General features: G+C 37.5%; 45 protein-coding genes and 2 tRNA genes (2 of these 47 cut by a window edge). 29 read left to right on the top strand and 18 right to left on the bottom strand.

What is annotated here, in order from left to right; all coding sequences use genetic code 11:
• The 7 genes from QMN76_RS09720 to QMN76_RS09690 form a co-directional block, all read left to right on the top strand.
• Positions 1-3,808: the 3' portion of a beta strand repeat-containing protein gene (locus QMN76_RS09720; RefSeq protein WP_282024576.1), read on the top strand. Its footprint begins 749 nt before the window's first position; 3,808 of the gene's 4,557 nt are visible here — the last part of the coding sequence; its start codon lies beyond the left edge, outside the window; it ends in the stop codon at positions 3,806-3,808.
• A gap of 49 nt (positions 3,809-3,857) precedes the next feature.
• Positions 3,858-4,580, top strand: coding sequence for a hypothetical protein (locus QMN76_RS09715; protein WP_282066002.1), 723 nt, complete (start codon positions 3,858-3,860; stop codon positions 4,578-4,580).
• Positions 4,581-4,708: 128 nt separating this feature from the next.
• On the top strand, positions 4,709-5,077 hold the full coding sequence (locus tag QMN76_RS09710) for a hypothetical protein (protein WP_282024574.1): 369 nt from the start codon (positions 4,709-4,711) through the stop codon (positions 5,075-5,077).
• 15 nt (positions 5,078-5,092) lie between these two features.
• On the top strand, positions 5,093-5,824 hold the full coding sequence (locus QMN76_RS09705; protein ID WP_034340662.1) for a hypothetical protein: 732 nt from the start codon (positions 5,093-5,095) through the stop codon (positions 5,822-5,824).
• Positions 5,825-6,011: 187 nt separating this feature from the next.
• A complete protein-coding gene (locus QMN76_RS09700) occupies positions 6,012-7,541 on the top strand; it encodes a calcium-binding protein (protein ID WP_282024571.1) in 1,530 nt (509 codons plus the stop codon).
• A gap of 372 nt (positions 7,542-7,913) precedes the next feature.
• Entirely contained in the window at positions 7,914-8,168 is a 255-nt protein-coding gene (locus tag QMN76_RS09695) for a type II toxin-antitoxin system RelB/DinJ family antitoxin (protein WP_282024569.1), read from the top strand.
• Entirely contained in the window at positions 8,158-8,439 is a 282-nt protein-coding gene (locus QMN76_RS09690; RefSeq protein WP_282024567.1) for a type II toxin-antitoxin system RelE family toxin, read from the top strand. The genes QMN76_RS09695 and QMN76_RS09690 overlap by 11 nt, the downstream gene beginning before the upstream one ends.
• 427 nt (positions 8,440-8,866) lie before the next feature.
• Here QMN76_RS09690 and nusG read toward each other — a convergent pair whose 3' ends face one another.
• The 3 genes from nusG to QMN76_RS09675 all read right to left on the bottom strand — a co-directional run bounded on the left by nusG (position 8,867) and on the right by QMN76_RS09675 (position 9,795).
• Positions 8,867-9,397, bottom strand: coding sequence for a transcription termination/antitermination protein NusG (gene nusG / locus QMN76_RS09685; RefSeq protein ID WP_034340649.1), 531 nt, complete (start codon positions 9,395-9,397; stop codon positions 8,867-8,869).
• 16 nt (positions 9,398-9,413) lie between these two features.
• Positions 9,414-9,602 carry a preprotein translocase subunit SecE gene (secE, locus tag QMN76_RS09680; RefSeq protein ID WP_034340646.1) on the bottom strand — a complete coding sequence of 63 codons (189 nt, stop codon included), beginning with the start codon at positions 9,600-9,602 and terminating at the stop codon, positions 9,414-9,416.
• Positions 9,603-9,718: 116 nt separating this feature from the next.
• Positions 9,719-9,795: transfer RNA gene (locus QMN76_RS09675), tRNA-Trp, on the bottom strand.
• Between the two features lie 241 nt (positions 9,796-10,036).
• On the opposite strand from QMN76_RS09675, the gene QMN76_RS09670 reads away from it, so the two are divergent.
• The 6 genes from QMN76_RS09670 (at position 10,037) to atpC (ending at position 16,107) form a co-directional block, all read left to right on the top strand.
• A tRNA-Gly gene (locus QMN76_RS09670) sits at positions 10,037-10,110 on the top strand.
• Between the two features lie 969 nt (positions 10,111-11,079).
• Entirely contained in the window at positions 11,080-11,649 is a 570-nt protein-coding gene (gene atpH, locus QMN76_RS09665) for an ATP synthase F1 subunit delta (RefSeq protein WP_034340732.1), read from the top strand.
• Complete coding sequence (atpA, locus tag QMN76_RS09660; RefSeq protein WP_034340643.1) at positions 11,649-13,187, top strand: F0F1 ATP synthase subunit alpha; 1,539 nt, start codon at positions 11,649-11,651, stop codon at positions 13,185-13,187. The genes atpH and atpA overlap by 1 nt, the downstream gene beginning before the upstream one ends.
• An 11-nt stretch (positions 13,188-13,198) precedes the next feature.
• Positions 13,199-14,119: a F0F1 ATP synthase subunit gamma gene (locus QMN76_RS09655; protein ID WP_034340640.1), complete on the top strand. Its 921-nt coding sequence runs from the start codon at positions 13,199-13,201 to the stop codon at positions 14,117-14,119.
• Positions 14,120-14,154: 35 nt separating this feature from the next.
• Positions 14,155-15,657 (top strand): F0F1 ATP synthase subunit beta, encoded by a 1,503-nt coding sequence (gene atpD / locus QMN76_RS09650; RefSeq protein WP_282024564.1) that lies wholly within the window; start codon positions 14,155-14,157, stop codon positions 15,655-15,657.
• Positions 15,658-15,690: 33 nt separating this feature from the next.
• Positions 15,691-16,107: an ATP synthase F1 subunit epsilon gene (gene atpC, locus QMN76_RS09645; protein WP_034340630.1), complete on the top strand. Its 417-nt coding sequence runs from the start codon at positions 15,691-15,693 to the stop codon at positions 16,105-16,107.
• Between the two features lie 24 nt (positions 16,108-16,131).
• On the opposite strand, the gene queF is transcribed toward atpC, so the two are convergent.
• The 5 genes from queF to QMN76_RS09620 all read right to left on the bottom strand — a co-directional run bounded on the left by queF (position 16,132) and on the right by QMN76_RS09620 (position 22,303).
• Positions 16,132-16,599 (bottom strand): preQ(1) synthase, encoded by a 468-nt coding sequence (gene queF, locus QMN76_RS09640; protein WP_034340731.1) that lies wholly within the window; start codon positions 16,597-16,599, stop codon positions 16,132-16,134.
• Positions 16,600-16,910: 311 nt separating this feature from the next.
• On the bottom strand, positions 16,911-17,609 hold the full coding sequence (locus QMN76_RS09635) for an L-ribulose-5-phosphate 4-epimerase (protein WP_282024563.1): 699 nt from the start codon (positions 17,607-17,609) through the stop codon (positions 16,911-16,913).
• 21 nt (positions 17,610-17,630) lie between these two features.
• Positions 17,631-19,049 (bottom strand): sugar porter family MFS transporter, encoded by a 1,419-nt coding sequence (locus tag QMN76_RS09630; RefSeq protein ID WP_282024562.1) that lies wholly within the window; start codon positions 19,047-19,049, stop codon positions 17,631-17,633.
• A 41-nt stretch (positions 19,050-19,090) separates the two neighbouring features.
• A complete protein-coding gene (gene araA / locus QMN76_RS09625; RefSeq protein ID WP_282024561.1) occupies positions 19,091-20,593 on the bottom strand; it encodes an L-arabinose isomerase in 1,503 nt (500 codons plus the stop codon).
• 39 nt (positions 20,594-20,632) lie between these two features.
• A complete protein-coding gene (locus QMN76_RS09620; protein ID WP_282024560.1) occupies positions 20,633-22,303 on the bottom strand; it encodes a ribulokinase in 1,671 nt (556 codons plus the stop codon).
• A 223-nt stretch (positions 22,304-22,526) separates the two neighbouring features.
• Between QMN76_RS09620 and araC the strand changes: the two genes are divergently transcribed.
• From araC to QMN76_RS09600, 4 genes are all read left to right on the top strand, one after another.
• Positions 22,527-23,390, top strand: coding sequence for an arabinose operon transcriptional regulator AraC (gene araC / locus QMN76_RS09615; protein ID WP_282065999.1), 864 nt, complete (start codon positions 22,527-22,529; stop codon positions 23,388-23,390).
• Positions 23,391-23,595: 205 nt separating this feature from the next.
• Positions 23,596-24,423, top strand: a complete 828-nt coding sequence (locus QMN76_RS09610) for a glycosyltransferase family 32 protein (RefSeq protein WP_282024558.1) — start codon at positions 23,596-23,598, stop codon at positions 24,421-24,423.
• A 99-nt stretch (positions 24,424-24,522) separates the two neighbouring features.
• Positions 24,523-25,698, top strand: a complete 1,176-nt coding sequence (gene rnd, locus QMN76_RS09605; RefSeq protein WP_282024557.1) for a ribonuclease D — start codon at positions 24,523-24,525, stop codon at positions 25,696-25,698.
• A 66-nt stretch (positions 25,699-25,764) separates the two neighbouring features.
• Positions 25,765-26,352 carry a GcrA family cell cycle regulator gene (locus QMN76_RS09600; protein WP_282024556.1) on the top strand — a complete coding sequence of 196 codons (588 nt, stop codon included), beginning with the start codon at positions 25,765-25,767 and terminating at the stop codon, positions 26,350-26,352.
• A gap of 47 nt (positions 26,353-26,399) precedes the next feature.
• On the opposite strand, the gene QMN76_RS09595 is transcribed toward QMN76_RS09600, so the two are convergent.
• Positions 26,400-26,933 carry a bactofilin family protein gene (locus QMN76_RS09595; protein WP_282024555.1) on the bottom strand — a complete coding sequence of 178 codons (534 nt, stop codon included), beginning with the start codon at positions 26,931-26,933 and terminating at the stop codon, positions 26,400-26,402.
• Positions 26,934-27,181: 248 nt separating this feature from the next.
• Here QMN76_RS09595 and QMN76_RS09590 point away from each other — a divergent pair, with 248 nt between their 5' ends.
• From QMN76_RS09590 to QMN76_RS09580, 3 genes are all read left to right on the top strand, one after another.
• Complete coding sequence (locus QMN76_RS09590; RefSeq protein WP_051462097.1) at positions 27,182-28,210, top strand: adenosine kinase; 1,029 nt, start codon at positions 27,182-27,184, stop codon at positions 28,208-28,210.
• Positions 28,211-28,323: 113 nt separating this feature from the next.
• Positions 28,324-30,144 carry a translational GTPase TypA gene (typA, locus tag QMN76_RS09585; RefSeq protein ID WP_034340594.1) on the top strand — a complete coding sequence of 607 codons (1,821 nt, stop codon included), beginning with the start codon at positions 28,324-28,326 and terminating at the stop codon, positions 30,142-30,144.
• Between the two features lie 307 nt (positions 30,145-30,451).
• Positions 30,452-30,751: a hypothetical protein gene (locus QMN76_RS09580; protein WP_034340591.1), complete on the top strand. Its 300-nt coding sequence runs from the start codon at positions 30,452-30,454 to the stop codon at positions 30,749-30,751.
• A gap of 481 nt (positions 30,752-31,232) precedes the next feature.
• On the opposite strand, the gene alr is transcribed toward QMN76_RS09580, so the two are convergent.
• Together alr and QMN76_RS09570 are read right to left on the bottom strand one after the other, a co-directional pair.
• Positions 31,233-32,363 carry an alanine racemase gene (alr, locus tag QMN76_RS09575; RefSeq protein ID WP_282024554.1) on the bottom strand — a complete coding sequence of 377 codons (1,131 nt, stop codon included), beginning with the start codon at positions 32,361-32,363 and terminating at the stop codon, positions 31,233-31,235.
• Between the two features lie 23 nt (positions 32,364-32,386).
• Complete coding sequence (locus tag QMN76_RS09570) at positions 32,387-33,403, bottom strand: NAD(P)/FAD-dependent oxidoreductase (protein ID WP_282024553.1); 1,017 nt, start codon at positions 33,401-33,403, stop codon at positions 32,387-32,389.
• Between the two features lie 580 nt (positions 33,404-33,983).
• Between QMN76_RS09570 and tsaE the strand changes: the two genes are divergently transcribed.
• The 4 genes from tsaE (at position 33,984) to trxA (ending at position 41,476) form a co-directional block, all read left to right on the top strand.
• Entirely contained in the window at positions 33,984-34,436 is a 453-nt protein-coding gene (gene tsaE / locus QMN76_RS09565) for a tRNA (adenosine(37)-N6)-threonylcarbamoyltransferase complex ATPase subunit type 1 TsaE (RefSeq protein WP_282024552.1), read from the top strand.
• A 28-nt stretch (positions 34,437-34,464) separates the two neighbouring features.
• Positions 34,465-37,530, top strand: a complete 3,066-nt coding sequence (gene addB / locus QMN76_RS09560) for a double-strand break repair protein AddB (protein ID WP_282065998.1) — start codon at positions 34,465-34,467, stop codon at positions 37,528-37,530.
• Positions 37,527-41,081, top strand: a complete 3,555-nt coding sequence (gene addA / locus QMN76_RS09555) for a double-strand break repair helicase AddA (protein ID WP_408869467.1) — start codon at positions 37,527-37,529, stop codon at positions 41,079-41,081. The genes addB and addA overlap by 4 nt, the downstream gene beginning before the upstream one ends.
• A 68-nt stretch (positions 41,082-41,149) precedes the next feature.
• Positions 41,150-41,476, top strand: coding sequence for a thioredoxin (gene trxA, locus QMN76_RS09550; RefSeq protein ID WP_034340569.1), 327 nt, complete (start codon positions 41,150-41,152; stop codon positions 41,474-41,476).
• 13 nt (positions 41,477-41,489) lie between these two features.
• Here the strand turns inward: trxA and hpnK are convergent, their stop codons facing one another.
• The 5 genes from hpnK to dxs form a co-directional block, all read right to left on the bottom strand.
• On the bottom strand, positions 41,490-42,344 hold the full coding sequence (hpnK, locus tag QMN76_RS09545; RefSeq protein WP_282024549.1) for a hopanoid biosynthesis-associated protein HpnK: 855 nt from the start codon (positions 42,342-42,344) through the stop codon (positions 41,490-41,492).
• A 22-nt stretch (positions 42,345-42,366) separates the two neighbouring features.
• The gene (hpnJ, locus tag QMN76_RS09540; RefSeq protein ID WP_034340557.1) at positions 42,367-43,791 is read right to left on the bottom strand and encodes a hopanoid biosynthesis associated radical SAM protein HpnJ; all 1,425 of its coding nucleotides are present in this window, start codon (positions 43,789-43,791) and stop codon (positions 42,367-42,369) included.
• Positions 43,792-43,864: 73 nt separating this feature from the next.
• Complete coding sequence (gene hpnI, locus QMN76_RS09535; RefSeq protein ID WP_282024548.1) at positions 43,865-45,043, bottom strand: bacteriohopanetetrol glucosamine biosynthesis glycosyltransferase HpnI; 1,179 nt, start codon at positions 45,041-45,043, stop codon at positions 43,865-43,867.
• A gap of 18 nt (positions 45,044-45,061) precedes the next feature.
• Entirely contained in the window at positions 45,062-45,715 is a 654-nt protein-coding gene (locus tag QMN76_RS09530) for an MlaC/ttg2D family ABC transporter substrate-binding protein (protein ID WP_282024547.1), read from the bottom strand.
• Between the two features lie 65 nt (positions 45,716-45,780).
• Positions 45,781-47,799 (bottom strand): 1-deoxy-D-xylulose-5-phosphate synthase, encoded by a 2,019-nt coding sequence (gene dxs / locus QMN76_RS09525; RefSeq protein ID WP_051462091.1) that lies wholly within the window; start codon positions 47,797-47,799, stop codon positions 45,781-45,783.
• A 425-nt stretch (positions 47,800-48,224) separates the two neighbouring features.
• Between dxs and hpnH the strand changes: the two genes are divergently transcribed.
• From hpnH to QMN76_RS09510, 3 genes are all read left to right on the top strand, one after another.
• The gene (gene hpnH / locus QMN76_RS09520) at positions 48,225-49,415 is read left to right on the top strand and encodes an adenosyl-hopene transferase HpnH (protein WP_034340554.1); all 1,191 of its coding nucleotides are present in this window, start codon (positions 48,225-48,227) and stop codon (positions 49,413-49,415) included.
• 184 nt (positions 49,416-49,599) lie between these two features.
• Entirely contained in the window at positions 49,600-51,027 is a 1,428-nt protein-coding gene (aspA, locus tag QMN76_RS09515; RefSeq protein WP_282024546.1) for an aspartate ammonia-lyase, read from the top strand.
• Positions 51,028-51,189: 162 nt separating this feature from the next.
• Positions 51,190-52,479 carry a hemolysin family protein gene (locus QMN76_RS09510; protein WP_282024545.1) on the top strand — a complete coding sequence of 430 codons (1,290 nt, stop codon included), beginning with the start codon at positions 51,190-51,192 and terminating at the stop codon, positions 52,477-52,479.
• Positions 52,480-52,531: 52 nt separating this feature from the next.
• Here QMN76_RS09510 and QMN76_RS09505 read toward each other — a convergent pair whose 3' ends face one another.
• Positions 52,532-54,409 (bottom strand): lytic transglycosylase domain-containing protein, encoded by a 1,878-nt coding sequence (locus tag QMN76_RS09505; RefSeq protein WP_282024544.1) that lies wholly within the window; start codon positions 54,407-54,409, stop codon positions 52,532-52,534.
• Positions 54,410-54,509: 100 nt separating this feature from the next.
• Positions 54,510-55,265 (bottom strand): uracil-DNA glycosylase, encoded by a 756-nt coding sequence (locus QMN76_RS09500; RefSeq protein WP_034340548.1) that lies wholly within the window; start codon positions 55,263-55,265, stop codon positions 54,510-54,512.
• Between the two features lie 40 nt (positions 55,266-55,305).
• Between QMN76_RS09500 and QMN76_RS09495 the strand changes: the two genes are divergently transcribed.
• Entirely contained in the window at positions 55,306-57,072 is a 1,767-nt protein-coding gene (locus tag QMN76_RS09495) for a tetratricopeptide repeat protein (RefSeq protein WP_282024543.1), read from the top strand.
• Between the two features lie 15 nt (positions 57,073-57,087).
• Positions 57,088-57,671, top strand: the 5' portion of a protein-coding gene (locus QMN76_RS09490) for a 4-(cytidine 5'-diphospho)-2-C-methyl-D-erythritol kinase (protein ID WP_282024542.1). The gene runs 292 nt beyond the window's last position; the window shows 584 of its 876 coding nt (coding positions 1-584); the start codon lies at positions 57,088-57,090; its stop codon lies off the right edge, out of view.

The raw sequence follows: 57,671 nt of genomic DNA, 5'->3' as shown, positions 1-57,671 counted from the left end.
TAATCCAACGAATACAGTAACAGGTACAGAGGTTACTGTCCAAAATCCAGTTCAATCAGAAAATATTAATACCTCCTCAGTAAGCTCAAATTCCAATTATTTAATTGAAACACGTCCCCAATATACCTCTGTGAATGAGTTTTATGGCTCACAATATCTATTAAATCGCTTAGATATTAATGGATCTTACATGTTCCTTGGGGATGCTGGGTTTGATACTCAGTATATTCAACAGCAATATATTCAAGCGACAGGGCAAAGTTATCCTGGAGGAACCTATATGACGGCTTCTGATGCGATGAAGACGTTGTTGAATAATGCGAGCACTGAATCTGGTAAACTTGGGTTACAATTTGGTTCAGCTTTAACTTCGGAACAGCAAGCAGCATTGGACGAAGATATTGTATGGTATGTTCCTCAAGTGGTTGATGGGCAAACGGTTTTGGTGCCTCAATTATATTTATCACCTAAAACAGATGTGTTGGCTGGTGCTGCAATTAAAGGGAAAAACGTTAATATTACAGCAGGTTCCATTGCAAATTCAGGGTTGATGGAAGGCACAAATTCGATTGCATTAACGGCTACGAATGGGGATATCAGTAATATTGGTGGAACGATTAAAGGGGGGAATATCTCTTTAAATGCTCAAAATGGATCTGTGATTAATTCGGATACCGTCAATAATTACTTGGTCAATGGTGGTGCGGGATCTTACTTAGGTTCCCAGGGACAAATTCTTGCATCTGGCACGCTTGGTATTCAAGCGAGCGATAGTATTGCGACCCATGGAGGCACAATTCAGTCGGGCTCTGATTTGGCGATGAAAGCAGGAACGATTAATATTGGTTCCATAGAGTTAAATGCAGCAGCATCCAGCGTAACCCATGCGTCTGACGGCACCTTATCTTTTGTGGGCAATCAAACCAAGAATTATGGAACAACAATTACCGCTGGTGGAAATGTATCCTTGCAATCTACTTCTGGGGATTTAACATTATCTGGCAGCACCTTGAATGCTACAGGCAACGTCTCTTTATCTTCTGCGGGTAATATTGGTCTGAACGCCGTCACAGATAGTGGCCTTGATGATGTCAAAGGACATAAATCAGGTGCTTTTAACTCCAGCTCTTTTGAAAATAAATATGCTTATACGAACGAGGTTGGTTCTAAGATTACGTCTGGAGGACAACTAAATGCGACAGCGCAAAATGATATCAGTATTTCTGGTGGATTAACGGCCAAGAATGATGTGAATGTTGTTGCGAAAGAGGGTTCAATTACTGAAAATGCATTAACGTCTACATCAGACAGCTATGATTATCATCATACCAAGAAAACTGGGTTCTTTGGCAATGAAACGGGATTAAGCGCGCAAGTCGGCACGAAGAAAGTAACGGATAAGAATTCTTCCAGTTCGGTTACGCATACAGGCAGTGTAATTACCTCAACCGAGGGCAGTGTGAATATGAGTGCGAATAAAGATATTAATATCAACGGTTCCAATATCTTGACCAAACAAGACATTAACCTGTCAGGTGATAATGTAAACTTTAATACCGTCCAAGACAGCACAAACAGTGATGTATATAAAAAACAAAGTTTCACAGGGCTAAATGTTGGTGCCTCTGGATTAGTTACGGATACATCTAAGGCCGGATTTAATATTACGAATGCAACGGATACACAAGGTCAAGCTTTTGCTACGGCAAGTGGGGCGTATCCTTTAATACAAACAGGCTTAGGTGAAGCAGGTGTTTTAGGGAAAGGCTCTTTAACGAACGTCAATAGTAATTTAATTGGTGTTTCTGCTTCAGTTGGGCATTCTTCTAACAAATCAGATACAAAAGTTGTAACGACTACGGATGTTGGATCGACGGTTGCAGCTGGTGGAAAAGTAAATGTGACAGCGAAGAATGATATTAATGCGACGGCTTCGAATATCAGTGGGAATGATGTGATCTTTAATGCAGGTGGAGACGTTAACCTGAATGCGGGTTACAAAACCAGTGACAGTGAAAAGACCTCATCTCAAAATAGCTTTGGTGTAGGTGCCAGTGCGTCTATTGGAATAAAAGGAACGCCACAGGCCAGCGTAACAGGCAACTTTAATATTACTGATGGAAATTCTACGTCTTCTAGCAAAACAGCAATCGACACTGTTGTGAATGGCACGAATTCTGTTACGATTAATAATAAGAACGGCAGCCTGAACCTCAATGGTGCGCAAATCACCAACAAGAATGCTGACGGCACGGCCAGCGATGGATCAGTTACAATTAATACAGGTAATTTAAACATTACTACCCCACAAAACACATCGAAATATGACAGCACAACGGTCAGTGGTGGGTTAAATGCCTCTGTTCCTATCGTGGGGGATAATTATACGAATATTCAACCTAATGTTGGCTATACTGGTATTCATAATGATTATAAATCAACAGAAGCAACCATGTCTGGCATTTATGCGGGCAAAGGGGGCTTGGATGTGAATGTGTCTGGGACAACAACCATGACAGGGGGTGCGATTACCAGTGCGGCGGATGCGGACAAAAACCAAATCACCACGGGTAATTTAGTTGTCAATTCATTGGATAATAAAGATCAATGGAGCGGCCTGAATGCCAGTGGCAATATGTCTTTTGGTGTTGATTATGGTTTGGGTGATAAAAAACCATCTGAATCCAAACAAACAGTCTTAGCACCAGGGTCTATATTAGGAACAGCCGGTATTCCAGCACTGACATCGAATTCGGTTTCTCATGATCGAACCTCAACCACAGAATCAGCGATTGGGGATAATATCACGATTAATACGGGCTCTACCACGGGAACGCTGTCACGCGATCCAGACAAAGCCAATGGGCATATTGATTCAACCTTTAATGCTGGACAAATCAACAGTGATTTGAGTACACAAAAAACGGTTGGACAGTTAATGGGAAATTATACGAATATGGCGGTTGAAGCGACCGGGCAAAGCGATAATTTCAAAGCTGGCAGTATTGGCAAAGCAGGTCTGGATATGGCCATTGGTGCTGGCACGGCTGCTATGGGTGGGGGTAATATTGGTGCCACGGTTGCGGGTGCTGCGGCAGGGGATGCGATGAATAGCGTCGCAAGCGACCTCGCCCAATCCGCCGCCGATGCCTTGTTCCCTCAGGATAAAACGTTAAAACAGGATCATAAAAAGGGAGTCGAACAAAATGCAGAAGTAGAAACTGATGCTAAAAAACAAAACCCTTTTAATAAGCAAGATCAAGCAATTTTTATTAAAAATAATAAAGTTCCAGTGCAAGATGCAACCACTGACGGAAACAAAATTGTGAATAGTCTAGTGCAAGGATTGTTGACGGGTGGCGCTGGTGCTGCGGCTGGTATAATTACTGGTAACAGTGGGAATATTGGCGTTGATACGGTGAATGGTGCAGCCAGCGCTATGGGGCAATCTCGCCCTAAAGTCGATGATACTGACGTTACTGCTGCGCAGGCTGCACAAAAACCAATCAGAGATAAAAACTATGCAGATGCGGTTAAACAAGCCCAAAATGACTATCAAAATTATACTCGTGATAATCCTTTGTTAAGTTCACCTGAAGTGCAAATGATTGGGAATTCTGGTTTAACTACAAAACCTTCTGGAACGGGTAATACACAGCAACAAAATGTAGGTTCACTTATTAAATTACCAGCGGTAAGTTCTATCACCCCTAAAGAAGTAACTTCCCCATTAGTTAATAGTCCGTTACAATCTGTTGTTAAATTACCAGAAATTATACAAGGGCAAAGTTTAGGAGGTGGGCTATAAAATGTTAAATCGAATAGGACAATTAATAGCGGTATTAGGCATATGTTTCATGATAAGTGGATGTGCTATTTACAATAGCGAATATTACATTCCCGTTGAGAATCAAGCAGGGGATGCACAGCCTTTATCAAAGAATGATGTTATTCGTGTAGCGATAACCCATAATTATTTGGATATCCCTCCTCCTCAACAACCAGGTTGGATGAATTGGGGATATTTTATTGCGGCAAAAAGAGAAACAGAGAAACGTTTACAAAATTTAAATTATGATGTTATAGATGTAGGAGATAATTCTAAGAACGATGGTCATCCAACGGTGATTGCATTGGTTGATTCATCGCCGATAGAGGGTTCTGCAACAACAGAAACACATACATGGGATGCTCCTGTATTTACGGACGATATGGGACGAACAACCTTATCAGAAAAACAAGGGGTAACCATTACTCATAAAGCTTATTATTATAAAGTCAAATTGGTTAGGCCTGAAGGAAAAGATAATCCTCTTTTTACATGTCTAAGCAGTCGAGATAATATGGGGGGTTGTATAGCCCCTGCAAATCCAAGTGGTTATAAAACGATTTATTCTAGTTATGCTACCATATCAACAGATAATGTTAATTATATTACAAATGTTGATCATTTAGTAACTGCAGTATTTTATAATTACCCGAATATGATGGGTAAGAAATGGGTATATTTTACAAATACGGGCTATACTCCTCTTTATGCAACCGATCCCAATGCGCCCAAACCAACAGATAAGAAATAAAAAACTATGACAAGGATAGATATTTTATCTATCCTTTTTTGTTTCTGACGGGAATAAGATTGTGAATAGTGTCGTGCAAGGCTTATTAACCGGCGGAGCGGGTGCTGGTGTTGGAGCGATGACGTCTAGTGGTAGGAAATACGACGGTTGATGCGGTGAACTCTACGACCAGCGCAATGGCACAGTCTCGTCCTGAAGTCAAAGACCCTGATGTCGTTGCTGCTGAAGCTGCGCAAGATCCTATTAGAAAACAGAATTTACTTAATAATTCCCATGCAGCAATAACGGTTGTAACAAATCAAGATAATTATAGTAGTGATGGGGCATTTATGACTGCTTTATATCAAGCATTAAATCCAAGCGATAAGTCAGAACATACGATAACGCAGGCTCAGGCAAATAAAGTTAAAGAGGTGATTGCCAATAAAAGTAATTATAGTTCTGATAATGATTATGCGAATGCGTTGAATAATGCATTTCGGAATGTATCGAAGTAGGTATGGGGATAGAAAATGATTAATAAGATTGGACAATCGTTATTGGGTTTAAGCTTATGTTTTATGGTTAGTGGGTGTCCTTCTATTTACAACAGTGAATATTATATCCCTGTTGATAATCAGGTAGGGGATGCACAACCTTTATCAAAGAATGATATTATTCGGGTAGTTATACCAAGTAATTTTTCTCAAAATTTAGTAAAAGCAAATAGTAATAATATAAATAAAAATGATCAAATGTACATAATGGATGTAGTAATGTACATTGCACTTGCTAAGCACGAAACTGAGAAAAGATTGCAAAATTTAGGATTGAATGTAATTAATACGGGATACCATTCTGGTGGTAATGGCCATCCAACTGTAATTGCCTTGGTTGATTCATCACCGATAGAAGGATCTGAAGAAAGTGAAACGCATACATGGGATGCGCCTGTATTTACGGATGATATGGGACGAACAACCTTATCGGAAAAACAAGGGGTAACCATTAATTATAAAACTTATTATTATAAAGTAAAATTGGTTAGGCCAGAAGGAAAAGGTAATTCCCTTTTTGAGTGTAATAGTAGTAATGAAAGTAGAGACTATTGTATAGCTCCAGCCAATCCTAGTAATTATCAAACGATCTTTACTGGCTATGCAACTTTAACAACCGATAATACAACAACTGGTATTAACGTTTCTCATTTAACAACGGCGGTATTTTATAATTATCCGAATATGATGGGCAAGAAATGGGTGTAATCTAGTAAATACTAGACACTTTATACAAACGGTCATGTCTCAAATTTAGATGATAGTAATTAATCCAATAGACATAAATAGCTCCTAAAAAAATATTTCATTTATATCTACAATAGATTAAGGGATATTATATAAATTCGCGACAAAAGCGCAAATATTGAAAATTTGTATTAAATGGAGGCATAAAATGGATAATAATGATGCAAATGAAAATTATGTTTTTGACCCTGATAGTGAGTCCGTAGATCCTGATCAACCTTTTGAAGTAGGTAGTGATTTTTTTGATAATCCTATTACTAAGGAAGCTTCAGTTAAATTCTTTGGGGATTTGCGAGACTATATAACAAGCGGAAATGTAAAAGATGTAGTTTTAGAACCAAATACACACATAGATGCGAATGAGTTGGATTACACTCCTATCGTTACTATGTATTCCTTTTCTGATTCTCAAAATATTTTTTATTTACCTACTGGAAAATTCCCCCAAGATACAGAATATGCAGAAGTTACTTTAGCTCAAGCTTGGAGTAATGGTATTACTAACATACAAGGTGCTGGCAATAATCCAAATTATGTTAGGATTATAGGAGGGGTTGATTTTAATTATATAGCTGACGGTGAGAGCGGGGAACTTATTAGCAATAATCCTCTTTATTTTTATGGTAGAGGTCTGGATGGTAATACAAGTCACATGGGGAATTGGACGATTTATACAGACGATTTTGTTGATCCAGACACTGGCGAAATATATGATGATGATAGAGATACAATGATTCAAACGACTGATGGTAATAATAAGATTACCACGGGTTATGCTCGCAGTACGATTGATTTAGGTTCTGGAAATAATATTGTTTATTCTCAAGGACATGATACTATTACAAGTTCTAGGGGAGGATATCAAACTGTTACATTAACTGGATCCCAGTCAAAATTAACAATGGGCGGAAATACAACTATTCTTGATATTGGCAACAATAATAACATTTCTGTTGGTAAAAATAGTTCAGTTTATGGGGCGGCATCAGATATAGTTCAATTTGATACAGGGGATATGAATGAATATACTGGTGGGAATAATTCAACTATTTCAGCCACGAATGGGACTGATTTAAAAGTTATTCATGGTTTAGATAATACATATAATATAAATCATAATCTCACTTTTCTAAATGGAAGTGGAAACACGGTTATTAACATCAAAGGAACGCTTGCAGCATTTGGTGCAGGTAGTTCACAATATACTCTAAATGCAGAGAATATTGATAGTACTAGTGGAAGTATATTTGTTGCTAATGAAGGGAATGAAACTCTAGATGCTGCATCTTCAAGTGCTAATTTACAGATTTGGGCAAATACAGTTGCAGGTGCAAATAATCTTTTAGCAAAAGCTGGACAAGGAGATGATACATTAGCTGCTGGGGTAGGAAATGCTACTTTTACTGGTGGTGTAGGTAATAACTTATTTATGTTTACTAAAGAAAGCGTGCAAGATGGGACTACCATTATTACAGACTTCACAAATAATGATAAAATTGCTTTATACAATTATGGTTTAGGTAGTAACGGGTTAACACAAATTTTACAACAATCTCAAAATGATGCAAATGGAAATGCTGTTTTAAAACTCACCAATAATGCTGCCATCGTTATTGAAGGTGTTTCCGTATCTTCTTTAAATACAAATCAATTTGTCGTCGCTGATTTTAGTCACTAAAACGGCTTAATATATAAATCTGCTTTACATTCTTATACAGAATTACGATTGGTTGATCAAATCATTGATGAACCAATCTAAAAATAATTCTTTTATATCTTGATAGCTTAAACAATAACGATAATACCAATTCATCGCTCGAATAATCATCAACCCAATAAATATAAATCGTTCCTAAATATAAATATTCCATCTATATCTATAACAGATTAATCGCGATCATCTAAATTTGCGACAAGACCATATCGTTTCTTGTTTTGTAATCATTTAAATACAAAATACTTTACTTAAACTCATAAAACAAAATATTGCACTACATTTGTAATTACATTATAACTTATCTATTATATTTTAATCTGAAGGTAAGAAATAATGAGCACTATTCAAATTAGAGTGGATGAAAATTTAAAAAAAGATGCTTATAAAGTTTTTGATAATCTGAAACTATCCCCCTCAGATGCACTGAGACTATTCTTACGTTATGTTGCTGAAAATAAAAAATTACCTTTTTCAGAGGTTTCAGTGATGGTCAGTGATAATGATAAAGATGATGATATTTTAGCGGTTGTGCGTGAACGTTTAAATAGTCCTGCAAAACGTGTCAGAGTTAATTTAGATGACCTTTAATATTGACTTTGATGAAAGAGCTTTAAAAGAATGGTATAAACTCGATAAATCTATTCAAACGCAATTCAAAAAGAAATTAAAACAACTACAAAATAATCCTCATATTGAATCTGCCCGTTTACATGGAGATCTTGCTAGCTGTTATAAAATTAAATTACGATCTTCTGGTTTCAGATTAGTTTATCAAGTCATTGATGAAGAAATTGTAATTCTAGTCATTGCGGTAGGAAAACGCGAAGATAAAAAAGTCTATGGAACAGCCAATGCTTGATTAAATAGTAAATGAGAGTTATCTAAAAACTCATACGATACGCAGAATATACGTAAACTCGTTTCATTAAATAGTTTATGAACAGGATACTTTATTTTGTTTAATGACCCTATCATGAAGGTCGTGGTGAGCATTATATATAAAAACATTATTCTATTAACATAATCACATAATTATACACAAATTTCAATAGGTGACTTAATATTAACAACATACAAAATATCGTCAGTCATCATAAACGATATGAATGATATTATAAATTTGTGAGATATATTCTTTTCAATGACAGCAAGATAAATTTATAAGATATAGAGATTACAAAAGGAGATTAATGAATATTTAATAAGGTATTGGGATGATAAATACAAAAAAGCCCTATGATACAAGTTTTTACTTGTATCATAGGGCTTTTTGTAAAACTATTTACTTACAGTTTTTCGACTTGATTATATTCAAGTTCAACTGGGGTTGATCGACCGAAAATAGAGACGCTGACTTTTAAGCGGCCTTTTTCTGTATCAACTTCTTCAACAACACCGTTAAATGAGGTGAAAGGACCGTCAGAAACTCTGATTTGCTCACCTACTTCAAAATTAACAGAAGGACGAGGGCTATTTGTGCCTTCCTGAGCTTGTTTTATGATCTGTTCAGCTTCGGCATTGGAAATAGGAGAAGGGCGCATTCTGTTCCCCAAAAATCCAGTGACTTTTGGAGTGTCTTTAATTAAATGCCAAGCATCATCTGTCATTTCCATTTTTACCAGGACATAGCCAGGAAAAAATTTGCGTTCTGTTTGAACTTTTTGACCACGTTTAACTTCGATGACTTCTTCTGAAGGAACCAAAATTTCTTCGATTTGACCGTTTAGTCCTTTTTGTTCAGCTTGTTCTTTGATTTGTTGAACAACTTTTTTTTCAAATCCAGAGTAAACGTGAATGACGTACCATCTTTTTGTCATGACTGGTTTCAATCTCCTATAAGCCAAACAAAGTTTGAATACCAAAGCCTATGACTTGGTCTACAATAAAAAAGAATGCGGAAGCACCAGCGGCCATTGCAAGCACGGCGGCTGTTGTGACTAATGTCGTGCGACGTGTTGGCCAAGTAACTTTCTTGGCTTCATTACGAACATCACGCAGAAATTTCGTGGGATTGACCGACACGAAACACCTTTCCTACTCAAAATAGCACTTTAATTATATTGACTTAATATAATATAGATGCGTGGTTAAAGGACAAGATGAATGTGATTACATTCATGGCATACTTACGTGTCTAATGGCAGGGGTGGAGGGTCTCGAACCCGCAACCTCCGGTTTTGGAGACCGGCACTCTAGCCAATTGAGCTACACCCCTGCATGATCACTGTGTGATTTTAAACTAGAACTATTCCTTTTGCAAGGTTAATTTGTTCAAATCACAGTTAAGAGAAAAAGCAATGAAACGTGAAGAAAGTCAAGTAAAAAAAATTATAAAACTAATTTTTTATAAAAAGTTAGCAAATTTTAAAAAAAAGACTTGATCTAATGAAAAATTTTGCTAAAAAGGTGTTATAAATTAGATAGCTCTTTATTATAGACTATTCTTCAAGATACAAGCGGGCGTAGCATAGTGGTAATGCAGTAGCCTTCCAAGCTTCTGAGGAGGGTTCGATTCCCTTCGCCCGCTCCAAAATCCACAGACATTGAAATAACTATGTGATTAAGATCTTCAGCGCATGAAGATATATTATCGTTACAGTAAGGCGATCTTTATATATGTTTTTCGATATTTTTTAGTAAATATTCGAATTTATAGCCATTTAAAACTTAATCTACTAGAATTGACAATCTGGAATGACAAATTTAAATGCGAATACCTCAAAATAATAATGTTGATATTTTTAGTATAAAACCGATATGATATTTTAATAATTTTATGCCAGAATGCTCATTAAAATAAAGCACTTAATTATAAATGGTGTTATTCACTTCAAACCAAACCTCCATTCAAATAGCGTTTTTTAACTTTCGTAGTGAAGTCATTTATTAAATCTGTTGTATAAGGCGGTTTACATAATGAAACAATTAAAAATATTTGCTATGATAACGTTCGTTATACGCTTAAATTATCTTATGATGGCCATTTGAAAGTATTATAAGTATATATTTAAAAGTTTCATAGAAAAAGACTAAAAAAATCTGGAGATAAACATTAGTATTATTTCTGATGTTAGCGAGTTTTATGAAAATTGAATGCGAATTGATAATTAATCTCCAGCTTTTTGATATAAAAAAGTTCTGTCACTAAAAAATCAAATTAAAAAATAATTTATTATTTTTGCTTGATCTTTATTGTTTTCGGCTTTCAGAGACTTTCCTTTTTTTGAAAAATCTTTTATCTAAGATATTAATTAAAAGTACGGGTTTTATGGTTTTATACTGGAATATAGTAGCGAGTTGTACAGACTTGCAACAGTTAAGGATTAAATTATAAGCAAAGCGCTTTTTAATTTTAATTTTTAACATGATTTGGTATAGACTAAGTCCTTTATAAAAGTTTATATCATAATTGTTGGGAAGGTAGAGAAAGCTGTTTGGCTTTGTTACACTATTCTAGAAAAGAAATGAAAGAATAAACCAAGTGAATACCGATGCAACAATGGCTGCTGCTGCAGCATCAACTTTTACTGCAAATGATCTCAAAGGTCGCTATGCTACAGCCCTTTATGAATTGGCTGAAGAAGAGCGTTCTTTAAATGAGGTCATGGTTGAAGTTGAAAATCTATTGAAAATTATCAATGAAAGCGAATTGTTGAAAGATGTTTTAAATAATCCTTCTTTTGATACAGCGCAAAGTCGTGAGATCGTTGTTGGCACTTTGAAACAAGTTGGATTCAGTCAGTTACTTCAAAATTTTGTTGGTGTAATTGCGAACAATCGCAGACTTGCCAGTTTAAAAGCTATTTTATTAGCTTTTTTTGCTTTGGTTAATCTTCGTCGTGGATTGGTCACGGCCGAAGTCATTACAGCACATCCTTTGACAGACATTCAACGTGCTCAGTTAAAAGATCGCTTGACCCAAGCAGGATATAATAAAGTTAATTTACTAGAGCGTATTGATACAAAGTTACTAGGCGGCTTTGTGATACGTATTGGGGCTCAGCTCTATGATGCTAGCCTTAAATCTCGTCTTAATCGTCTACATAATGTTATGAAGGGAGCCGCGTGATGGAAATCCGTCCCGCAGAGATTTCGGACATCCTTAAAAAACAAATTGCGTCCTTTGATAAAGAGTCTAACGTTGAGGAAACAGGAATTGTTTTGTCTGTTGGTGACGGTATTGCATTGGTTTATGGCCTGCAAAACGTCATGGCGGGTGAGCTAGTCTCCTTTGCAAACGGCGATTTAACAGGGATGGCATTGAATCTTTCCAGTGATCACGTTGGGATTGTTATTTTTGGAAATGACAGCCAAGTGCGTGAAGGGGATACAGTTTCTCGTACGAATCGAGTAATTGACGTTCCTGTTGGTAAAGGTCTTTTAGGTCGTGTTGTTGATGGCCTTGGTAATCCAATTGATGGAAAAGGCCCATTAAAAGACGTTGAACGTCGTTTGGCTGAAGTAAAAGCCCCTGGAATTATGCCTCGCCAATCTGTTTGCGAGTCTATGTTAACAGGAATTAAAGCAATTGATGCGTTGGTTCCTATTGGACGTGGACAACGTGAATTGATTATTGGTGATCGTCAAACAGGAAAATCAACCGTATTAATCGATACGATGATTGCGCAAAAGAAAACCAATGCATTAAACGATCCAAAGAAAACACTTTATTGTATTTACGTTGCTATTGGTCAAAAACGCTCAACAGTGGCTCAGGTTGTCCGTACCCTTGAAGAGCAAGGCGTGATGGAATATTGTATCGTTGTTGCAGCAACAGCTTCTGATGCTGCTCCTATGCAATATATTGCGCCTTATGCTGCGGCTTCTATGGGTGAATATTTCCGTGATAACGGAATGCATGCATTAATCAGCTATGATGATTTGTCAAAGCAAGCTGTTGCTTATCGTCAAATGTCATTATTGCTGCGTCGTCCTCCTGGACGTGAAGCTTATCCTGGGGATGTGTTCTATTTGCATTCTCGTTTATTAGAGCGTGCTGCAAAAATGTCTGATGAATATGGTGGTGGATCATTAACAGCTTTACCTGTTATCGAAACACAAGCTGGTGACGTTTCTGCATATATTCCTACGAATGTGATTTCGATTACAGATGGTCAGGTTTTCTTGGAAACTGAGCTTTTCTATCGTGGTATTCGTCCTGCGGTTAACGTTGGTACTTCAGTGTCTCGTGTGGGTTCTGCTGCACAAAGTAAAGCTATGAAGCAAGTTGCTGGTAGTATTAAACTTGAGTTGGCACAATATCGTGAAATGGAAGCATTCTCTCAATTTGCTTCTGATCTTGATGCTTCTACCAGAAAATTGTTGGCTCGTGGTGCACGCTTAACAGAATTATTAAAACAACCTCAAAACTCTCCTTATACAATGGAAGAGGAAGTGGTCGTTTTATATGCTGGTACTCGTGGATATACTGATGAAATTCCAGTTGAGAAAATTGGTAATTTTGAAAAGCAATTTATCGAAGTGATGCGTTCTTCTGGCTCTGAGATTTTAAATGGAATCCGTGATGCTGCTCAAATTTCCAAGGAATTGGAAGAGAAACTCGCAGCATTCTTAAAAGATTTCGTTCTTAAGTTCAAGCAAGTTTAAGGAGCGTCATTATGGCTTCTTTAAAGGAATTACGCGCTCGAATTAATAGCGTTAAATCGACTAAGAAGATTACCAGTGCTATGAAAATGGTGGCTGCAGCAAAGATGCATCGTGCAGAGAAACGCTCTCGCGAAGCAAAACCTTTTGCTACAACGATGCAGCGAATCTTGGTCAATTTAAAAGAATCTCTTGGAGATCGTCCTGGTATGCCAAAATTATTGGCAGGGACAGGTAAACAAGATCTTCATTTGTTGATACCAATGAGCAGTGATCGTGGTTTGGCAGGTGGGTTTAACGGTAATATTAACCGTGCGACACGTGACTTAATTCAAAAGCTTCTTAAAGAGGGAAAAAACGTAAAAATATGCCCAATTGGGTTTAAAGCTTATGTTTATTTCCGTGGTGAATATCCTGATTTAGTTGTGGGACCCGAAGGTGGTGATCATCGGTTGGGTAATGTGACATTTGAAACTGCTGATCAAGTTGCCAGCTATATTGAAAAATTGTTGGAAACTCAGCAATGTGATGTATGCACCGTGGTTTATAACCAGTTTAAGAATGTCATGTTACAAATACCAACTGCATTACAGTTGATTCCTTTGAATGTTGCCATGACTGAAGAAAAACAAAAAGAAACGTTAGACGAGAAATTAGCTACGCGTACCGAACAACTTCAAGCTGAATATTTGTTTGAACCAGAACCAGAGGAAGTGTTGCATCGTTTGCTTCCACAAAATCTGCGGGTTCAACTTCTTTCAGCTATGTTGGAAACCAATGCTGGAGAGCAAGGTGCTCGAATGACTGCTATGGATAGTGCAACACGTAATGCAGGTAAAGCGATCGATAAGCTTAGCCTTCATTATAACCGTACACGTCAAGCTAATATCACGAGTGAACTTACTGAGGTTATATCAGGTGCAAATGCTGCCTGATTTTTATAATTATTCTGCTAGGAGCTGACCCTATTATGTCGGAAACCGCAATTGAAGAAAAAAACGCAGCATATACTGATTCATCAGCGGGGAATCAGGCTGCATCTAAAAGTAACTCTGTAGGTCGCGTCACCGAGATTAAAGGTGCTGTTGTTGACGTGCAATTTACTGGTGATTTGCCTTATATTTTGAACGCATTAACTTGTAAAGTTGGCGATCGTAATCTGGTATTAGAAGTCGCACAAGAAATTGGGGATAACCAAGTTCGTTGTATTGCGATGGATTCTACGGATGGTATGGTTCGTGGAATGGAAGTTACTGATACAGGACATCAAATTCGTATGCCTGTTGGTAACGAAACACTAGGTCGTATTTTGAACGTTATTGGTGAACCGATTGATGAATTAGGCCCAATTAACGCTAAAAGTTACTCACCAATTCACCGTGAAGCACCCTCTTTTGAAGAACAAGGTGATGCAACAGAAATTCTGGAAACAGGAATTAAGGTTGTTGATTTGCTTTGCCCATATCTTCGTGGTGGTAAAATTGGTTTATTCGGCGGTGCCGGTGTTGGTAAAACCGTTTTGATTCAAGAGTTGATCAATAATATCGCAATGGGACATGGTGGTGTGTCTGTATTTGCTGGTGTTGGTGAAAGAACTCGTGAAGGTAACGATCTTTATCACGAAATGAAAGATGCTGGCGTTATTAAAGTTGACGGTACCAGTACAGCAGGTTCAAAAGTGGCCTTGGTTTATGGTCAGATGAATGAACCTCCTGGAGCGCGTGCTCGTGTAGCTTTGTCTGGTTTAACAGTTGCAGAGCATTTTCGTGATGAAGCTGGGCAAGACGTATTATTCTTTGTTGATAATATTTTCCGTTTTACTCAAGCTGGTTCTGAAGTGTCTGCGTTATTGGGTCGTATTCCATCCGCTGTGGGTTATCAACCTACGTTGGCTACAGAAATGGGTAACTTGCAAGAACGTATTACTTCAACGAAAAAAGGGTCTATTACGTCTGTGCAAGCAATTTATGTGCCTGCTGATGATTTGACTGATCCTGCACCTGCTACAACCTTTGCTCACTTGGACGCAACAACCGTGTTGAATCGTGCCATTTCTGAGCTTGGGATTTATCCTGCTGTTGATCCTTTGGATTCAACATCTCGTTCTTTGGACCCTCGCATTGTTGGCGAAGAGCATTACCAAGTGGCTCGTCAAGTTCAGCAAATTCTGCAAAATTATAAATCTTTACAGGATATTATTGCGATTTTGGGAATGGATGAATTATCTGAAGAAGATAAAAAAGTGGTTGCGCGCGCACGTCGTATTCAACGCTTTCTTTCTCAACCTTTCCACGTTGCTGAAGTCTTTACAGGCATGTCTGGTAAACTGGTTCCAGTTAAAGATACTGTTCGTTCCTTTAAAGAAATTATTGACGGTAAGCATGATGATTTGCCAGAAGCAGCTTTCTATATGGTAGGAACCATTGATGAAGCCGTTGCTAAGGCAGAGAAAATGAAACAAAACGATAAATAGGTTGTTTTGTATAAAAGGTAAAGGAAGGCAGTAATGTCGATACAACTTGAAATTGTTAGCCCAGAGAAAGTTGTTGTTTCTCAACAGGTTGATATGGCTGTTTTACCCGGTCTTGAAGGCGATATTGCTGCAATGGAAGGACATGTTCCCATGATCCTTCTCCTTCGTGGGGGTGTTATTCACCTTTATGTAGGTGATAAAATAACCGATAGTTTCTTTGTTGAAAGCGGTTTCGCTGAAATGAAAGAAACAGGATGCACAGTACTTGCCAAAGAAGTTAAAAAGTTGGATGAGCTATCTGAAGAGGTTGCGACAAAACTTTTAGCTGATTTAGAAGAAAGCTTCAAAGAAGCTGCCAAGGGTAATGATGCAGAAAGACAACGTGAGCTGATTGATGAAATGCAAAATGCTCAAGTTATGCTTGAATTAGCTACTTCTGTAAAGAAATAGCTAAAAATAGAGGAGGATAAGAAATTATCTTCCTCTATATGATGGAACCTCTTGATCAGGAATCCATACTTTTTTAGGTGGTGTATCTGTTTGCCAGAAAACATCGATAGGCATTCCGCCTCTCGGATACCAATACCCACCAATTCTTAGCCATTTGGGTTTCAGCAATTTGACGATGGTGGATGCAATTTCAATCGTACATGCCTCGTGAAAAGAGCCATGGTTACGAAAGCTTGACAAATATAATTTCAAAGATTTGCTTTCGACGATCCATTTCCCAGGAATATAATCTATTACTAAATGGGCGAAATCAGGTTGTCCTGTAATTGGGCAAAGTGATGTGAATTCTGGTGCGGTAAAGCGAATAGTATAATCATATTCTTGATATGGCGCAGGAACGCGCTCCAGCTTCGCCTCTTGCGGAGATTGGGGTAAAGGACTGTTTTGTCCTAGTTGGGTAAGATGTTTTTTTAAATCAGTTGGTTCGGGCATAATTTTATATTCAATGTTAAAAGTGATTTCATAATTCATTGGATAGTATAAGTCGAACTTTTATAAGATTCTATCTTAATGTTAAGAATTAATTTTAGAAGATAGAGATTTAGAAAACTTTTATTAAGCTTTGCGAGTTAATCGTATCGTTGATATTTATTAATTAGTTAAATTTAATGCGATAATCAATATTCACTAAAATTGTAGCTACCCTTGTATTTTAAAATTTAGTAATAATTAAAATATGGGCTTATTAAATTTTCAATAAGCCCATATATCTCATTTATTTAAGGAATGTTATATTAAGTTTTTTATTTTTGTCCGTAATAAGCGTTAGCACCATGCTTACGAAAATAATGTTTATTTAATAACTCTGTTTGCATGTTTGAAAGTTCTGGTGAAACCATATAAGAAAACATTTGCATATAACAAATCTCTTCTAAAATAATGGAGTGATCAACAGCTTGCATGACATTTTTCCCCCAAGTGAAGGGACCATGAGAATGTACTAAAGCTGCAGGCATGTCCAAAGGCTTTAAATGTAAATTATTAAAAGTCTCAATGATGACTTTACCTGTTTCAAACTCATAATTATGTTCTATTTCAATTTTGGTCATTAATCGAGTACAAGGAATAGCACCATAAAAATAATCTGCGTGCGTGGTTCCTAGAGGATTAACAGATTTTCCTGCCTGAGCCCATATTGTTGCATGACGAGAATGCGTATGAACGATACCACCAACATCCGAAAATTTTTGATATAAAATACGATGTGTTTCAGTATCTGATGAAGGTTTTAATTGACCATCTACAACTTTTCCAGTTTCAAGATTAACAACAACCATATCACTTGGCTTCATATTTTGATATTGCACACCTGAAGGTTTAATAACTATTAAATCTCTGTCATTATTAATAGCGCTTGCATTTCCCCAGGTCAGCACAACCAAATTATGTTCTTTTAAAGCGATATTGGCTTCGAAAACTTGTTCTTTTAATTCTTTAAGCATTTCTCAATTATTCCTTACAAATTAATTTCCAATGTCACGCAAAGCTTTACCACTCATCAGATTTCTTTCAATATGTTCCAATGTAACATTTTTGGTTTCTGGAATGAAAAAGATAACAACGAAAATAAATACAACGTTTAGAGCCGTATAAATCCAGAAGGTCCAGCTGATTCCCAACGTTTGTATTAATGTTAAGAAAGTTGCGCCAATAATCATATTGCTTACCCAGTTTGTAGTAGTAGAGCAAGAGATACCAAAGTCACGGCTTTTAAGAGGTTGGATTTCTGAGCAAAGAACCCAAATAACAGGGGCAGCACTCATGGCATATCCACCAATACACATAATGGCCATACCAACAGAGGCATAAGAAATAAAAGCAGAATTATTGCCATTATCAATCAGATATAAACATAATCCAAGAACGAATGTACCAAGGGCAATAATAGCAAAACCGACTTTTAAAATAGGTTTACGACCAAGTTTATCAACGGTAAAGATTGCAATAAAAGTAGCAAAAACAAATGTTAAACCAACAATAATTGTTGCATACATTTGCTCATGATTTGTTTGGAACCCTGCACGTCTGAAAATTTCTGGGGCATAATACATAATAATGTTCATACCAGTAAATTGTTGCATTGCTTGCAATGCCATACCAAGATACACAACGCGACGAACATTTTTATTGACTTTAAAAAGAGACCAACCTTCTTGTTTAACCTTTAAGCTTTCTTTGATCTCATTAAATTCTTTTTTGACTTTTTCATCATTATTTCTAATATGATGTAAGACTTGTAAAGCTTCTTCTTCTCTACCTTTTGCTGCAAGCCAACGTGGGGTATTCGGCAGGAAAAATACCATAGCCATCAATAATAATGCAGGAATACATAATACCCCAAGCATCATGCGCCAATTTCCTGTTGAAGTAAAATAGGTATCAGAAAGAAAGGCAACGACAATTCCAATCGTCACCAGTAACTGATATCCAGAAATCATTTTACCACGAACATTTTCAGGAGCCATTTCTGACAAATATAAAGGTGCTGTATAAGAAGCAACTCCCACAGCAAAACCTAAAACAATTCTCCAAAAAATCAAGAACTCAACATTATGGGCCAAAGCAGAACCCAAAGACCCGATAATAAACAAAAGAGCAGAAATTAATAAGCTATATTTTCTTCCAAGTTTAAAGGAAAACCACCCATTGGATATGGCTCCTAATGCAGCACCCAGCATCATTGAGCTTACAACCCATTCTTGTAAATGGCTGCCCAATTTAAAATCTATTGTAATAAAAGGAAGAGCTCCAGCAATAACGCCGATATCTAAGCCAAACAATAACCCTGCCATTGCAGCAGCAAGGCCAATAAGAAGCGTTGCTCTTTTTGTAGAAGCTTCTCTTTTTTGAACATTTTCATTTAATAATACTGATTGCTGCATTTATTTTACTCACTTTAATAGAGTTTTACATCAAATGTGTTTTATTTTACTTTGTTAGAATAAAGCATGTCATTCCACAAAAGTTCTTTTTCAAATTGATGTGTATTGGTGTTTTCATCAATAACGGCAATTTCCATATCTTTTAATTTGGCATATAAACGGAAATATTCCATATCTAATGCTTGGGTATAAACGGAATGATGGGCTGCGCCTGCGGCAATCCATGCTTGTGTTGAAACATCCAAAGAAGGCTTTGGTTTCCATACTGCACATGCAACAGGAAGCTTAGGAAGTGGGTGTGGTTGCTCAATCGTTTCCAAAGCATTGGTTACCAACCTAAAGCGATTACCTAGATCAATTAAGCTTGCATTAATTGCTGGTCCTGGGCGAGATTTAAAAATTAAACGAACAGGATCATCTTTGCCACCAATACCTAAATATTGAGCATCCACTAATGGTTTTTCATCAGCAATAGATGGACAGACTTCTAACATATGAGAGCCAATGACCAGCTCTTGTCCTTTGGTAAAGTCATAGGTGTAATCTTCCATAAAAGAAGTGCCTCGATCTATACCGCTGGCCATCAGTTTGATGGTTCTTAAAAGTGCAGAGGTTTTCCAATCGCCCTCAGCACTAAACCCATATCCTTGTTGCATTAAGCGTTGTGATGCAATACCAGGAAGTTGTTTAATACCGTGCAAATCCTCAAATGTATTTGTATAAGCACCATACCCACCTTGTACTAAGAATTTTTTAATCCCTAATTCAATGCGAGCGGCATCAATAACATTTTGGCGTTTTTCACCATTTTTTTGTGTTACAGGGCTGAAACGATATAAAGTTTCATATTCTTCTACTAAAGCATCAACGTCACTTTGTGGGATATCGTTAATAACTTGAACCAGATCACCAACCGCATGTGTATTAACAGAATATCCAAATTTAATTTGTGCAGAAACTTTATTTCCTTCTGTCACACCGACTTCACGCATATTATCGCCAAAACGAACAACTTTTAAAGATTGTTCAGCCATAATACCTGCAGAAACGCGCATCCAACGCTCAATTTTTTCATGAACTTTGCTGTCTTTCCAAAAGCCAATAGCAACGGTTGTTGGCACTTTCATCCGTGCACAAATAAAACCAAACTCTCTGCCACCATGTGCAGTTTGGTTCAAATTCATGAAATCCATATCCATTGTATTCCATGGAACAGTTTCATTATATTGTGTGTCTAGTTGAAAGAGTGGTTTGGTTAAAATATTTAAACCGTTAATCCACATTTTAGTTGGAGAAAATGTATGTAACCATGTCATAATACCAATACATTTTGGGCTATGATTTGCTTCACGACAAAGTGCTGTAATTTCCTCTGGGCGTGTGACGATAGGTTTATAAACAATTTTGACTGGAAAGTTAACTTTTTCGTTAAAATATTGTGCAACTTCTTTAGCGTTTTGCTCAGCTTGTTGCAGTGTTTTTGGGCCATATAAATGTTGACTGCCAGCAGCAAACCATACTTCGTATTCTTGAAAATTAGACATTTTTACCCTCTTTGTTTTTATTTTAATAATAAATAAATTCTATAATGCAGATTGATTATACTGAGGCTCACTAACCTCAGACCATTGAACATATTGTTCGTATATCGTTTGATATTGTTTTGATCTGTTAGGATCTGGTGTGAATATTGTGCTAATTGGGCTGGCCATCGTTTTTTGAGCTTCTGGAATGCTCGTATAAATACCAGCCGCAACCGCAGCAACAATAGCCGCACCAAGAGCACAACATTGTTCTGATTCACAAATCTCAATGGAGCGATTCATTACATCAGCACAAGTCTGCATAATAATTGGGGATTTTTTAGAAATCCCTCCAATTGCAATAATAGAATTTACAGGAACATTTTGGTTAGTAAAACATTCCATAATCGCTCTGGCACCACAAGCAGTAGAGACAATTAAACTGCCAAAAAGTGTTGCTGTATCTGTGCCTAAAGTAATCCCAGTTAGTGTGCCTTTTAATCTTTGATTGGCATTAGGAGTACGTCTGCCATTAAACCAATCCAAAGTGATTGGTAAATGGTCTAAATCAATATTTTTATACCAATGTTCTGTCAAAGAATTCAGTAGGTTATTTTCTACTTGCTTAATAACTTCTTGATTATCAGGAAGTTCTTTTTTCAGCTGTTCTAAAGGCCAAGATAAAAGACGTTGGTACCAAGCATATACATCACCAAAAGCAGACTGTCCTGCTTCAAGGCCAATATAATCAGGGATGACACTGCCATCGACCTGACCACAAATACCTTGGACAATGTTATCTTCAATACGATCTTTATCTGCGACTAGAATAACACATGTGGAGGTTCCAATTACCTCAACCAGTGAATATGGCTTTGCTCCGGCACCAATGGCACCCATATGACAGTCAAATGCCCCACCAGAAATGATAACGTCCTTTGAAAGCCCAAGTCGTTTAGCCCATTCAGGTGTTATTTTTCCAACCGGAATATCTGCGGTGTAAGTATCTGTAAATAAAGGGTATGGAAGATGTTTAACCAGGTTGGAATCTAAATCTTGGAAGAACTCATAAGGTGGAAGTCCATCCCATTTTTCACTCCAGAGACTTTTATGTCCAGCGGCGCATCGACCTCTTTTGATATTCTGCGGTGCGTTTGTTCCCGATAATAAAGAAGGTACCCAATCGCATAATTCAACCCAAGAAGCAGCTGCTTGTTTTACCTTTTCGTCTTCTTTAAAAATATGCATGATTTTTGCCCAGAACCATTCCGAAGAATAAATTCCACCGCATGTATCAAGATATCGAGCATATTCTTCTTGCTGACAATGCTGATTAATTTTTTCTGCTTCTTTGATAGAGCTATGGTCTTTCCATAAAACAAACATAGCATTTGGATTGTCTGCAAATTCTGGTCTAAGTGCTAAAACATTTCCATCTTGATCAATAGGAGCTGGTGTTGATGCGGTGCTATCAACCCCGATGGATACAATTTGTTGTGATTTTTCGCCTAATTTTTGAACTACAGCAATAATTGCTTGTTCCATTGACTCAATATAATCAAGCGGATGATGGCGGAATATATTTTTAACAGAGTTGCAGTAAAGATTTTTTTTCCATCTTGGATAATTTATAACCTCACTTGCAATTTCATACCCTGATTTACATTCAACGGCGATTGCACGAACTGAATCACTACCAAAATCTAGGCCTATTGAGATGACATCTTTCATACTAAGAACATCCTTAAACTACTGAATTGTGGTTTAAGACTAGTCTTTAATATTGAAGAATAATATACACGAATTCGTTGATAATATGTAAAATTGTGCTACTATTTAAATTATAAAAAAAAAATAATTATAAATATAAAGTAAATCTATAAAATATATATTTTTCTGCTCAATTTATGTAAAATTGTGCTATATTTTATAACATCAAAAAAACGTGATCGCTATGACTGTTGAACAAAATCAAGATCCTCTTTTACCAGGTTATTCTTTTAATGCTTATTTAGTTGCGGGCTTAACTCCTATTGATAAAGGGGGGATTTACGACTTTTTTGTTGATCGTCCTAATGGTATGGAAGGGTTTATTATTAATTTAACCTTTGCTGGTGAGGGCGTTATTTTTCATGAAGATAAATCATTTGTTAGTCAGCCTGGGGATTTTTTAATTTTTCCTCCTAATGAATCTCATTATTATGGGCGGAGGGCAAATTCAAAGCAGTGGTATCATTATTGGGTCTATTTTAAACCCAGGGCTATATGGACAAAATGGTTATTATGGCCATTAACTGTCGGCAACGTAGGATACTTTCGATCTGATGATCAATTAAATAAAGATTTAGAAAATTTATTCCTTAAAATAGTGGAAACAGCACAATCCTCAAACACCTATTCTGAAATTCTTGCAATGAATTTACTTGAAAATTTTTTAATACAAAGAATGCAGACAATATCGATCAAAAAACAAGAGAAATACGATCATCGTGTTATCTTAGCTTGTAATTTTATATCTGATAATGTTGATAATTGCTTGCAGGACAAATTTATTATCGAACACATCGCAGAACTGGTTAATCTTTCCCCGTCTCGTATCTCTCATTTATTTAAAGAAAATATAGGAGTTAGTATTCTTTCATGGAGAGAGGATCAAAGAGTGAATAAAGCTAAATTTTTACTTCAAACGACACCTTTATCTATTTCACAAATTGCTCAACATCTGGGATATACAGATCAGTTTTATTTTTCACGTGTGTTTAAAAATAAAACAGGATTAAGCCCCAAAAAATTTCGTTATATATTTTATAAAAACTAACGACTGTGTGTTTTGTTATATAAATGCAATTATTATCAGGTTTCAAAAGGAATATTGCGAAAAAGCGCTTTATCAAGCTATTGATAAGTATCAACGTTAGCAGATCGTTAAACTCTATTATCTCTTATACAATCTATAAGTTGATATTTTTTTAATTTAGAAACCTATATTTTATATTGACTAATTAACAGTGAAAGCCAACAGGATGTTTATTCAAGAAGAAAAAGAAAAAGCTAAATATTTCAAGTTTTCTCTGCATCCACAAGATGAGCTAGAGCAATATCTTAATCCTCGTTTTTTGTCTGTTATTAATGAAGAAACATCAATAGATGCACTCCAACCAGTCAATATCAATATCCCCAAAAAAATTGTAATTTTTTGGCATGAAAAAGAGTTACCTGACGATGTTTATGCTTCAATTGAGAAAATTAAACGTTATAATACAGAATATTATGTTGAGCTGTTTCATACGGAATCTGCTGGGGAATTTATTAACTCGCATTATGGTCAAGAGCTTTATTATTTATATGAACGCCGTTGTGTGCACCCATCTATGAAATCGGATTTTTTTCGCATATGTTATCTGGCAAAAATGGGTGGAATATATATAGATGTTGATATTGATTGTTTTAAATCTTTAGAAGAAATCTTTAAATTTTATGAATTTGATTGTTTCTTGTTTTATTCCAAAGGTAAACCTTGTTGTATTGATAATGACTTTATTGCTTGCAAAGCGAATAATCCAATTATTTCTGCTGTTCTAGATAAAATAAAAGAAAACTTAACGATCAAGCGAAGTTTTTCGAGTGTTTGGGAGTGTACAGGACCTGGTGCTGTATCGATGGCTATTTTAGAACTTTTAATGCAAGATATTTTGCAAGACGATCAGGAAAACCGTTCTTTAGAAGGGTTGCGATTAGCTCCTCATAAATTTGCCCTTCGTGCTTATAGTCACCAAGAGTTGGAATATAAAAAAACAACTGAAGGAAATTGGCGATATTTTCGTATGCCAAGTCAACTATATAAATTATAAAGATAGAATACTGAAAATTTATATTTTGTTATATTGTTTTCAATAGATCATTTATGGTATCTTCGTTCGTTTAATAAGAGAGATATTACTGATTTTTATATGTACAAATTACAAAAATTTTCTGATCCAGTAATGGTAACAGACAACCACGCTCTACAACAAATGGTCGAGGTTTTACTTAAGGAAACCTTTATCACGATGGATACAGAGTTTGTAAGAGAAAAAACTTATTGGCCAGAGTTATGTTTGGTTCAGTTGGCTGGTAAAGGAAAAGTGTATTTATTAGATGCAGTGGCACCAGGTATAGATTTGTCTTTGCTGTTGCCTTTATTAACGGCACAGTCTGTTATCAAAGTTTTCCATGCAGCTCAGCAGGACTTAGAAATATTTTTACACTTATTTAATATTTTACCAACACCTGTTTTTGATACACAAATTGCAGCGATGGTAGCAGGGTTTGGCAATCAAATTGGATATGATAGTTTGGTTGATTCGTTACTTAAGGTTGCTATTGATAAATCACATCGTTTCAGTGACTGGGCTATGCGTCCTTTAACCACGGCTCAACAAAATTATGCTGCTGCAGATGTAACCTATCTGTGGGATGTTTATTTAATTTTGTTGGAGCAACTAACTAAAACTAATCGTACTAGTTGGGTTGCAGCTGAAATTAAAATTTTGTCTGATCCTGAATTTTTTGCACCCTCTATGGATAAAATCTGGAAAAGATTGCGTCCCAGGACGGGAAACCGCCGAGTTTTGGGATGTTTATATGCCATTATTCAGTGGAGAGAGCAAGAAGCACAAAGATTGAATATCCCTCGGCAACATTTAGTCCGTGATGAAAGTTTATTAGCAATTGCTGCGGCGTTGCCAGATAGTGTTAAAGCATTGTCTCGTATTCGTGGTATTTCCCAAGGGTTTGCAGATAGTAAAGAAGGTGGAAGTCTTCTGAGTGTCATCAAAACGGTTAAAAATACTGAGCTTGATACGCTACCTTTGCCCGTTTCTGATGAAAGCAATAAAAGAAAACCGTCGGAGGCGATTATATCTTTGCTCAAAGTTTTATTACAGGCCAAGTGTGAAGCTTATCAAGTTGCGCCAAAATTAGTTGTGGATAGTAAAGATATAGAAAATTTGGCATTAGGTAGGCGTGATCTGCCAGTGCTTGTTGGGTGGAGGCGTGACGTGTTTGGTCAAGATGCAGTGGATTTATGTAATGGACAATTAATTTTAGGTGTTCAAGATCAAAAAATAGAAATAATAAAACGATAATTGATTTTCAGTTGTAGAGTAATTAACTGTATAAAATGATATTGATCATGAAGGGGCGTATGGGTTATGGAGTGGAATGAAGAAGCCGTAGCAAGGCTGCGAGAGCTATGGACACAAGGGCTTTCTACTGCTGAAATTGGTCGACATTTAAATGTGACCAAAAATGCAGTTGTGGGCAAGGCTCATCGTTTAGGGTTAGAAGGTAGACCTTCACCGATTCGAAGGGCAGCTGTTAAAAAAGATAAAGTAACTCCCGTTGCAAAAACAGAATCTAAGGCAGCTCCTGTAGAAAAACCAGCCAAAGTTGTAAAGCCAAAGGCTGAAAAAGCAGAGAAAGTTGAAAAGACTACCAAGGAAAAACTAGCAGCTGCTATAAGCGTGGTTAAAAAAGAGGCTGATTCTCAACAGTTTGATATGATTACACCTGTTGGAAAAAAAGAGGTCAAACCAAAGAAAACTAAAATTGATTTTACAGTACCAGTAGAGCTTCCTAAAAGACGTTCTATGTCTGATTGTTGTTGGCCAATTGGGGATCCTGGCACCAAAGATTTTCATTTTTGTGGTGCTAAGGCAGTTCCTGGTAAGCCTTATTGCTTAGAGCACGTACAGGTTGCTTATGTTAAATTAAGAGATCGTAAAAGTAACGTTGCCTAAATTTTGTTTTATTTCTCCGAATCTTTATAGATTCAGAGAAATATTCTTTAATTTTTGGTTGTTTTAAGAAGATCTTCTGCCATAGAGCTTTCTTGATCTTTTTTAGTTTCTATTTCAGTTGATGTAGGGGTTACCTTAAGTTTGTCAGCAGTAATCATTTCGATCTGACCTGTAATTTGTCCACCATCCTCTACTTTTAGACGACGACATTTTGCTTGTCCTATTAAACGTCCTGTTGCAGTAACGACTAAATTGCCTTGAGCGGTGATATTTCCTTCTAAGGTTCCTGTAATCTCTATATCTTGAGAATCGACTTCGCCTTTAAGAATACCTGTTTTTTGTACGATAATATTTTTGGTTTTGATGGTATTGGTTTCAACAGAGCCTTCAATAATTAATGTTTCGACATCTTCTAGGGTACCTAGGATACGAATACCTTGTCCGATAACCAAAGTGCGGCGATGTGATGCAGCATCATGATGTATAGAATTGGTGGAGCTATAAGATCGTTCCGTATTAGGGAGAAGGGTGTTGCGATTAATTAATTTTTTCTCCAACGTTGGAGGTAAATTATTTTTCATAGGAATAGGGCCTTCATCATGATTGGGAATAAAATAAATATTGTATGATCATACCGTTGTTCTTTAAAACACTAATCTTCATATAGTAGATTGAGGTTAAAATTGTAAATCATAATTAATAAATATATATCGGTTATTATGATTTATGAGGATGTAGATAACAAGAGCCTATTTTTTAATAATAAGAAATGAGTTTGTGTGGAGAATTGGGTTTCTTAAAAGAATAGATATAGAAAGAGTTAAGAGATATGAGAAGTTTTAGAGAAATATTAGGTCGTAAAAAAGAAGGTGATACAGAGTTTGATATTGTAGGAATTGGTAATGCGATTGTTGACGTTTTAGCAAAGGTCGATTCGGATTTTTTAAAACAGCAAGGTATGGAACCTGGGACAATGGCATTAATTGATTCTCAACGTGCCAAAGAATTAAAGTCATTATTCAAGCCAGAAAAACAAATGAGCGGTGGTTCTGTTGCAAATACTTGTTTTGTTGCTGCTTTGATGGGGGCGAAAACAGCCTATCTTGGTAAAGTTGCAGATGACAGCTTAGGTAAAAGTTTTGCTGAAGATATTAGACAAGGTGGTGTTTATTTTCCATCCCAACCGTTAAAAACGAGAACCCATCCAGATTTATATACAGCGCGTTCTATTATTTTTGTTACTCCTGATGGGCAACGCACCATGAATACATATTTAGGGGCCTGTACACAATTTAAACCAGAAGACGTTATTGAAGAAGTGATCAGTGCCGCTAAGGTAACTTTTTTAGAAGGTTATTTGTTTGATGGTGATTTAGCACAAAAAGCGTTTTACCAAGCTGCTGATATGGCTCATAAAGCAGATAAAAAGGTGGGGTTAAGTTTGTCTGATCCTTTTTGTGTAAAGCGTCATTTAGAGGCTTTTCAAGATTTTGTATCAACGCGTGTTGATATGGTTTTCGCAAATGAGCACGAAATTTGTGCTTTGTACGAAACTGATGATTTCGAAGTGGCGATTGTGAAAGCGGCTCAAGATGCCCCGATTGTTGTGGTAACACGTGGGGAAAAGGGCAGTGTGATTGTCGCAGATAATGAACGAATTGAGGTTGCTTGTGTCCCTACAGTTGTTGTAGATACAACGGGTGCAGGGGATGCTTATGTTGCTGGATTTTTGGCAGGTTGGACAACTGATCGTACTTATGCTGAATGTGGACGCTTAGGAAGTGTTGTTGCTTCTGAAGTGATTTCTCATTTTGGAGCAAGACCATTACCTGAATTAAAAGAAGTAATGAACTTTTAAAACGCAAAGTTAGCTTGTCCTCTGACGTGATAGAGGATAAAGGTAACTTCTAAAGATATTTATGCTTTGGATAAGGCATAGAGAATTAATTTTATTGGAGAAAATAGAGTATTATGCAAATCCGTAACATTGCCATTATTGCGCACGTTGACCATGGCAAGACAACCTTAGTGGATCAATTATTACAACAGTCTGGGACTTTTCGCGAAAATCAACATGTTGTTGAACGCGCGATGGACAGTAATGATTTAGAACGTGAACGTGGTATTACAATTTTGGCAAAATGTACATCAGTTGTTTGGAACGATGTACGGATTAATATTATTGATACCCCAGGCCATGCTGATTTTGGTGGTGAAGTAGAACGTATTTTATCAATGGTTGATGGTGCAGTGGTATTAGTTGATGCTGCTGAAGGGGCTTTACCACAGACAAAATTCGTTGTTGCAAAAGCATTAAAACGTGGTTTACGCCCAATTGTTGTGGTGAACAAAGTTGATCGTTCTGACGCTCGTGCGGATGAAGTGCATGATGAAGTTTTTGATCTTTTTGCAGCACAAGGTGCCAATGATGATCAATTAGATTTCCCAATGCTTTATGCTTCTGGTCGTCAAGGTTGGGCAGATTATGTTGTTGAGGGTCATAAAGAGGATTTAAGCTCTTTATTTGATTTGATTGTTAAACATGTGCCAGCTCCAAATGTAAATAAAGATGCGCCATTCGCAATGGTTGCTAGTATTTTGGAAGCTGATAATTTCTTGGGCCGTATCCTTACAGGTCGTGTTGAACAAGGCGTTGCAAAAGTTAATATGCCCGTACGTGTGTTACGTGTTGACGGAACAATTGTTGAAACAGGTCGTATCAGTAAGTTATTAGCATTCAGAGGTTTGGAACGAGTCGCTGTTGATGAAGTGCAAGCTGGGGATATTGTTGCGATTGCTGGTCTTTCTGAAGCAACAGTTTCTGAAACCATTGCATCACCAGAAGTAACAGAAGCATTACACGCAGACCCAATTGATCCACCAACTTTATCAATGACTTTCCGTATTAACGATGGTCCTTTAGGTGGTCGTGAAGGTAAGAAAGTTACTTCTCGTCAGATTCGTGAGCGTTTGTTCCGTGAAGTCGAAAGTAACGTTGCAATTAAAGTGACAGATAGTAATGAAAGCGATGCGTTTGAAGTTGCAGGACGTGGCGAATTGCAATTAGGCGTTTTAATTGAAACCATGCGTCGCGAAGGGTTTGAATTAACCATTGGTCGTCCAAAAGTATTGACTCAAATCAACGAAGAGACTGGTGAGAAAGAAGAGCCATACGAAGAAGTTTTGGTTGATGTTGATGAGCCTTATTCTGGTGTTGTGGTAGAAAAACTATCAGTACGTAAAGGCGTTATGCAGGACATGAACCCATCTGGTGGTGGTAAAGTTCGGTTAACTTTTGCGATTCCATCACGTGGGTTAATTGGGTATCACAATGAATTCTTAACGGATACACGTGGTACTGGGATTATGAACCGCCTGTTTTCTGGATATGGTCCTTGGGCTGGTGCAATTCCAGGTCGTCGTAATGGATCATTGATTTCTGCTGAAGACGGTGTAGCTGTTCAATATTCTTTGTTCTCCTTACAAGATCGTGGAACATTGTTTGTCAGCAATGGTGAAAAAGTCTATGTGGGCATGATTTTGGGTGAGCATTCTCGTGAAAATGATTTGGATGTAAATCCTGTCAGAGAAAAGAAACTGACCAATATTCGTGCTGCTGGTAAAGACGAAGCTTTATTGTTAGTCCCACCTCGTAAAATGTCTTTGGAACAAGCTATTGCTTATATTGAAGATGATGAGTTGGTTGAAGTGACTCCATCAGCAGTGCGTATTCGTAAGCTTTATTTGAATCCTCACGACCGTAAAAAGAATACGCGCCAAAAAAGTGCTTAATTCTTGTAACTAAATGTTAAAAAGCCATCTTAATTCATTTTAAGATGGCTTTTTTTGTAACAAATTGTATGATAATAAACCTATGGTTTTACAGTGTTTTTTGTAAATATGACGAGAATATGCCATTCTATAATTTTTAAACAAGGCAATTTATTCTAAATAAGATTAAAATATGGCGCAGTTGTAAAAAATCGTAACAAAACCTTAACTTTATTTTAAGACACATTCAACACATTATGTTAGCTTTTGTTCATGTCGAAACAACATGGTTTTCGATACCGTTTTTTTTAAAGCAATGGTGATATAAATGAAATTATTTTCTCGTCTTTCAACAGTTCTTTCAACTGTAGCAGTATTAGGTTTCGCAGCTCCTGCATTCGCACAAGAAGCAGCTCCAGCACCAGCTCCTGCTCCAGCAGCAGCTCCTGCAGAAGCAGCTCCAGCAGCTCCTGCTGCTCCAGAAGGTAAAGCTCCTGCTCATCATGGTAAAAAAGCTCATGATGGTAAAAAACATGAAGGCAAAAAAGCTCATCATGGTAAAAAAGCTCATCATGGTAAAAAAGCAGCTCCAGAAGCAGCAGCTTCAGAAGCTCCAGCAGCAGAATAATTCTAACTTCTCATAGTTAGTTTTCATAAAAGTGGGATGGGGAAACCTGTCCCACTTTTTATTATGTGTAGTGTAAAATGAATATGAAACACTTCGTTCACTATATAACTCAAAGATATATAAAAGATATTATTGTCTCAGGTTATATTGATTTTGAAAATACACATATTTTCCATCAGGTATATGAGCGATTTTTTATTTTTGATGTGGTTATCTATGAAATTTATATGGATAATTACGGCTGTATTTCAGCCAATAAGATCAATAAAATAAATTTGTGATTTGATATTAATCAAGATGATCAATTTGTTTAAATGTCTCTTTATGCTCAACTCTTCAAAACATAATAAGATGTTAAAATCACGCAAGCATCTTATAGCGAAAGACCTTGTGCACTAATAGTGTTGATTTATAGCACAGATGATATGGAAAGAAATTAACGCTTGAGGCAGATAATTTCTTTGGTTTTACGTTTAAATAATTAACTGTAAATCCGATGATATCGATTGCCCAGAGACGTTAGAATCTCATACCCAATTGTATCAACTTGTTGTGCAAGGCTATCGATAGGATGGTGATTGCCAATAATTTCAATTTTATCGCCGACCTGTAGTGCTGTGTCAGGAAGCTCAGTAATATCTACACATAACGAATCCATGGAAACACGCCCCAATAACGCAAGGGGTATTTGGGGAAATTGTGGGCTGAGAGCAGAGATTTTATTACTAAATGCGCGGAAAAATCCATCTGCATAACCAATAGAAATCCAAGCAAGACGCATATCTTTTGGAGCGGTAAAAGTGGCTCCATAACCAATAAATGCACCTTTAGAAATATGGCGTAACTGAATAATAGTTCCTTGTAAAGAAATGACACTTTGCATTGGGTTGGGTTGCCCAGGTGTTGGATTTCCCCCATATAATGCCACTCCTGGTCTTACCAAGTCAAAATGCCAGTCTTGCCCGAGAAAAATACCACTGGAAGCAGCAAGGCTGGCACGACAATTAGGGATTTGTTGTGTAATAGCTTGGAATCGCTCAAGTTGCTGGCGATTTGCTGGATGAGTTGGCGTGTCAGCACAGGCCAGATGACTCATGATTAGACTAGGTTGAAAAACTCCCCAGTTGCGTTGTTGTAAATTACTTAATTCTTCCTCTTCAATTCCAAATCGAGACATACCCGTATCAAACTGAACTCCAGCAGAATAGGAAGTATTACGGTCATTACATAATTTTAACCAATGCTGAAGTTGGTTAATATCATTCAGAATAGGCGTTAAATGATGTTTGATAAAAAGTGATTCGGTACTGGGTGGAAGGCCGTGTAGGACGTAAATAGTATAATCTTGGTTGAGAATACTGCGTAAAGCTATTCCTTCATCCAAGTGTGCGACAAAAAAATCTTTACACCCAGCCTTTGCTAATGCTTTGGCAATTTCGATCATTCCTAGTCCATAGGCGTTGGCTTTCACAACAGCCCCACATTGAGCGGAGCTTATTCTCTTTTGTAAATAATGATAGTTTTGCACGATAGCAGAAAGATCAATATAAAGTTCAGCCCCAGCATTTTGCGTAAATAATGTAGGGTCAACAAAAGGATAAGGTTGTGACATACAAATTGCCTATTCTATTTTAATTATTTAGGAATTCCCAAGGTTGTAGAATGCTCAAAATGAAGTGCAAGCTCGGGGCGAACAACAGAATAAATCGCATGAGCTGCCATAGCACATTCACTGAAACCTTGCAGGATTAACTTTAATTTTCCAGGATATTGCACAATATCTCCAACTGCATAAATGCCTTCTTTGTTAGTTTGCAATGTGCTTTGATTAACAGGAATACGGCCTTGAACAGTTTCTAGGCCCCATGATTGCAAAGGACCAAGATCAGTCGTGAGGCCAAAGAAAGCTAATAGATGATCTGCCTTAAGTTTTTGTATCTCTCCGTCCATGGAAATAACGTCAACTTGGGTCATAGCCCCGTGCTCGCCATGAAGTTGATGTAATTGATAAGGAACCATTTTTTTAATTTCGCCCTTTGCAATTGCTTGATCAAGGCGGCATAGGCTTTCTGGGGCAGCACGGAAACGATCCCTACGATGAACAAGGGAAATAGAGCTAGCTTTGTCTTTAAGGGCTAAAGCCCAATCCACAGCAGAATCACCACCACCAGCAATGACAATATCTTTGCCAATGAATTGATCACTGTAACGCACATAATAATGTACGTTCCCTGATTTTTCATAAAGTTCTATGTCAGCGAGTGGAGGGCGATTAGGACCAAAAGCCCCTGCACCCGCAGCAATAATCACTGCTTTGGCATGAATTTCATCGCCTTTATGGGTGATAAGGGTAAAATTGCCTTTTTCCCCTTTAAGCTCTACCACCGTTCTTGACAGAAGGCGTGGTACAGAAAAAGGCTCAATTTGTTTTTCCAAAGAATCAATTAAAGATTGAGCAGTAATAGAAGGGTGGGCTGGAATATCATAAATCGGTTTTTCTGGGTAAAGAGCTGAACATTGCCCCCCTACATGTTCCAATGTATCAATCAAGGTACAAGCCATTTTGAGCATGCTGCATTCAAAAGCAGCAAATAGTCCAGTTGGACCTGCACCAATAATGGCGACATCAGTAGAGATAGAGGACTTTGTCATAGTTTGGACCTTTAACACTGTGGAACTATAAAATATTTATATTTTAATATATGAATTTTGAACAATATATACCGATTAATAAATGTGATATGGGTGAATATATATCATGTTTTCAGTAATCAGGGAAAGAGACGAAACGTGGGGCACAGAAGATAAATGAAAATCACGATCATAAGAGGTTATTTTTAAAGACGTTAAGATGGATATTATGCATTTTTTATAAACCCATATAGTTAAAAATAAATAATGTTTAATCGTCTTGTTAGTCATTATAAAAATTTTATATACAGGTATGTATGCCCATATTGTTTCCGTAGAGAACCTAGCCATATTATTTAATTATCACTGTTAATGGAGAGTATCATCCGAGAGGATTTCTTGTTATTTATTTGGACATTTTGTGCTTTCAGATTTGATTGTATTGAATAAAATCAAACTGGTTTATTAAGTAATAATTTTTTTATAATAACTTCCATTTATAAACTAATATCTGTAACACTTTTTATAATTGTTAGACGCAAGTATATGATGAAAAGAGCTATTTGATGGTAATCGTTGTTGGATAAGGATACTAATGAGGATGGATGAGTTGATATATTCGTTACCAGACTTAAAGGCGACCGAGCTATTAGCCAAAAAGATAGCGTCTTTTATAAAACCACAAGATTCTATCTTATTATATGGACCGTTAGGTGTAGGTAAAACGTCTTTGGCACGTGCATTGCTAAGGGTTGTGTGTAGAGATCCTTATATGGAGGTTCCCAGCCCTTCATTTACTTTGGTACAACAATATGACACATTTGAGTTTTCGTTGTATCATTACGACTTGTGGCGCCTTAATCATGAAGATGATTTAATAGAGCTTGATTGGGAAGATGCCAAAGAAGGTGTGACCTTGGTGGAATGGCCAGAGCGTTTGGGCTCTTTGATACCAGACAATGCTTTACAAATCCATCTTTCCATCCAATCTGAAACATTAAGGCATGCCAGATTAACAGGGTGGCCCGATCGTTTATCTCTTTTATCAGTTTAATGAATTATATCAGGAATAAGGGGATGGCATGAATTTAGTTTCAATACCGTTTAATATGCCTTTTTTAGAAATATTGGCTAAACGGTGGATGACTGAGGTTCAAAATCAACCCGATATGATTCGCCAAGGCATTATTCTTGTTCCTAATCAAAGAACCGTCAAAGCTCTGATCGATACGTTCCTTAGGATCACCAAAGGTAAGCCGATTTTACTTCCTAGAATTATGTCAATTGGTGCAATTGATGAATCGGCATTAATCTTAAAAGGTGAGCACGCTTTTTCTCTGCCACCTGCTGTTGATCCGATTTTGCGAACCTCACTCTTAACTAAACTGATTATGCGGATGGATCAGTCCTTAGAACATAAAGAGCAAGCAGGGGAAATATGGAAACTGGCTTGTTCTCTTGCGGAATTAATGGATGAAGCTGAATGGGCAGATTGTAGTTTACATGAAGCATTGCCAAAAGCCGTGGACGGAGAATATGCAGAGCATTGGCAAAATATTTTAAAGTTTTTGACCATTATTACTGATATTTGGCCACAATGGTTATTAGACAACCAAGTAATGAACCCTATTGCCAGAAAGGTTGCTTTATTGCGTATCCAAGCGCATTACTGGCAAGAGTTGGGATCAAATGAACCTGTTTGGGCGGTGGGATTCATTGATGCCCGTCCTGCGGTAGTGGAGTTGCTGTCTTCAATCATGCAAATGTCTAAGGGAAAGTTAATCGTAACGGGTATCCAAGAGGACTTACCCGAAGACATATGGAGTGATTTATCTTTAACGCATCCTTATGCAGAAATGGCAAAAATGTTTACTGCCTTGGGGGTCAAACGTTTTGATTTTCAAATTTGGCAAGATGAAGAGACAAGATTGGTTCCTTTTGAGCGTGTAAAAGCGTTTCAACAGACTTTATTGCCCGCAGAATTACTTGATCAATGGCTTGCTGATCAGGACACAGTGTCCTTACCAAATTGTTATTTATCAGAGCCCAGGGATCAACAACAAGAAGCAGTCTCTATTGCGTTAATAATAAGGGATGCTTTGGAACAACCTGAAAAGATAGTGGCTTTGGTGACGCCTGACCGTAATTTAGCTATGCGAGTAGCGTTAGAGTTAGGACGTTGGGGTATTGTCGCGGATGACAGTGCGGGCGAGCCTTTATATAAAACGCCAGCTGCAATTTTATTAAGTCTGTTGACCAGAGCTTGTATTGAGAAATTTACACCGGTTTCTTTACTTTCTTTGTTAAAACACCCTTTTGTATGTTGTGGATATGTTCATAAGACTTGTCGTGAATATACACGTCTTTTAGAGGTTAATATTTTACGGCAATTTGCTGCTTCGGGGCTAGAGACGATTGGATATGCGACGCGCCAAAGAATTGCAGAACTAGAGCTTTCTCATCCTGAATATTTAGGCGAGCAATCAACTCAATTTCTAGCTCATGCTTCTGAGATTTTAAATTTGATCCATTTATTGGAAAGATTTATGGCACCTTTACTCGAAGGTGCATATAAGCGTTCGGCAGATCAGTGGGCGATTGCTTTGGTTGAAGTGGCAGAAGCATTAACTTCAAATGTTGAACAAGCAGGTGAAGAACTTTTATGGACTGCTGAAGAAGGAAATGCTTTGGCTGAACATTTACGCAATATTATTGCCGAGGCACAAATTTTATCCGAGATTACGTTGCAAGAATTCGAAGGGATTTTAAACGCTTCTTATACAGGGATGATTGTGCATACGCGCCGAGTTTTGCGGGGGCGAAAAGATAAAGAGCTTCATCCCAGAGTTTATATTTGGGGATTAATTGAAGCGCGGTTGCAGGTTGTCGATATGGTTATTTTGGGTGGATTATCCGAAGGGGTGTGGCCTCCTGTAATTGATTCTGGCCCTTGGATCAGCAGACCGATGCGTACCAAAATGCGGATCCCTTTGCCTGATGCCGAGGTCGGACGTTCAGCCTATGATTTTATGCTTCTTTGTTGTTCGGTGCCTGAGATTGTTTTGTCAGTACCTTTACAAAGGGATAATGCCCCTGTTGTGCCATCGCGTTGGATTACGCGCTTAAAAGCATGGCTAAAAGGTCGAGATGGGGTTATAGTGGAACATCCTGCTTTATCATGGGCAAAATTATTAGATCAACCCAAAGGAGCCGCAAATCCTATTGCTCCACCAAGGCCGACACCACCGTTGGTATGGCGACCTAAATCAATTTCGATTACTGATGTCGAATATTGGCTTAAAGATCCTTATGAAATTTACGCCAAGCGAATTTTAAAACTTAGAAAAATAGTAGGACTTGAAGAAGACCGTTCCGCCAGCATCTTTGGAAATGTTGTGCACGACGGGTTAAAAAGAGCCTATCAGCAAATTGGTTGGGATGAAGGTAAAGTTCAAGAATGTATGATTCAAGCCTTGGAGGAAAGACGAGATATTATCCCGTCTATGCGTGAATGGTGGCGTTCTCGAGTTCTTAAAATTGCTCAATGGGTATATGCTCAGGAACAAGAACGTCGTAATCAAAAGAATTTTGGTTGTGTTTATTCAGAAATATCGGGCTCTTATGATTTTTCCGAGGAGACAGGGATTGCCTTTACGTTGCGTGGAATAGCGGATCGTATTGATTTAAATTATGATGGCACTATCGAGATTTTTGATTATAAAACTGGTCAAGCGCCATCAATTGAAAGCGTTCAAAGAGGGAACTCGCCACAGCTGATATTAGAAGCTGTGATGGCTTATCGCGGTGCCTTTGGTCCAAATCTTGCAGATAAAATTATTATCCAACTTTATTACTGGAGTCTTAAAGGAGGATTGGATAATGACAAGCAAATTAAGATTGGGAAAAAAATCAAAGATAAATCTGGGCAAGAGATTTCTATTGAAGCAAACATATCTCAACTAATGCAAGACCATTGGCAAGCATTAATTCGTCTTATTCAACGTTATAATGACCCTAAGCAGCCTTATTTATCTCGTCCTCGCCCGTATTTGTTTGATAAGTCTTCTAGTGGTGGGATTCCACGATTTGGTGATTATGCGCATCTGGCCAGAGTGCTAGAGTGGAGCAGCATGGCAGAGGGGGAATGATGCAGCTTGAATTTTCAATGACAACACCAGTTGATGAGGCCAATGCTCAACAAAGGCTGGCATCAACACCGACGATTTCTGTATTTGTGTCAGCCTCTGCGGGCAGCGGTAAGACAAAGTTATTAGTGGATCGCCTATTACGGTTGATGTTGTCCAGAAAAGGGCGAGATGGCACGTTACAACCAGGCACACATCCTCAAAAAATCCAATGTTTAACCTATTCCAAAGCAGCAGCAGCAGAAATGGCAATTCGTTTACAGCATAAACTTAGTGAATGGGTAGGCTATTCTGAACAAGAGTTAAATCAAGCTTTGTCGGATTTACAAATATTACCTGATGAAGCCATGCGTAAGGCTGCACGTGCATTATTTGCCCAGGTGCTGGATTTGCCAGGGGGAATGCGTATTGAAACTAATCATGCGTTTTGTCAGTCAATCTTACAACGATTTCCTTTGGAAGCATCAATTAACCCTCAATTTAAAATTATTGAAGAAGGGGATAATATTCTTGCATTTAAGCAAGCTTTTGATGAAAAAATCCATTTGGCTTCAAAGCAAGATATTCAACTTTTAAGTCCTATGGTAAGCAGTCAAAATTTCTTGGAGATTTTACAAGAACTGCAACAAAATCAACGGTTTTTACCTGATGTTTTTCGATTAATTGAGCAGGGTTATTTTGATGTATATTTGCGTGAATTATTACAACTTTCTTACGCCAGTAAAATAGACTATTTACATGCTGTTTGTCAGGAATGGCGTGATGAGAAAGAATTTAAATCTTACTTCGAACAAGCTGTTGCTGCAAATGCGAAAAGTTTGAATAAGATTGGTGAATTTGGTTTACAATGGTTGGCAGAACCAGCTGTGCAGCGTGTTGCTTTGTGGGATGTATTAACAAATTGCTTTCTAACACAAAAAAATGAAATAAAATCAATCAAAGGAAATAAAACGGATGATCCCGATATTGCGGCTTATTTTGTTAATCAAGGGGAATATATTCTGGAAGTTATCGATCAGTTAAATCGATATAGCGTTTATGAATATACCTTGGCGTTGATGCGTGTATTCGCGCCTATCTGGCAACGCTATCAAGAGATTAAGCGTAACCAAGGGGCTTTATATTATAATGATTTAATTGCTTATACATTAGTCTTGTTAGATGATCCTGGTTCTGCTTGGGTATTATATAAACTTGATGGTGGGTTGGATCATATCTTGTTGGATGAGGTTCAGGATAACTCTGCCGAGCAATGGAAAATAGCTGCGGATTTATCTACAGAATTTTTTTCTGGTATTGGGCGTGACGAGGATCAATCACATCCTAGAACAGTTTTTGCGGTGGGGGATTACAAGCAGTCGATTTATTCTTTTCAAGGCGCTAAACCTCAAGAATTCTTATACTGGCATAAAATCTTCAAACAAACGGTATTGCAGGCGGATCAATTATGGGAGGATCCTCAGTTAAGGGTTTCTTTTCGTTCCAGTCAGATCATTTTAGATTTTGTTGATCATGTTTTTGATCCGAAACAAGGACTTGCAGGGTTATCAGGGGAAGATAAAGACAGTCAAATTCTTTCTCATCGTTCTGCACAACTAGAAGCACCAGGTCGAGTGGATATCTGGCCATTAACTCGCATTGATGCCTTGGATCAAGATGGGGCAATGCAGTTATGGCAACCATTAACGAAAAATCAAAAATATCAAAGTGCAGAACTCATATTAGCTGATACACTGGCTGATTGGATTGCTCAACAAATTGGCAAAGTGCCTTCTTATGGGGGCAAGCCTATTCAAGCTGGCGATATTTTAATTCTTATTCGTAAAAGATCTCTGTTTTCCAAAGCGCTTATTCGTGCCTTGAAATCTAAAAATATTCCTTTGGCAAACTTGGTTAAAACGCAATTGTTGGACCAGCTCGCTGTTCAAGATTTGCTTGTTTTATGCGAGGTCTTATTGTTGCCTCAGGATGACTTGGCTTTGGCGTGTGTATTAAAATCTCCTTTGGGGGGATTAAGCGAAGAAAGCTTGATGGCGCTGGCTGCACCACGAAAAAATGGGCAGAGCCTTTGGGGAACTTTGTTTATAAGGCATAAAGAAAGAGAAGATTGGTCGGCCGTCTGGAAAATGCTGTCTAGCCTATTTCTGCGTATTGACTTTGTAACACCTTATGCATTGTTGGTAGAAATCTTGGGTGAACATCAAGGGCGTACAAGGTTATTGGCACGATTGGGTGGAGAGGCTATTGAAGCAATTGATGAGTTGCTCTCTCAAGCACTACATTACGAAACGCTTCATACGCCTTCTTTGCAAGGGTTCTTATATTGGTTGAAGCAATCCGAACGCATGATTAAAAATGAAGCTGAATCAACGATCGATATGGTGCGTATTATGACGGTGCATGGTGCCAAAGGGCTTCAAGGGCGCCTGGTTATTCTACCTGATACAATGAACCCTGCAGTGAAACAAGGAGGATTCCAGTCAGACAAAGTGTTAATCTGGAAAAAAGATCTATCTCGTGGGATGACAGTGCCTTTATATATTCCGCAAAAACAGTTTGATATTGCTGAAAGTCAGATGGATAAAGATGAAAAAAAATTAACGGCTGAGGCTGAAAGCAATCGGCTATTATATGTAGCGTTAACGCGTGCCAGCGAGTGGTTATTAATTTGTGGTTGGCAAAAAACAGTTTCTGAGGATAAAGAGTTACCTATAGGAAATTGGTATAAACATAGTGTTGCGGCACTACGCGAATTAAATGCATATTCACGTGATTTTACCAAAGGATGGGAGGGCGAGCATTTATGGATTGAGCAGAAGCTTGCAGTTGCAACATCTTTTGTTAAGGACAACATTATTAACAAGGTTCAAAACCTAACAAAACTTCCTGATTGGATGGGACAGGACAATAATTGGATTGCCACTCCACTGCCTTCTGAAAAAATATCAACAACGCATTTAGCTCCTAGTCGCCCAGAAGGAATAGAGTTAGGGGATATTCCCTCGTTTATATCTCCTTTGCAGACTAAGGCTAAAAGAGACCCATTATATAGAGGCCGTTTGGTACATCAGCTTTTACAATATTTACCTGATTGTCCATCAGAGCAACGTGCAGCTATTGCATTACAGTGGTTAAAGCCTTTGGAAAGTCAATTTTCCACTAAGGAAATACAAAAATTGGTTGAGCAGGTGTTGAATATTATTACGCATCCTTTGCTTCACTCTTTGTTTGATCAACAAAGTTTGGTAGAGCAACCTTTGGTTGGGATGGTTAATGGAATAGTGATTACGGGTCAAATTGATCGGATGCGTATCTTATCAGATCAGATTTTATTATGTGATTTTAAGTCGGGTCGTAAAATTCCACGAGAGGCAGAGGATGTCCCTGTTATTTATTTAAAGCAAATGGCAGCTTATTGGTCTTTATTGACCATGATGTATCCTAAACATCAAATAAACCCTTTGATTGTCTGGACAGATATAGCTAAAATCATGATCTTACCCAAGGAGTTATTGCTCAATTATATACCAAGTGGAAAAGATAGGCTTTCTTGATTTCGAAATAATCGCTATTATGTATAAAGTAATAAATATTGATTCGATTTATATGAAAGGAATTTATAATGGGTGAATTTACAAAGGCAGTTACAGATGCTTCTTTTGAAGCAGATGTTTTAAAATCTTCAAAGCCAGTATTGGTTGATTTTTGGGCAGAATGGTGTGGCCCATGTAAAATGGTTGCTCCAGTATTAGAAGAATTAGCTAAAGAAATGGGTGATCAATTAACGATTGCTAAGGTTAATGTTGAAGAAAGCCCAGATGCACCTACAAAATTTGGCGTGCGCGGTATTCCAACAATGATCTTATTCAAAGACGGTGTTCCTGTGGCAACCAAAGTAGGTGCTTTACCAAAAGATAAATTAAAAACTTGGATTGAATCTGCTATATAAGTTATTAATCTATCTAACGAACATTATCCCAAGTGATTGGGATAATGTTATTTTCTTGTAAAATCTTGGGTAAATCTGGATGACACAAAGTCTCTAATTCCCGAGTAGGTTCGTAATCAGGCATTAGATTTTGATAAAGCCCCGTATGGCTAATCGAAGGGTGAAAAAAGATCTCTGAACGGCCATTTGGTAAGTTCACTAATAATTTTGAAATCTTTTCAAAATTCATATGCCCACACCAAGATAATCCAAAACACCAATCTAAATAACGCATATTGCTACACCTTAGTTGATATTTTAAAATATTTGTCCAGTATTGGACAAGAATATTACCAAAATTCTCTTTGTAATTGGTTTTGTCAATTGCCATTAATATTTTAAAGGGCTCGTGTGGCACACGAATATTACGTACATTAAATTTTTTGCTTAGTTCAATGAGCATTTTTCCAACACTGGGGTGAAGATGCATATGTTTATGTACATCAACATGGTCTAATGCTAATCCAGTATCAATAAACGCCTGTAACTGTGCCTTAATTTCTCTGCGTAATTGATATTGTTTTTTTTTATTAAAAAAATAATCAATTCCCATTTTTAATTGATCCGAGGGGAATTGGTTATCAGTATTAATAATTAAAGGGATTTCAGAGTATGGAAGAATAGCAGGGCCTTCAATCACCACTAAATGTAGCCCAACTTTGAGGTTAGGCATTTTTTTTGCTCGTTTAATTGCATCTTGTGCTGCGGCACCACCAATCATAAGATTTGCCGTGCTCAATACACCCCGATGATGGGCTATTTCTATTGCTTCATTAACTTCAACAGAAAGCCCAAAATCATCAGCTGAAAATAAAACTTGTCTAGTCACAAGGCCTCTTATCGTTCACCAATTAAGGAGTATGTCTGTCGCGTAGGAATTGAAAGAATTCAATACCTTCACGCAAACGACGCTTCATCATTTGTGGGCTGGTAACCATTTCTCCAACAATAGAAGCAATTTTGGGCGCGCGGAAATAGAATTTTTTATAGAAGGTTTCTACACTATCAAAGATTTCTGTATGAGATAAGTGTGGATAATGTAAAGGTGCAATCTGAACCCCATTTTCATCAATTAACTCAGCATGATCTTTATCTAACCAACCATTTTCCATTGCTTGCTTATACAAGAATGTTCCAGGATAAGGTGCTGCCAAAGAAACTTGCATTGTATGAGGGTTAATCTCAGTTGCAAATTTAATCGTTTCTTGGATGGTTTCTTTGGTTTCACCAGGAAGCCCCAAGATAAATGTACCGTGGATTTTAATACCTAGTTCATGACAGTTTTTGGTAAATTCGCGAGCAACTTCTACGCGCATACCTTTTTTAATGTTGTGTAAGATTTGCTGATTGCCACTTTCGTAACCAACTAATAACAGACGAAGCCCATTGTCACGTAATACTTTTAGTGTGCTGCGTGGCACATTGGCTTTGGCATTACAAGACCATGTTACCCCTAATTTACCGAGCTCTTTGGCGATTGCTTCAGCACGAGGTAAATCATCTGTGAATGTATCATCATCAAAGAAATACTCTTTGACTTGAGGGAAATATTGCTGAGCCAAACGAATTTCAGCAGCAACATGTTGAGGGCTGCGCGTACGATATTTATGCCCACCTACAGTTTGTGGCCATAGGCAGAATGTACAATGAGATTTACATCCACGACCAGTATAGATAGAAAGATAAGGATGTTTTAAGTAACCAATAAAATAATCTTCGATACGAAGATCTCTTTTATAAACTTCGGTTACGAATGGAAGGGTGTCCATATCTTCGATGATCGCACGATCTTTGTTATGGACAATTTTACCATTTGCATCACGCCACGAAATTCCATCAACATTTTTAAAATCCATGCCTTCAGCGATGTCTTTGATGGTAAAATCAAATTCATTGCGTGCGACAAAATCAATAACGTCTCCTTTTTCAAGGCTTTCTTGAGGTTGTACGGCAACTTTTGCACCAACCATCCCGATTTTAACCGATGGATTGGTTTCCTTTAACATTTTTGCAACTTTAAGATCAGAAGCAAAAGAAGGAGTAGATGTGTGCATGATGACAAGGTCACGATTTTTCACATCTGCTAAAATTGGATCCATAGTTAAACGAGCAGGAGGCGCATCAATAAGACGGCTATCAGGAATCAAAGCCGCAGGTTGTGCCAACCAAGTTGGATACCAAAAGGATTTAATTTCGCGTTTTGCTTGATAACGAGAACCCGCACCACCATCAAAACCTTCAAAAGAGGGGGGTTGTAAAAATAGCGTTTTCATCATGAGTGCAGTTTTCCCTTGATTTATATTATTTTAGTTAGAAAGATATAGTTTTCAAAATACTAAATTGATTTGGTTATATATCACTATATAGTGTCGTTTGGAACTCTGGATGTTTTTTTATTGTCATTTTTTGTCCACGCCAGGTCACTTTGGTTCCAAAAAAGCTGTTAAACATGACCAATGCAGAGAACCAATCTCTGTAAGGAAGCAAAGATATTATGCGTAAAGATGGATAGTTTAATTTTTTGTTAATTAAGAGACAGCAAAGTGCTTTTACACCCCAACATAGCAAGAAACATATCCACGATATCCAAGTCAGTGGATTAAATATAACCGCTAAAGATGCCCAAAATAATGGCAGTTGTAAAAATGATAGTGTAAAACCAATAGGTTCTAGAATAAACGTTGTTCGATTCCAGCGCAATTCATGTTCATAAAGTGAAAACAAATCTTTTTCAGTAACTGTTGTTTGAACAATATCAGGGGCAAGAGCAATATCCAAATATTGTGCTTTAATTTTTCTTCCTAAGACCGCATCATCAGCAACGTAATTAACTAGGCTTGTAAACCCACCAATTTTTTCTAATAAATCGCGCTTGATGGCAATGGCGGCGCCCAAGCAATCTTGCCGGCCTAGATATCGAGATAATAACACGCCAGGCATAAAATTATAGTTGATATGTGCACTGGCTATATGTTGAACACGAGATTCAAAAGAGGGAAGACCACTATATAAGGAAGTTACAAGACCAATATTAGGTTTTTGTAGCTCTAAAACCATCTCTTTTAGATAGTTTTTATTAGGAGCATGAATGTCTGAATCGGATATAATAAAAATTTCATGTTTTGCAGCAGGAAACATATTGATTAAGTTTGAAACTTTTCGATTATGCCCATGAATATCTGGATTAACAACAATATTAATCTCTACATTCGGATAGAGTTTTTGTAAGTTCTTGACAATAGTTAACGCAGGATCTTTAGAGTGGTGTAAACCGAAAATAATTTGTAAGTTTGGATAGTTTTGTTCACAGAAACTTTGTAAAGCTTCAAAGAGTAACGGTTCTTTACCCGATAACGGTTTAAATACTGTAACTTTAGGTAGTGTATTTGTAGAATAGCTTTCTATTTTTTTATTCTTTTGAAAAAATTGAACTAATAAAGAGCCAATGGCTGCTTGGATGCATCCCAAAGCAGCACAACTTAGTAAAAGTTTATTGGATTTTGAAAGCTTAAAAAGTGAACAAGACATAAAGACTCAGAAATTATTTTATTTGTTAAATGATTGTGTTTTTTTATTCAACATTTCAACCAAAGCTTGGCTGCCACCCTTGGCAAGGGTAGAGCTAAAATCTCCACGTTGAATTGCCGTCTGGCTGATATTTCCATTTAATAATACATCAATAATTCTCCATCCTTGTGGAGTTTTATGAACGATATAATTAATTTGTGTTGCATCACTACCAGAGCCAACTGTTGTACTAATAATTTGATTTGTACCTGAAGGTGCAGTTTTTACTTCTGGAGAAATTTTGAATTGGGTATCTGAACTATTAGCAAAACTTGAAAGATACCGTGCTGTGGTATAATTTTTAAATGCAGTTAAAACGGCTTCTTTTTCTTGTGGTGTAAAAGTTTCATAACGATACCCTACAGTTTTGCTAATAATCGCAGGAAAATCATAACTGACATCCAACGCTTGATTTAAGAGAGCAGTCCGTTGCGCTGGTGAATTTTTAGAAGATTTTTGAATAGCACTTAACGCTTGATAGAGTTTTACAACAGGTTCTTTAGAAGCACTTTGTGCATTTGTACTAGGTGTGCTTGCTATAGGTTGTTTAGACAGGGTCTGTGCCAGAACTTGGGTGCTTGCACCACTAAGTGCTGTAAAACCACACAAAAGAAAGAAATATCGTAATTTCATTGTTATACTTACTCTATGTTTAACTTATACATTATCATATGATATTAGACTAAGGTGATCGATAATCAAGCCCCAATAGCTTTTAAAGCCGTTTTTACAATTGATGTGGCATCCAAACCTGCTTGAGCATATTGTGCTGTTTGCGTATCATGGTGAATGAAAAAATCTGGAATAACCATGGGTCTAAAGCGAATATTATCTAACAAACCATTTCCCGCAAGATGTTCCATTACAAAAGCGCCAAAACCACCACGAGAACCTTCTTCTATTGTGATTAATACTTTATGATTACGAGCAATTTGGTTGATTAAATCTGTATCCAGCGGTTTTGCAAATCGTGCATCAATAATTGTCGGTGAGTAACCTTGCTCTGTTAAATTTTCAGCTGCCTTCAAACATTCAGTTAAACGTGCACCAAAAGAAAGGATAGCAATTCCACCTTTTTCTTTTCCTGTTTGCTCTCCCATTTCTTGGACGATACGGCCTTTACCGATCTCCAAAATCTCAGCTTGGCTAGGTAATTTTAATCCAAGTCCAGGGCCTCGTGGGAATCTAAAAGCAATCGGACCCTCGTCAAACTCCGCAGCAGTTGCCGTCATATGCATTAACTCTAACTCATTACTTGGAGCCATTAATACGATATTAGGAAGGCAGCCTAAATACGCAATATCATAGGTTCCAGCATGCGTTGCACCATCAGCACCAACGAGCCCAGCACGGTCGATTGCAAAACGAACTGGTAATTTTTGTAAAACAACGTCATGCATGACTTGGTCATAACCGCGTTGTAAAAAAGATGAGTAAATTGCACAGAATGGGCGGATGCCTTCTGTAGCCAATCCAGCGGCAAATGTTACAGCATGTTGTTCAGCTATGCCTACATCAAAATAACGGTCTGGGAATTTTTGCTCGAATTTATCTAACCCTGTTCCCGTAGGCATTGCAGCGGTAATAGCAACGATTTGTTCATCTTTTTCTGCACATTTTAACAATTCTTTGCTAAAAACAGAGGTATATGAAGCAGGACCAGGAGGCGCTTTTGTTTGTTCGCCTGTTATGACGTTAAACTTTGAAACAGCGTGATATTTATCTCCAGAGCTTTCTGCTGGTTTATATCCATACCCCTTTTGTGTCACAATATGAAGCAAAACGGGTCCAAGATGCTCTGCATCACGCAAGTTACGTAAAACAGGAACAAGTTGTTGTAGATTATGACCATCAATTGGCCCAACATAATAAAAACCGAGCTCTTCAAACAAGGTTCCACCCGTCATCATAGAGCGTGCATATTCTTCTGCTCTTTTCGCTCTTTTTTCGATGCTTTCAGGAAGCTTGCTGGCTACTCGGGCAGCAAGGTCACGAAGTCCTAGGAAATGACGAGAAGATAAAAGCTGTGACAGATAAACAGACATTGATCCGACAGGTTGTGAAATCGACATTTCGTTATCATTTAAAATAACAATAAGATTTTCAGCACCAGGACCTGCAACAGCAGCATTATTCATGGCTTCATAAGCCATTCCCGCCGTAATAGAGCCATCACCAATTACAGCAATTGCGCTACGTTCTTTGTAACTTGGATCATGTTTTGCTTTGTAATGATTAGCAACAGCAATCCCCAAGGCAGCAGAAATAGAGGTTGATGAGTGTGCTGCACCAAATGGATCGTAAATGCTTTCTGAGCGTTTAGTAAAACCAGACAATCCACCAGGTTGGCGCAGAGTACGAATTAATTCTCTGCGTCCAGTCAGGATTTTATGAGGGTATGCTTGATGTCCCACGTCCCAAATTAAGGAATCTCTGGGTGTATCAAAGACTGCATGTAAAGCAACGGTGAGTTCAACAACACCTAAAGACGCGCCTAAATGCCCGCCAGTTGTTGAAACAACATCGATTGTTTCTGCGCGCAGTTCTCGAGCAACTTGTTCAAGTTGTTCGATAGATAAGTTGTTCAAATCAACTGGATATTGAATATGATCCAGCAGGGGAAAACGCCCATAGGTAGGAATAGATTTAATGAATTTGGCCGATTCATTTCCTAAAGGATTGGTTTGATTTTTAGGATTTTCGGGTTGTTCATCCATGTTTGATCTCATCCGTTTGGTTACACAAGGATACAAATGAGCGGAACATTTGTATTTCATAAAATTGTATTAAACTGTTTAATACTAGATTGAAACTTCTAATTATACGAATCTTTATTCAATAAACAGTATATTCGATCATTTTAATATTGTTTTTTAAAAATCACATGATATTTATGTGATATATATATCACCATATAGAATAAGAGGGAGTGTTTTATGTAAAAATTTACCCTTTTTATAGAATTATATTATGGTGTTTCCTAAATTATATACTTACAAGATTTTAAATAAAATTATTCTTACGAAATATATTTTATTATTTAAAAGATGATTTTACTCTTGTCGTATAATATTATTTATCTTAAATAAATATCCAATTTGTTGTATTTTAAACGCCGGTTTTCCGGCTTGGGAGCTGAAAAATGGCTGTTCCTCTGATGCAGGCGGTACGAGTCGGCAGTTATGTTGTGAAACAACATTTACAAGGGCGCAAAAAATATCCGCTGGTTTTGATGTTGGAACCACTATTACGTTGTAACCTGGCTTGCTCTGGTTGTGGAAAGATTGATTATCCAGCTGAGATTTTGAACCAACGGTTGAGTGTTCAAGAATGTTTAGACGCGGATGCTGAATGTGGTGCCCCAGTCGTTGCTGTGGCTGGAGGGGAACCTTTATTACATAAAGATATGCCCAAAATTATCCAAGGGTTAATTGCACGTAAACGTTATGTTTATTTGTGTACGAATGGATTGTTGCTAGAAAAGAAAATTGATGATTATAAGCCATCTCCATTCTTTTCTTGGGATATCCATTTGGACGGCGATCAGATAATGCATGATGCTTCTGTATGTCAAGAAGGTGTTTACGACAGAGCAGTTGCCGCTATTAAGCTTGCAAAATCAAAAGGGTTCAGAGTTTCAATTAATTGTACTTTATTTGATGGTACAGATCCTCATCGTGTTGCAACATTTTTTGATGAGGTCATGGCATTAGGTGTCGATGGAATTATGACAGCACCTGGTTATGCGTATGAACGTGCACCTGATCAAGAACATTTCTTGAATCGTCAAAAAACCAAACAATTATTCCGTGATATCTTCCGATTGGGTAAAGGGCATAAATGGCGTTTTACTCAGTCTCCTTTATTCCTTAATTTCCTTGCTGGAAATGAACAATATCATTGTACTCCTTGGGGTAAACCTTTGAAAACAGTTTTTGGATGGCAACGTCCTTGTTATCTGTTGGGTGAGGGATATGCAGCCTCTTATCAAGAGTTGATGGATGATACCAACTGGGATTTATATGGCACGGGGAATTATGCGAAATGTGCAGATTGTATGGTGCATTCTGGGTATGAATCTACCGCTGTAAAAGATGCAATTCAACGTCCGTGGCACATTGCTCAGGTTGCATTGATGGGACCAAAAACAGAAGGACCAATGGCACCAGAGATTGATTTGTCAAAACAACGCCCTGCTGAATATGCCTATAATGAGCAGGTCGAAGGTTTGATGCAAAAAATCAAAACCGAGGCCCCAAGTCAAAGTAAGCGTACGACAACTATTCGTCGTGTTAAAGCTGTAAAAAAAGACGAAATATCTGAAAACTCATAAGTATTCCAGAGAAAATTAGAAATTTGAAAGCAAGCCCTTAAATATTATGAAGGGCTTGTTTTTTTTTGTGAAGAGCATCCATTGTGTTTAGATAGATTGGTAGTTTTAATTTTACTTGCTTATTACCCATTTCTTTATACCATGAGATGTGTATCAAATTAATTAAAATAAAGAGGACTTTCTTATGTCAGACCAAACATTTCGTACGGAAAAAGATCTTTTGGGGTCGATGGACGTACCAAGTGATGCTTATTATGGAGTTCAAACGTTAAGAGCGATTAATAATTTTAAATTAACGGGCGTTCCTTTGTCCCATTTTGCGCACCTAGTGAATGGCCTAGCAATGGTAAAATGGTCAGCAGCTGCGGCTAATCACAAGTTGGGCTATTTATCTGATGAAAAATATCATGCCATTGAAAAAGCTTGTCAGCGTATTATCAAGGGCGAGTTTCACGATCAATTCCAAGTGGATATGATTCAAGGTGGTGCTGGGACTTCTACCAATATGAATGCTAATGAAGTTATTGCGAATATAGCTTTAGAAGAAATGGGGCATAAAAAAGGGGAATATCAATATTTGCATCCAAATAATGATGTGAATATGGCTCAGTCTACTAATGATGCGTATCCTACAGCTATTCGGGTGGGTTTATTATTAGGATATGACTCAATCTTGGTTTCACTTTCGAAACTTAGAGATTCTTTTGCTAAAAAAGGTAAAGAATTTTCACATGTCATTAAAATGGGTCGTACACAATTGCAAGATGCAGTGCCTATGACATTAGGGCAAGAATTCAATGCTTTTGCGACAACCATGACCGAGGATTTAGAGCGTATTCGTGTGTTGGTTCCTGATTTGCTTTGTGAAGTAAACCTTGGGGGTACTGCAATTGGAACGGGGATTAATGCAGATCCTCACTATCAAGCATTAGCTGTCGAGCATTTAGCACGGATTACAGGGCATAAATTATTGCCGGCTACAGATTTAATCGAAGCCACTTCTGATATGGGGGCTTTTGTCTTGCTTTCTGGCATGTTGAAACGGACAGCTGTCAAATTATCTAAGATTTGTAATGATTTAAGATTATTATCTAGTGGCCCCAGAACAGGAATTAATGAAATAAACCTTCCTGCTAGACAACCAGGCAGCTCTATTATGCCTGGCAAGGTTAATCCTGTTATTCCAGAGGCGGTAAACCAAGTAGCTTTTACAGTGATTGGAAATGATTTGGCGTTGACTTTGGCAGCAGAAGGGGGACAGTTACAGTTAAATGTCATGGAACCTTTAATTGCTTATAAAACGATGAGTTCTAGTATTTTATTAATTCGTGCTATGGATATGTTAAGAGAGTTATGTATTGATGGCATCACGGCAAATGTAGAGCATTGTAAAAACCTTGTTGAGCATTCTATTGGCCTTGTGACAGCTTTGAACCCTTATATTGGGTATGAAAATGCAACACGAATTGCACGTAAAGCTTTGGAAACTGGAAAAGGAGTGTTAGAGCTGGTTCGTGAAGAAAAGCTACTCAGTGAAGATGAGTTGGAAAAAATCCTCAAGCCTGAAAATATGATTGCACCACATTTGGCATTGTCTGATTTAAAACATTAGAATTTATTTGTAATCTTACTCTATTCCTTATTTAATATAATATTAAAATAAGGAATAGACAGTTGAATCTTATCAAGATATTTGAATTAAAATTACATTTTGTATTCAAACCATGTATATAGGTCTTTCGGATTTTTTCTTGCGTCAGGTCAGTAACAATTTATGATTATTTCTATTCTAATTATTATATGCTTAATTTTTCTTAATGGTATGTTCGCCATGGGGGAACTGGCATTAATTTCTAGTCGAAAAACGAGATTAGTTACGATGCAACGTCAAGGTGTGCGTGGCGCAGACCGTGCAATTCGCTTGATGGAAGATCCTCAAAGCTTTTTACCGACTATTCAAATTGGAATTACAATTGTTGCCATTTTTGAAGGGGCTTTTGGGGGGGCAAGAATTGAAGCATCCTTGGGGCATTGGCTAAGCACGTTTCCTGTTATTGGACCATTTGCAGATGATGTTTCAATTTTTGTTGTCGTTTTAATTATTACATTTTTTATGTTGGTTTTTGGAGAGTTGGTTCCAAAGCAGATTGCTTTACAAGATCCAGAAATTATTGCAGTTAAATTGGCGAGAACTTTCGAGATCATGTCTCGGGTTGCTTCTCCTATAGTATGGATTTTGGGGAAATGTTCAGAGGCTATTTTAAAATTATTACGTCGTCATAAAAAAATACGTATTGCTGTTAGTGAAGAAGAGCTACGTGCTTATATTGCTGAAGGAGCTCAGGCTGGGATTTTAGAGATCGAAGAGCGCAATATGATTGAGCGTCTTTTGCGTCTTGCTGATCGTCCTGTACGTGCTTTGATGAGGCCTCGAAACGAAATTGTTTGGGTGGATCGTTCTACTTCTGCAGCCGAGTTAAAAAAGATTTTATTAAATGTTCAACATTCACGTTTAGTAGTGTGTGAAGGTGGTATTGATAATCCATTAGGGATTATTTCTGCTAATGATGTATTAACGATGGTTTTGCAAGGCAAAGAATTATCCATTGATGGATGTTTGCAATTACCTTTGGTTGTACCAGACAGTATGTCTGCATTAGATGCTCTTGAACGGTTAAGAGCAGATGTATTAGGTGTCGTTTTGGTATTAGATGAGTATGGCTCTTTTGAGGGAATTATCACTGCATCAGATATATTCAAAGCTATTGTTGGTGAGGTTAATCAGCCCTTGGATGCGCCTCGTCTTGAATCTGGTATTGTGAATGAGTATTTGCTTGATGGTACGACATTAGTTGATGGAATCAAAGATCAGCTTAACCTAGATGACTTACCTGCAGAGGGCAGCTATCATACACTAGGTGGTTTAATTTTGGCATTACTTCGTCGCGTTCCTATTACTGGGGATAAAGTGGTATTTTCTGGCTGGTTATTCGAAGTGATTGAAATGGATGGTAGGCGTGTCACGAAAGTCAAGGCCAGTAAGCAGGCTGTGGCACAGAATTAATATGCATATTCATTAAAAAGGCTTTTCTTTGTATAAAGAAAAGCCTTTTTATTTAATGAAGTGTTACTGTTTTCATTAGTTGTTGTTCATCATCAAAACTGGGCCATTCATTTTGAGCCAAAGATTTCAAAGATGGTTTGGGCAGATCTAACTCTTTCGAATATATCCATAAATAAGTTAACGCACGATGCAGGTAATTACGTGTTTCTGATAAAGGAATTGATTCCATAAATAATAATGGATCATGTTGGTGATCAGTTATTTCTAACCATTTCCCAATCATAGAAGGCCCCGCATTATAACTGGCTAACATATGTAATAAATTGCCACCTTGAGCTTCATTTTTATTGGAAAGTTCTGCCAAATGTTCTAAATAAAGCTGCCCAATTTCCAAATTAAGAGCTGCATTTTGAAGTTCAGCAGGATGGTTCAAAGAAAGATTATCTTGCTTTTTGGCAATATATTTGGCTGTTACAGGCATAATTTGCATTAAACCCATCGCCCCATTTCTAGAAATTGCTTTACTGTTAAAATTAGATTCCAAACGGGTTAAGGCATAAACCAAAGCAGGATTCATTTTGAATCCGTGACGTGGTTTAAGGTTTGGTATGGGTAAGGCCAGATCATTTTTGACTGTTTCATCATGATGGATCAAAATTGTCTGTAGCTGATCAGAAAGTTCTGTGAAACCAGCGGCTTTGGCAACTAATTGAATAGAACGAGACAAAGGAAGATTAAGATTGCTTTGCATCCATAATTGTCTAAGGACAATTTCTGCTCTGTCTTTTTCGCCAACTTGCAATAACGCAAAAAAACGTTTGCCTAATGCTGTATCTTCGATGGCACTGATGTCTACATTGCTGATAATATCAACAGGTTTAGCTTTAAAAGACAGAGTTTGTTTGCCCTCTTGTAGCGTTTCACGGGCTAGAATACCGTAAAAAGTTAACGGAAACTTAGCTGCTCTGTGCAGCCATGTTTGATATCCTTGTAGATCATTAACACTCAAACGGGTACGCGCTGCCCAAAAGAAGCACCCTCCTTGTAGATGAGGAGAGGTTATATCTGCGTGAGAGGCTTTGGAAAAAAGATAAAAGGCTAAATCGTTTTGATCTTGTTTCCACTCAATAAGTCCTGCGATATATCCTGCTAATGCAATTCGTCCTTTGGACAGTGAAAAAGCTTGTTGTGCAATATGTAATGCGTATTCATCTTTGCCTGTAGCAAAGAGTTGTTGTGCGATTTCTGCCTGTAATTGAGCTGCATATAAATCAGTCATTCCAGGAGTTTTTTCAATGAGTTCAAGGGCATTTTTAGCCCCTTTTTCACCTAAAGTGCTGCGTGTATAGATCGTTCGATCTAAGCGTGGATTTCTTTTAAAAGGTGTGACAATTGGATCGGTCTCTTTTGGTGTTGGCAAAGATATTTGTATGACATTTGCTTTTAATACCGGTAAAGAGTGGTCAAGAGGGAGGCCCCCTGTTTCAGCGGAAATTAAACCATTCAATTTTTTGATGATTTCAGTAGAATCAGCATAGAATGAAAAGTTTTTTAGCCATAGCCTAAGTTGCCCGTTGTTGGGTGTAAATTGAGGGTTAAGATAACGCTCAGCTAAAATATCGCCAAGCAACAAGTTATCTGAAATTTGAATCGTTTCAGATTGAGCCGTTGTGAAATCCCCTTTGCGTTGTAGATCAAATATGTGACGAATACGTCTAGCATCCAGCGTGTCCAAAGGACGAGGAAACCGAATTGAACCATTATTGCCACTCGACGAAGGACGAGTAGCCGCAATGGTTGATTCTTCATATTGATCTTGCTGCGTAGGTGTTTGTGCTCTGATAGCAGAAACAGAAACACCAGCAAACAAAGTTGCGCTGGCCACCAAAGCCCGCACAACAGAAGGGGAGATAGAATATATCCCTTGCATAATAAGTTGAATTTAGATTCAAATATAAATAAATCAAGCTTTTATTTTACTAAAAGAAATATTCTTTGGCGATATATTAAAATCTAATCCTTTATTACGATTAATCTATTTCCGTTTTATATAGTGCAGAACGGATACGAAGAAGGTCGCGCCAAGTTTCTTGCCTAATCTTGCTACTTGCCTGAATTTGGGAAGGGTGCCGTAATGGAAAAAGCTGTAACGTAATATGTGTTTGTGGCAAGTGGATAGTATGCCATTTCCCTTGTAATTGACTGATTGGAGCACTGGATTGTGTAAGTGTACGTGCAGGAAGTGTTCCAATGCTTATGACGAATTTGGGTTTATAGATTTCTAGTGCTTTATACAAAAAAGGCAGACAAGTAGTCAGCTCATTAATAGATAATTGGCGCCCTCCAGGGGGGCGCCAAGGAATAAGAGGCATGCAAAAACAATCATCCAAGGAAACTTGAATGCTATCAAACATTTGTCTTAACCAAAATTCAGATTGCCCAAAAAAAACTTGCCCATTACGATCTTCATCTGCATCTGGAACTTCACCAATAACAAAAAATGGAGCAAGAGGATTTCCTTTTGGTAAAACAGAGTGCATTGCCGTATTATATAAAGGATAATCTTTAAACGAAGTGATTGCTTGGCAAATATCTTCTATATTTTTTGCTTGTAAGGAATAATTTTGATGTCTTAAGAAATTACTGCTATGAGAAGATGAGGTTTTTATAATAGGAATTGCGGTTGTTGGCTTTACATTCTCTAAATGATTTGTACATAAAGAGGTAAGGGTTTCATCAACACCCCATTCTGAATAAAGATTTAAAAGAGATAAATGATCAAACATGTTGGGTTTGAAGATCCAGCTTATTGAGAAGATGTACATTATGCAATGCCAGCGCTTTTTATGCACTATATTTTTATCAATTTCTGTTCTTATTGAGATTCCTCTTGCTTCAAAAGCTCTTGCCATTGCACAGGATCCTGAACCTATTCTTCCTTTTGAACACAAAAAAGGGGGCTATGGGGACTTTTTAGCAGCCGTTTTTGCAGCCAGAACCGATGATAGCGATATGGCAGCACGCTTATATAATAATGTTTTGTCATTGCGGCCAACAGATAGTGATCTGCGCCGAATCACTTTTTACCATAGTGTTCTTGCGGGGAATGATATTGCAATTGGCCTTGCCAAAACTCAAAGAGATCCGATTGCTGATTTGATTCGGGCAAATGATGCAATTATTAAAGGTCAATGGCAAGAAGCTTATCGTGATGTTTCTCGTCCACCCATCGACGTGTTCAGCCAGATTACTTATCCTTTGTTACAAGCGTGGTGCTTATATGGAGAAGGTAAAAAAGATCAAGCTTTAGCGGTGTTAACAAAAAATAGCCAAGGAAAACCTTTATCTGCTTTATATGCGTTACATGCTGGCATTATGTATTCTTTATCTAAAGACGAGGAAAAAGCAGGGCAGTATTTTGCGATAGCAGATAAAAATTTCCCAGGTGAAGATTTGCTGCTAACTCAGACTTATGGAAATTGGTTAGTACGTCACCATAGAGCTGGAAAAGCAGAAGCAATGGTGAGCGCTTTGGTGAAAAATTTACCTTTTTTACAAATTTCGACTCAAGATTTAGAAAATAATCTGCAAAAATTTCCTGTGCAAAATGCAAAACAAGTCATCGCACAAGTATATTTGGCAATGGCTTCTATTTTACAACAAGATCTCGCCTCTCAACCCCCAGATATAAGTATTGATCAAAAGCTTGCCAATAAAATCGCATTGCATACTCAGCAGATTTTTTTACGCTTGGCATTAAGGTTAAATCCTGAGTTATCTTCTGCTAAGATGATGCTTTCTGGTATTTTGGCTCAAGAAAAACATTTTAATGCTGCCAAGGATGTTTTGTTACCTATCTCACCGAATGATCCTTTAAAAACCGTTATACAATTACGTGTTGCGCGTTTGAATGCATTATTAGATCATAATCAAGAGGCAGAACAAGAGGTTAAAGCATTAGTTAAGGCCTATCCTCTTTCTGCTGATATCAGACAAGCATTAGGCGATTTATATTTTGATCGTAAACAATATAAAGAGGCAGCCGAGACTTATAGTAAGGTTCTTGAGCTAACCTCACTAATGAATAGTAATATCTGGCCTGTTTTTTTCGCAAGGGCGGTTTGTTATGAAAAATTGGGCGAATGGGACAAAGCAGAGAAAGACTTAAAGCAAGCTTTGGTTTTCGCACCTAATGAACCGATGTTATTAAATTATTTAGGATATTCTTGGGTCTTAAAAGACCGCAATCTAAAGGAAGCTCAGGAAATCTTACAAAAGGCTGTCGATATTGCTCCTGATGAAGGGGCAATTCGTGATAGTTTGGGTTGGGCGATGATTGTGAATGGCCAACTTGAGGATGGCGTAAAACAACTAGAGTTGGCTGCAGAAACGATCCCACAAGACCCAGAGTTAAATTATCATTTAGGTGTTGCTTATTGGAAAACAGGGCGGCATCAAGAAGCTATTAATCAATGGAATGTGGCTCTTAATTGCCAGCCCACGCCTGAAGAAAAAGTTTTGATTTTAAAAGCTTTGCAAGATGTCAAAGAAAATAAAGATATTTCAATTAACACTAACCAAAAAGCTAATTAGAGGATGTTCTTGCGCATGGAAGAAAAAGCGTATGCAAAAATTAATTTAAATTTGCATGTCACTGGTAAAAGAGAGGATGGATATCATTTACTCGATAGTTTAGTCGTTTTTCCTGATGTTGGAGATTATGTTAGTGTAGAGCCTGCGGATGTAGATCAAGCAGATTTAGTTACGTTACAGATAACTGGTCCTTTTTCAGGATCTCTGCAAAATGAAGATTTAAAGAATAATTTAATTGTTAAGGCAGCTTATCAATTAGTTGCTTATACTGATAAATCTTTATCACCTATTAAATTACTATTAGAAAAAAACTTACCTGTTGCCTCGGGAATTGGAGGAGGTTCTGCTGATGCAGCGGCAACTCTGAGGTTGTTGATACGGTATTGGGGGTTGAAAATATCAGCGCAAGAACTAGCGCAAATTGCATTGAAATTAGGGGCTGATGTTCCTGTTTGTTTAAATTCTGTTTCTCAACGTATGGAAGGAATTGGCGAAACACTCTCTCTATTACCAAATTTACCGCAGTTTGGTATGATTTTAGTCAATCATGGAGAGGCAGTTTCAACAGCAGAAATTTTTCGTCACAGAGCAGCACATTT

Source organism: Commensalibacter papalotli (ex Botero et al. 2024), from assembly GCF_947179115.1.
Lineage (GTDB): Bacteria > Pseudomonadota > Alphaproteobacteria > Acetobacterales > Acetobacteraceae > Commensalibacter > Commensalibacter papalotli.
This window is presented reverse-complemented; position numbering and strand designations above follow the sequence as displayed.

Bases quoted from the DNA above. Each gene is read 5' to 3' on its own strand.
- QMN76_RS09600 (WP_282024556.1), top strand. From the start codon at position 25,765: ATGGAGTGGAATGAAGAAGCCGTAGCAAGGCTGCGAGAGCTATGGACA.
- atpH (WP_034340732.1), top strand. From the start codon at position 11,080: ATGGCTGCTGCTGCAGCATCAACTTTTACTGCAAATGATCTCAAAGGT.
- QMN76_RS09505 (WP_282024544.1), bottom strand. From the start codon at position 54,409: ATGCAAGGGATATATTCTATCTCCCCTTCTGTTGTGCGGGCTTTGGTG.
- QMN76_RS09580 (WP_034340591.1), top strand. From the start codon at position 30,452: ATGAAATTATTTTCTCGTCTTTCAACAGTTCTTTCAACTGTAGCAGTA.
- QMN76_RS09500 (WP_034340548.1), bottom strand. From the start codon at position 55,265: ATGTTTGATCATTTATCTCTTTTAAATCTTTATTCAGAATGGGGTGTT.
- QMN76_RS09655 (WP_034340640.1), top strand. From the start codon at position 13,199: ATGGCTTCTTTAAAGGAATTACGCGCTCGAATTAATAGCGTTAAATCG.
- tsaE (WP_282024552.1), top strand. From the start codon at position 33,984: ATGGATGAGTTGATATATTCGTTACCAGACTTAAAGGCGACCGAGCTA.
- hpnH (WP_034340554.1), top strand. From the start codon at position 48,225: ATGGCTGTTCCTCTGATGCAGGCGGTACGAGTCGGCAGTTATGTTGTG.
- QMN76_RS09705 (WP_034340662.1), top strand. From the start codon at position 5,093: ATGATTAATAAGATTGGACAATCGTTATTGGGTTTAAGCTTATGTTTT.
- atpD (WP_282024564.1), top strand. From the start codon at position 14,155: ATGTCGGAAACCGCAATTGAAGAAAAAAACGCAGCATATACTGATTCA.
- QMN76_RS09695 (WP_282024569.1), top strand. From the start codon at position 7,914: ATGAGCACTATTCAAATTAGAGTGGATGAAAATTTAAAAAAAGATGCT.
- QMN76_RS09610 (WP_282024558.1), top strand. From the start codon at position 23,596: ATGTTTATTCAAGAAGAAAAAGAAAAAGCTAAATATTTCAAGTTTTCT.
- QMN76_RS09510 (WP_282024545.1), top strand. From the start codon at position 51,190: ATGATTATTTCTATTCTAATTATTATATGCTTAATTTTTCTTAATGGT.
- aspA (WP_282024546.1), top strand. From the start codon at position 49,600: ATGTCAGACCAAACATTTCGTACGGAAAAAGATCTTTTGGGGTCGATG.
- QMN76_RS09570 (WP_282024553.1), bottom strand. From the start codon at position 33,403: ATGACAAAGTCCTCTATCTCTACTGATGTCGCCATTATTGGTGCAGGT.
- atpA (WP_034340643.1), top strand. From the start codon at position 11,649: ATGGAAATCCGTCCCGCAGAGATTTCGGACATCCTTAAAAAACAAATT.
- araC (WP_282065999.1), top strand. From the start codon at position 22,527: ATGACTGTTGAACAAAATCAAGATCCTCTTTTACCAGGTTATTCTTTT.
- QMN76_RS09630 (WP_282024562.1), bottom strand. From the start codon at position 19,049: ATGCAGCAATCAGTATTATTAAATGAAAATGTTCAAAAAAGAGAAGCT.
- queF (WP_034340731.1), bottom strand. From the start codon at position 16,599: ATGCCCGAACCAACTGATTTAAAAAAACATCTTACCCAACTAGGACAA.
- QMN76_RS09700 (WP_282024571.1), top strand. From the start codon at position 6,012: ATGGATAATAATGATGCAAATGAAAATTATGTTTTTGACCCTGATAGT.
- QMN76_RS09715 (WP_282066002.1), top strand. From the start codon at position 3,858: ATGATAAGTGGATGTGCTATTTACAATAGCGAATATTACATTCCCGTT.
- QMN76_RS09690 (WP_282024567.1), top strand. From the start codon at position 8,158: ATGACCTTTAATATTGACTTTGATGAAAGAGCTTTAAAAGAATGGTAT.
- QMN76_RS09620 (WP_282024560.1), bottom strand. From the start codon at position 22,303: ATGAAAGATGTCATCTCAATAGGCCTAGATTTTGGTAGTGATTCAGTT.
- trxA (WP_034340569.1), top strand. From the start codon at position 41,150: ATGGGTGAATTTACAAAGGCAGTTACAGATGCTTCTTTTGAAGCAGAT.
- alr (WP_282024554.1), bottom strand. From the start codon at position 32,363: ATGTCACAACCTTATCCTTTTGTTGACCCTACATTATTTACGCAAAAT.
- dxs (WP_051462091.1), bottom strand. From the start codon at position 47,799: ATGGATGAACAACCCGAAAATCCTAAAAATCAAACCAATCCTTTAGGA.
- hpnI (WP_282024548.1), bottom strand. From the start codon at position 45,043: ATGTCTTGTTCACTTTTTAAGCTTTCAAAATCCAATAAACTTTTACTA.
- hpnJ (WP_034340557.1), bottom strand. From the start codon at position 43,791: ATGATGAAAACGCTATTTTTACAACCCCCCTCTTTTGAAGGTTTTGAT.
- QMN76_RS09495 (WP_282024543.1), top strand. From the start codon at position 55,306: ATGCAATGCCAGCGCTTTTTATGCACTATATTTTTATCAATTTCTGTT.
- nusG (WP_034340649.1), bottom strand. From the start codon at position 9,397: ATGACAAAAAGATGGTACGTCATTCACGTTTACTCTGGATTTGAAAAA.
- QMN76_RS09590 (WP_051462097.1), top strand. From the start codon at position 27,182: ATGAGAAGTTTTAGAGAAATATTAGGTCGTAAAAAAGAAGGTGATACA.
- QMN76_RS09635 (WP_282024563.1), bottom strand. From the start codon at position 17,609: ATGCTTAAAGAATTAAAAGAACAAGTTTTCGAAGCCAATATCGCTTTA.
- atpC (WP_034340630.1), top strand. From the start codon at position 15,691: ATGTCGATACAACTTGAAATTGTTAGCCCAGAGAAAGTTGTTGTTTCT.
- typA (WP_034340594.1), top strand. From the start codon at position 28,324: ATGCAAATCCGTAACATTGCCATTATTGCGCACGTTGACCATGGCAAG.
- addB (WP_282065998.1), top strand. From the start codon at position 34,465: ATGAATTTAGTTTCAATACCGTTTAATATGCCTTTTTTAGAAATATTG.
- rnd (WP_282024557.1), top strand. From the start codon at position 24,523: ATGTACAAATTACAAAAATTTTCTGATCCAGTAATGGTAACAGACAAC.
- QMN76_RS09595 (WP_282024555.1), bottom strand. From the start codon at position 26,933: ATGAAAAATAATTTACCTCCAACGTTGGAGAAAAAATTAATTAATCGC.
- araA (WP_282024561.1), bottom strand. From the start codon at position 20,593: ATGTCTAATTTTCAAGAATACGAAGTATGGTTTGCTGCTGGCAGTCAA.
- QMN76_RS09530 (WP_282024547.1), bottom strand. From the start codon at position 45,715: ATGAAATTACGATATTTCTTTCTTTTGTGTGGTTTTACAGCACTTAGT.
- addA (WP_408869467.1), top strand. From the start codon at position 37,527: ATGATGCAGCTTGAATTTTCAATGACAACACCAGTTGATGAGGCCAAT.